The 57,671-nt window shown below is 67.5% G+C and carries 51 protein-coding genes and 1 pseudogene (1 of these 52 running past the window's edge); 37 read left to right on the plus strand and 15 right to left on the minus strand.

From position 1 onward, the window contains the following. Positions 1-25: 25 nt before the first annotated feature. The 12 genes from F464_RS0105175 to F464_RS0105230 form a co-directional block, all read right to left on the minus strand. Positions 26-199 (minus strand): rubredoxin, encoded by a 174-nt coding sequence (locus F464_RS0105175; RefSeq protein WP_018988724.1) that lies wholly within the window; start codon positions 197-199, stop codon positions 26-28. Positions 200-354: 155 nt separating this feature from the next. Continuing rightward, positions 355-1,158 (minus strand): enoyl-CoA hydratase/isomerase family protein, encoded by an 804-nt coding sequence (locus F464_RS0105180; protein ID WP_018988725.1) that lies wholly within the window; start codon positions 1,156-1,158, stop codon positions 355-357. 140 nt (positions 1,159-1,298) lie between these two features. Further along, on the minus strand, positions 1,299-1,718 hold the full coding sequence (locus F464_RS0105185) for a benzoyl-CoA thioesterase (RefSeq protein ID WP_018988726.1): 420 nt from the start codon (positions 1,716-1,718) through the stop codon (positions 1,299-1,301). Positions 1,719-1,725: 7 nt separating this feature from the next. Further along, a complete protein-coding gene (locus F464_RS0105190; RefSeq protein ID WP_018988727.1) occupies positions 1,726-2,496 on the minus strand; it encodes an alpha/beta fold hydrolase in 771 nt (256 codons plus the stop codon). Then, positions 2,497-3,303 (minus strand): ABC transporter ATP-binding protein, encoded by an 807-nt coding sequence (locus tag F464_RS0105195; protein ID WP_018988728.1) that lies wholly within the window; start codon positions 3,301-3,303, stop codon positions 2,497-2,499. Beyond that, entirely contained in the window at positions 3,296-4,054 is a 759-nt protein-coding gene (locus tag F464_RS0105200) for an ABC transporter ATP-binding protein (RefSeq protein WP_018988729.1), read from the minus strand. The genes F464_RS0105195 and F464_RS0105200 overlap by 8 nt, the downstream gene beginning before the upstream one ends. After that, positions 4,047-5,015, minus strand: a complete 969-nt coding sequence (locus F464_RS0105205; protein ID WP_018988730.1) for a branched-chain amino acid ABC transporter permease — start codon at positions 5,013-5,015, stop codon at positions 4,047-4,049. The genes F464_RS0105200 and F464_RS0105205 overlap by 8 nt, the downstream gene beginning before the upstream one ends. Positions 5,016-5,019: 4 nt before the next feature. Then, entirely contained in the window at positions 5,020-5,886 is an 867-nt protein-coding gene (locus F464_RS0105210; protein WP_018988731.1) for a branched-chain amino acid ABC transporter permease, read from the minus strand. Positions 5,887-6,074: 188 nt separating this feature from the next. Next, the gene (locus tag F464_RS0105215; RefSeq protein WP_018988732.1) at positions 6,075-7,238 is read right to left on the minus strand and encodes an ABC transporter substrate-binding protein; all 1,164 of its coding nucleotides are present in this window, start codon (positions 7,236-7,238) and stop codon (positions 6,075-6,077) included. A 177-nt stretch (positions 7,239-7,415) separates the two neighbouring features. Continuing rightward, entirely contained in the window at positions 7,416-9,005 is a 1,590-nt protein-coding gene (locus F464_RS0105220) for a benzoate-CoA ligase family protein (protein WP_018988733.1), read from the minus strand. Positions 9,006-9,218: 213 nt separating this feature from the next. After that, positions 9,219-9,686: a DUF4863 family protein gene (locus F464_RS0105225; protein WP_018988734.1), complete on the minus strand. Its 468-nt coding sequence runs from the start codon at positions 9,684-9,686 to the stop codon at positions 9,219-9,221. 66 nt (positions 9,687-9,752) lie between these two features. Then, positions 9,753-11,330, minus strand: a complete 1,578-nt coding sequence (locus F464_RS0105230) for a 3,4-dehydroadipyl-CoA semialdehyde dehydrogenase (RefSeq protein WP_018988735.1) — start codon at positions 11,328-11,330, stop codon at positions 9,753-9,755. Positions 11,331-11,656: 326 nt separating this feature from the next. On the opposite strand from F464_RS0105230, the gene F464_RS0105235 reads away from it, so the two are divergent. The 6 genes from F464_RS0105235 to F464_RS0105260 all read left to right on the plus strand — a co-directional run bounded on the left by F464_RS0105235 (position 11,657) and on the right by F464_RS0105260 (position 19,320). Beyond that, a complete protein-coding gene (locus F464_RS0105235) occupies positions 11,657-12,559 on the plus strand; it encodes a helix-turn-helix transcriptional regulator (protein WP_018988736.1) in 903 nt (300 codons plus the stop codon). A 31-nt stretch (positions 12,560-12,590) separates the two neighbouring features. Beyond that, positions 12,591-14,258 carry a 2,3-epoxybenzoyl-CoA dihydrolase gene (gene boxC / locus F464_RS0105240; protein WP_018988737.1) on the plus strand — a complete coding sequence of 556 codons (1,668 nt, stop codon included), beginning with the start codon at positions 12,591-12,593 and terminating at the stop codon, positions 14,256-14,258. Positions 14,259-14,421: 163 nt separating this feature from the next. Next, entirely contained in the window at positions 14,422-15,843 is a 1,422-nt protein-coding gene (gene boxB, locus F464_RS0105245; protein ID WP_018988738.1) for a benzoyl-CoA 2,3-epoxidase subunit BoxB, read from the plus strand. Between the two features lie 64 nt (positions 15,844-15,907). After that, positions 15,908-17,152, plus strand: a complete 1,245-nt coding sequence (gene boxA / locus F464_RS0105250) for a benzoyl-CoA 2,3-epoxidase subunit BoxA (RefSeq protein ID WP_018988739.1) — start codon at positions 15,908-15,910, stop codon at positions 17,150-17,152. A gap of 199 nt (positions 17,153-17,351) precedes the next feature. After that, on the plus strand, positions 17,352-18,560 hold the full coding sequence (pcaF, locus tag F464_RS0105255; protein WP_018988740.1) for a 3-oxoadipyl-CoA thiolase: 1,209 nt from the start codon (positions 17,352-17,354) through the stop codon (positions 18,558-18,560). Between the two features lie 178 nt (positions 18,561-18,738). Then, positions 18,739-19,320, plus strand: a complete 582-nt coding sequence (locus F464_RS0105260) for a hemerythrin domain-containing protein (protein ID WP_018988741.1) — start codon at positions 18,739-18,741, stop codon at positions 19,318-19,320. A gap of 25 nt (positions 19,321-19,345) precedes the next feature. Here F464_RS0105260 and F464_RS0105265 read toward each other — a convergent pair whose 3' ends face one another. Next, entirely contained in the window at positions 19,346-19,717 is a 372-nt protein-coding gene (locus F464_RS0105265; protein ID WP_018988742.1) for a thiol-disulfide oxidoreductase DCC family protein, read from the minus strand. An 84-nt stretch (positions 19,718-19,801) separates the two neighbouring features. Here F464_RS0105265 and F464_RS0105270 point away from each other — a divergent pair, with 84 nt between their 5' ends. The 3 genes from F464_RS0105270 to trhP all read left to right on the plus strand — a co-directional run bounded on the left by F464_RS0105270 (position 19,802) and on the right by trhP (position 22,704). Further along, positions 19,802-20,470: an alpha/beta fold hydrolase gene (locus F464_RS0105270; RefSeq protein WP_018988743.1), complete on the plus strand. Its 669-nt coding sequence runs from the start codon at positions 19,802-19,804 to the stop codon at positions 20,468-20,470. 166 nt (positions 20,471-20,636) lie between these two features. Then, positions 20,637-21,203, plus strand: a complete 567-nt coding sequence (locus F464_RS0105275; RefSeq protein WP_018988744.1) for a phasin family protein — start codon at positions 20,637-20,639, stop codon at positions 21,201-21,203. A gap of 130 nt (positions 21,204-21,333) precedes the next feature. Beyond that, positions 21,334-22,704, plus strand: coding sequence for a prephenate-dependent tRNA uridine(34) hydroxylase TrhP (gene trhP / locus F464_RS0105280; RefSeq protein WP_018988745.1), 1,371 nt, complete (start codon positions 21,334-21,336; stop codon positions 22,702-22,704). A gap of 60 nt (positions 22,705-22,764) precedes the next feature. Here the strand turns inward: trhP and F464_RS0105285 are convergent, their stop codons facing one another. Further along, complete coding sequence (locus F464_RS0105285) at positions 22,765-24,456, minus strand: sensor domain-containing diguanylate cyclase (RefSeq protein WP_018988746.1); 1,692 nt, start codon at positions 24,454-24,456, stop codon at positions 22,765-22,767. Positions 24,457-24,741: 285 nt separating this feature from the next. On the opposite strand from F464_RS0105285, the gene F464_RS0105290 reads away from it, so the two are divergent. From F464_RS0105290 to metW, 8 genes are all read left to right on the plus strand, one after another. Next, entirely contained in the window at positions 24,742-26,367 is a 1,626-nt protein-coding gene (locus F464_RS0105290) for an ABC-F family ATPase (RefSeq protein ID WP_018988747.1), read from the plus strand. 199 nt (positions 26,368-26,566) lie between these two features. After that, entirely contained in the window at positions 26,567-27,037 is a 471-nt protein-coding gene (locus F464_RS29825; RefSeq protein ID WP_018988748.1) for a hypothetical protein, read from the plus strand. Between the two features lie 106 nt (positions 27,038-27,143). Next, on the plus strand, positions 27,144-29,123 hold the full coding sequence (locus tag F464_RS0105305; protein WP_018988749.1) for an AsmA family protein: 1,980 nt from the start codon (positions 27,144-27,146) through the stop codon (positions 29,121-29,123). Positions 29,124-29,229: 106 nt separating this feature from the next. After that, on the plus strand, positions 29,230-29,613 hold the full coding sequence (locus tag F464_RS0105310) for a PTS sugar transporter subunit IIA (protein WP_018988750.1): 384 nt from the start codon (positions 29,230-29,232) through the stop codon (positions 29,611-29,613). 7 nt (positions 29,614-29,620) lie between these two features. Then, on the plus strand, positions 29,621-29,890 hold the full coding sequence (locus F464_RS0105315; protein WP_018988751.1) for an HPr family phosphocarrier protein: 270 nt from the start codon (positions 29,621-29,623) through the stop codon (positions 29,888-29,890). A 4-nt stretch (positions 29,891-29,894) separates the two neighbouring features. After that, positions 29,895-31,625, plus strand: coding sequence for a phosphoenolpyruvate--protein phosphotransferase (gene ptsP / locus F464_RS0105320; RefSeq protein ID WP_018988752.1), 1,731 nt, complete (start codon positions 29,895-29,897; stop codon positions 31,623-31,625). A gap of 321 nt (positions 31,626-31,946) precedes the next feature. Continuing rightward, positions 31,947-33,074: a homoserine O-succinyltransferase MetX gene (gene metX / locus F464_RS0105325; RefSeq protein WP_018988753.1), complete on the plus strand. Its 1,128-nt coding sequence runs from the start codon at positions 31,947-31,949 to the stop codon at positions 33,072-33,074. A 2-nt stretch (positions 33,075-33,076) separates the two neighbouring features. After that, positions 33,077-33,664, plus strand: a complete 588-nt coding sequence (gene metW / locus F464_RS0105330; RefSeq protein WP_018988754.1) for a methionine biosynthesis protein MetW — start codon at positions 33,077-33,079, stop codon at positions 33,662-33,664. A gap of 122 nt (positions 33,665-33,786) precedes the next feature. Here the strand turns inward: metW and F464_RS0105335 are convergent, their stop codons facing one another. Next, a complete protein-coding gene (locus F464_RS0105335; RefSeq protein WP_018988755.1) occupies positions 33,787-34,104 on the minus strand; it encodes a hypothetical protein in 318 nt (105 codons plus the stop codon). A 180-nt stretch (positions 34,105-34,284) separates the two neighbouring features. Here F464_RS0105335 and F464_RS0105340 point away from each other — a divergent pair, with 180 nt between their 5' ends. The 20 genes and pseudogenes from F464_RS0105340 to F464_RS0105430 all read left to right on the plus strand — a co-directional run. Next, positions 34,285-35,613: an AmpG family muropeptide MFS transporter gene (locus tag F464_RS0105340; RefSeq protein ID WP_228214728.1), complete on the plus strand. Its 1,329-nt coding sequence runs from the start codon at positions 34,285-34,287 to the stop codon at positions 35,611-35,613. 15 nt (positions 35,614-35,628) lie between these two features. Then, entirely contained in the window at positions 35,629-36,354 is a 726-nt protein-coding gene (locus F464_RS0105345) for a uracil-DNA glycosylase family protein (RefSeq protein ID WP_018988757.1), read from the plus strand. Between the two features lie 131 nt (positions 36,355-36,485). Further along, positions 36,486-38,573, plus strand: coding sequence for an HsdM family class I SAM-dependent methyltransferase (locus tag F464_RS0105350; RefSeq protein ID WP_018988758.1), 2,088 nt, complete (start codon positions 36,486-36,488; stop codon positions 38,571-38,573). Positions 38,574-38,587: 14 nt separating this feature from the next. Next, entirely contained in the window at positions 38,588-39,835 is a 1,248-nt protein-coding gene (locus F464_RS27900) for a restriction endonuclease subunit S (RefSeq protein ID WP_157353552.1), read from the plus strand. 17 nt (positions 39,836-39,852) lie between these two features. After that, on the plus strand, positions 39,853-43,311 hold the full coding sequence (locus tag F464_RS0105360) for a type I restriction enzyme subunit R domain-containing protein (RefSeq protein ID WP_018988761.1): 3,459 nt from the start codon (positions 39,853-39,855) through the stop codon (positions 43,309-43,311). Between the two features lie 79 nt (positions 43,312-43,390). Beyond that, positions 43,391-44,491, plus strand: coding sequence for a PDDEXK nuclease domain-containing protein (locus tag F464_RS0105365; RefSeq protein ID WP_026295766.1), 1,101 nt, complete (start codon positions 43,391-43,393; stop codon positions 44,489-44,491). Between the two features lie 40 nt (positions 44,492-44,531). After that, positions 44,532-44,636 (plus strand): annotated as a pseudogene (locus tag F464_RS31535) (single-stranded DNA-binding protein); the annotation flags it as partial. A 418-nt stretch (positions 44,637-45,054) separates the two neighbouring features. Further along, positions 45,055-45,651 (plus strand): DUF4255 domain-containing protein, encoded by a 597-nt coding sequence (locus tag F464_RS0105370; RefSeq protein WP_018988763.1) that lies wholly within the window; start codon positions 45,055-45,057, stop codon positions 45,649-45,651. Continuing rightward, positions 45,648-46,424 carry a hypothetical protein gene (locus F464_RS0105375; protein WP_018988764.1) on the plus strand — a complete coding sequence of 259 codons (777 nt, stop codon included), beginning with the start codon at positions 45,648-45,650 and terminating at the stop codon, positions 46,422-46,424. The genes F464_RS0105370 and F464_RS0105375 overlap by 4 nt, the downstream gene beginning before the upstream one ends. A gap of 44 nt (positions 46,425-46,468) precedes the next feature. Then, the gene (locus F464_RS0105380) at positions 46,469-48,649 is read left to right on the plus strand and encodes a phage tail sheath family protein (protein WP_018988765.1); all 2,181 of its coding nucleotides are present in this window, start codon (positions 46,469-46,471) and stop codon (positions 48,647-48,649) included. A gap of 18 nt (positions 48,650-48,667) precedes the next feature. Further along, the gene (locus tag F464_RS0105385) at positions 48,668-49,126 is read left to right on the plus strand and encodes a phage tail protein (protein ID WP_018988766.1); all 459 of its coding nucleotides are present in this window, start codon (positions 48,668-48,670) and stop codon (positions 49,124-49,126) included. Between the two features lie 4 nt (positions 49,127-49,130). Next, complete coding sequence (locus F464_RS0105390; RefSeq protein WP_018988767.1) at positions 49,131-50,738, plus strand: hypothetical protein; 1,608 nt, start codon at positions 49,131-49,133, stop codon at positions 50,736-50,738. Beyond that, on the plus strand, positions 50,731-51,195 hold the full coding sequence (locus tag F464_RS0105395) for a phage tail protein (RefSeq protein ID WP_018988768.1): 465 nt from the start codon (positions 50,731-50,733) through the stop codon (positions 51,193-51,195). The genes F464_RS0105390 and F464_RS0105395 overlap by 8 nt, the downstream gene beginning before the upstream one ends. 11 nt (positions 51,196-51,206) lie before the next feature. Next, positions 51,207-51,926 (plus strand): CIS tube protein, encoded by a 720-nt coding sequence (locus F464_RS0105400; RefSeq protein WP_018988769.1) that lies wholly within the window; start codon positions 51,207-51,209, stop codon positions 51,924-51,926. Continuing rightward, the gene (locus tag F464_RS31300) at positions 51,926-52,090 is read left to right on the plus strand and encodes a hypothetical protein (protein WP_018988770.1); all 165 of its coding nucleotides are present in this window, start codon (positions 51,926-51,928) and stop codon (positions 52,088-52,090) included. Before F464_RS0105400 ends, F464_RS31300 begins: the two co-directional genes overlap by 1 nt. Further along, positions 52,077-53,126, plus strand: a complete 1,050-nt coding sequence (locus F464_RS0105410) for a phage late control D family protein (protein WP_026295767.1) — start codon at positions 52,077-52,079, stop codon at positions 53,124-53,126. Before F464_RS31300 ends, F464_RS0105410 begins: the two co-directional genes overlap by 14 nt. Continuing rightward, a complete protein-coding gene (locus F464_RS0105415) occupies positions 53,123-53,764 on the plus strand; it encodes a phage baseplate assembly protein V (RefSeq protein ID WP_018988772.1) in 642 nt (213 codons plus the stop codon). Before F464_RS0105410 ends, F464_RS0105415 begins: the two co-directional genes overlap by 4 nt. Next, positions 53,758-55,422 (plus strand): hypothetical protein, encoded by a 1,665-nt coding sequence (locus F464_RS0105420; protein WP_018988773.1) that lies wholly within the window; start codon positions 53,758-53,760, stop codon positions 55,420-55,422. Before F464_RS0105415 ends, F464_RS0105420 begins: the two co-directional genes overlap by 7 nt. A 13-nt stretch (positions 55,423-55,435) precedes the next feature. Beyond that, positions 55,436-55,825, plus strand: coding sequence for a GPW/gp25 family protein (locus F464_RS0105425; protein ID WP_084600418.1), 390 nt, complete (start codon positions 55,436-55,438; stop codon positions 55,823-55,825). A gap of 11 nt (positions 55,826-55,836) precedes the next feature. Then, a protein-coding gene (locus F464_RS0105430) for a putative baseplate assembly protein (RefSeq protein WP_018988775.1) crosses the window boundary here: on the plus strand, positions 55,837-57,671 show its 5' portion. It continues 367 nt past the right edge of the window; only the first 1,835 of its 2,202 coding nucleotides appear in the window; its start codon is at positions 55,837-55,839; the stop codon falls past the right edge of the window.

Genomic DNA, 57,671 nt, shown 5'->3' on the forward strand with positions numbered 1-57,671 from the left:
GCGGCGGGCGCAGGCGTCGCTGGCCTCAGCCTTCCTGCTCGGGCGCCGGATTGAAGTGTTCCTTGCCGTTGCCGCAGTCGGGGCAAACCCAGTCCTCGGGCACGTCTTCCCACTTGGTGCCGGCGGCGATGCCGTCGTCGGGGAGACCGTCGGCTTCGTTGTAAGGGAAGTAGCAGGCGCTGCATTGGTAGGTGGTCATGATGGCGGTCTCTCTGTGTCGTTGAGGGTGGTTCGGGCGCTCTGCGGCGCCGTTGGGGTTTCGTGGGGCGGGAGTTATCCCGTCAAGGGGGGGCGGGCCGGCACCGCCGCGTGGCGGGACGCGCTTCGCTCCTCCCGCCCTACGGGGTCAGGGGTTCATATCGGCGCGCCGGCGGGGAAATTCGGCGTCCTGCGCTCGCGCACGGCGGCGAGGCCCTCGCGGACTTCGGGGCCGGTGAAGCCGAGCATTTCGAGCGCGACGGAGTTGTCGAAGATCGGACCGGCCTGGCGCAGCCAGTTGTTGAGGCTGTGCTTGGTCCAGCGCAAGGCGGTCTGCGGGCCGGCGGCGAGCTTCTTCGCGATGTCGAAGGCGGTGTCGCGCAAGGCGTCGGCGTCGACCGCCATCGACACGAGGCCGATGCGTTCGGCTTCCTCGCCGCTGATCTCGTTCGACAACAGCAGGTGCAGCTTGGCCTTGGCCATGCCGCACAGCAGCGGCCAGATGATCGCGGCGTGGTCGCCGGCGGCGACGCCCAGGCGGGTGTGGCCGTCGATGAGGCGCGCGTTCTTCGCGGCGATGGAGATGTCGGCGAGCAGCGCGACGGCCAGCCCGCCGCCGACGGCGGGGCCGTTGATCGCGGAGACGATCACCTTCGAGCAGTTGATCATGTTGTAGACGATGTCGCGCGCTTCCTTCCACACGCGGGCGCGGTGCTCGAAGTCGTCGACCATCGCGGCGACGAGGTCCAGCGTGCCGCCCGCGGAGAAGCCCTTGTCCTGGCCGCGCACGACGATCACCGACACCGCGGGGTCACGGTCGAGGTCGCGCCAGATGTCGGCGAGTTCGCCGTGGCCGGTGGCGTCGGCAGCCGGGAGCTTGCCCGGTTCGCCGAGGATCACTTCGGCGATGCCGTGCTCGTGGAGCTCGACTTTCAGGTTGGTGTAGCGGGTGTAGTCCATCTTGATTCCTTCGTTGCGGCGGGTTCGGTGACCATCACTGTGGGAGCGGCTTCAGCCGCGAATGGGCCGATCCGGCAGCTCCTAGCGCCGATTCGCGGCTAAAGCCGCTCCCACCTGGCCGCTCGCGCACGCGCGCCACGTCAGTCCTGCGGCTCCAGAAACCGGCCGAACCGCTCGCGCCATTCGTCGTCGATCAGGGTGGCGCGCGGGGCGCCGCCGAGGTCGGCCCACACCACCGTCTGCTTCGCGCGGAAGCGCACCTGTTCTCCCTTCGACGCCGTCGTGACGATGTCCATCGAGCTGCCGCCGATGCGCGCGACGTAGAGCGTGAAGGTGAGTTCGTCGCCGTGCATGCTCGGAGCGATGAAGTCGACTTCGAGGTGGCGCATCGGCACGCCGCGCCGGATCTCGGCGTGCAGCTTGTAGAAGTCCACGCCGATGCCGTTGTCGAACCAGTCCTCGATCACTTCGTTGCACAGCACCAGGCACTGCGGGTAGAAGACGATGCCGGCCGGATCACAGTGGTGGAAGCGGATGGGTTTCTTGCATTCGAAAATCATGGCGATTTCAGTCCAGTATGCGGTTCACGAATTCGCCGACGGCCTCGATCACGGCCGCGGGCTGGTCCTTGTGGGGGGAATGGCGGCAGTCGGCGAGCTTGACGACGTCCACGTCGCGCGCCTGCGCGGCGATGCGGTCGATCTGGTCCATCGTGCCATATTCGTCGTCCTCGCCCTGGATCGCGAGCACCGGGCAGGCGATGCGCGGCACGTATTCCTCGATGTTCCACGCGCGGAAATCCGGATGCAGCCAGATGTCGTTCCAGCCCCAGAAAGCCGCGTCCACGTCGGCGTGGTACTTGCCGAGGCGTGCGGGCAGGTCGGTGCTCTGCCACGCGACCTTGGCCTTCGCGATGCTGTCGACCGAGATGTCCTCGACCAGCACGTGCGGCGCCATCAGGATCACGCCGGAGAGCTGCGTGCCGGTGCCGCCGGCGCAGATCAGCGCGATCGAGCCGCCGTCGGAGTGGCCGAGGAGGATGGGCCGGTCGAGCTGCAGCGCGTCGAGGAAGGCCGGCAGCACCGCGAGGCCCTCGTCGTGCATGTAGCGCGTGTCGCGCGGCAAATCCGCCGGGTCGGAGCGGCCGTAGCCGGCGCGCGAATAGACGATGGCCTCGCAGCCGGTCGCGTCGGCGACCTTCTGCGGGAAGTCGCGCCACATCGATACCGAGCCCAGGCCCTCGTGCAGGAACACGATGGCCGGCGCGCCCTCGCGCGGATGCGCGGAAGGCAGGCGGACGTATTCGAGATTCTTGCCGCCGACACGTAGCAGTTTCATTCAGACCCCCAAGTGTTTCTTGATGAGCTCGGGATTATTGCGCACCTCCTCGCTCGGGCCGTCGAAAACGACCTGCCCCTTCACGAGGATCATCGAGCGGTCGGTGAGCGCGGTGATGGCCGAGTGGTTCTTGTCGACGATCACGGTGGCGATGCCGCTGTCGCGGATCTCGCGGATCACGCGCCAGATTTCCCGCACGATCAGCGGCGCGAGGCCTTCGGTGGCTTCGTCGAGGATCAGCAGGTCGGGGTTGGTCATCAGCGCGCGGCCGATCGTGAGCATCTGCTGCTCGCCGCCCGAGAGCTGGCCGCCGCCGTTGGTGAGACGTTCCGCGAGCCGCGGGAAGGTCGTCATCACGCGGTCGAAGGTCCAGTCGCGCTGGCCTTCGACGCCGGCACGCGCGGCCATCAGCAGGTTCTCCTTCACCGTGAGGTTGGGGAAGATGCCGCGGCCTTCGGGCACGTAGGCGATGCCCAGCTTCGCGATCCGGTGCGTCGGCCCGCCCGTCATGCGCTGGCCGCGCACCAGCACGCCGCCTGCCTTCGGGTTCAGGAAGCCCATCATCGTGCGGATCAGCGTGGTCTTGCCCATGCCGTTGCGGCCCATCAGGCCCAGCGCCTCGCCCTTGCGGATGTGGAAGTTCACACCGTGCAGGATGTGGCTGGAGCCGTAGTAGGTATGCAGTCCGATCGCTTCCAGCAGCAGCTCGCGCTGGTCCGGAGCCGGATCGCGCAGCACGCCGGGGGCCGCTGTCGCGGGCGTACCGGCGGCGGCTTCGTTCAGTTTCAGCATCGACATGTCATTCATGCTCCGCCTCGTGTCCGAGATAGGCTGCCTGCACGTCGGGGCTGTTGCGGATCTGCTCCGGCGGGCCCGATTCCAGCACCTGGCCGTTGACCATCACGGTGATGCGGTCGGCGACCGCGAACACCGCGTCCATGTCGTGCTCGACGAGCAGGATCGCGCGCGTCGCCTTGAGGCGGTTGAGCAGCGTAACCATCTGCGCGGACTCCTCCGAGCCCATGCCGGCGAGCGGCTCGTCGAGCAGCAGCACTTCGGCGTCGGTCGCGAGCACCATCGCGATCTCCAGTTGCCTTTGTTCGCCGTGCGACATCGTGCCGGCGACGCGGTTCTCGCGCCCCGACAGGCCCGCTTCCGCGATCGCGGCGCGCGCGCGCTCGACCGCTTCGGGCATGGCCAGCGCGTCGGTAAAGAGGCTCCACGGGCGCGGCTTCCTCGACTGCGCGGCGAGGCGGCAGTTCTCCAGCACCGTGAACTTCGGGAAGATGTTCGTGCGCTGGTAGCTGCGGCCGATGCCGATGCGCGAGCGCTGGTAGGCGGTGAGGCCAGTGATGTCCTCGCCCTTGTAGCGGATCGTGCCTTCGGACGGCGGCAGGTCTCCCGACAGCATGTTGATGCAGGTCGATTTGCCGGCGCCGTTGGGCCCCAGCAGCGCGTGCAGCACACCGCGTTCGAGGCTCAGATTGACGCTCTGGTTCGCGGTCAGGCCGCCGAAGCGGCGCGTCATGCCTTCTGCGGATAGCAGGACTTCAGACATTGCTCTTTCCCCCGTTGATGCGCGCCATGATGCGGGCGGGTGTCGCGGTCAGGCCGCCCGGCATGAACAGCACCGCGGCGACGATCGTGAGGCCCATCAGCAGCTGCCAGTGCTTGGTGACGCTGGTGAAGATTTCCTGCAGGCCCACGAGCGCGACCGCGCCGGCGACCGCGCCGCCGAGGTTGCCCATGCCGCCGAGGATCACCATCAGCAGCACGTCGCCGGACTTGTGCCACGACAGGTACTCGGGCGTGACGAAGCCGAACAGCACCGCGTACAGGAAGCCGGCCACCCCCGCCAGCGCGCCCGCCAGCGTGAAGGCGGCGAGCTTGTAGCGGAAGGTCGCGTAACCCAGCGACAGCATGCGGTGCTCGTTGCTGCGGATGCCCACCAGCACGCGGCCGAAGGGCGAGCGCAGCACGAGCTTGAGCAGGCCATACACCGCGAGCATCGCCGCGACGACGAAGTAGTACAGGTGATGCGGCTCGTTGAGGTCGAACGGCGCCCAGCCGGCGATCGCCGCGTCGGGCTTGAAGTTGAGGTAGATGCCGTCCGAGCCGCCGCCGACCGGTGTGTCGTGGAACACGTAGTAGGCCATCTGCGCGAAGGCGAGCGTCACCATGATGAAGTAGATGCCCTTGGTGCGCAGCACGAAGAGCCCGATCACGAAGGCCGCCACGGCCGCCGCCAGCACCGAGGCCGGCAGCGCCAGCCACAGGTTGGCCGGGTCGTACTTGGGCGTCATCAGCGCGACCACGTAGGCGGCGATGCCGAAGTAGGCGGCGTGGCCGAAGGACACCAGGCCGGTGAAGCCGACCAGCAGGTCCAGGCTCATCGCGAAGATCGCGAGGATCAGCACCTTGGCGACCATCTCGGCGTAGAAGTCCGAGCCGAAGGCCGGGAAGGCCAGCACGCCGGCCATCACCGCGAGCTTGAAGATTGTCGAGACTTGGGAGTTCATCGCCTTACCCTTTCCTGAAGATGCCTTCGGGGCGCCACAGCAGCACCAAGGCCATCACGAGATAGACCATCAGGCCCGCGAGGTCCGGCAGCAGCACCTTGCCGAAGGTGTCCGCGAAGCCGATCACCAGCGCCGCCACGAGCGCGCCCCACACCGAGCCGACGCCGCCGATCACGACGATGACGAAGGAGATGATCAGCACGGAAGAACCCATGCCCGGATAGACGGACGAGATCGGCGCGGCGAGCATGCCGGCCAGCGCCGCGAGCGCGACACCGAGCGCGAACACCGTGCGGTACAGCAGGTTGATGTCGATGCCCAGCGCCTTGACCATGTCGCGATCGTGGCTGCCGGCGCGGATCATCATCCCCAGGCGCGTCTTCTGGATCAGCCAGTACAGCCCGCCCGCGAGCGCGAGGCACACGACCGAGATCACGAGGCGATAAACGGGATAGCTGAGGTTGTCCGACAGCGGGATCGACGCCGAGAAGAGCTCGGGGATCGTCACGCCATGCACCTCGTCGCCGACCGCGAGGCTCCTGAGCTCCTCGAAGATCAGGATCAGGCCGTAGGTCAGCAGCACCTGTTCGAGGTGGTCGCGCTTGTACAGGTGCGAGAACAGCGCCCATTCGAGGATCGCGCCGAACACGAAGGCGAGCGGCAGCCCCAGCGCGATCGCCAGCATCAGGTTGCCCGTCATGCCCGTCAGCGCGAACGCGAGGTAGGCGCCGACCATGTAGAAGCTGCCGTGCGCGAGGTTGATGATGCCCATGATGCCGAACACCAGCGTCAAGCCGCTGGCCACGAGGAACAGCAGCAGGCCGTACTGCAGCGAGTTCAGCACCTGGATCAGGAAGGAAACGAAATCCATGAGTCTTCCCCTCCGGGCGCCGAGTCAGGGCGCCTGGATATGTATGGAGTGATGCGGGGGTGGTAAGGGACCTGCCCGCTCAGCTTTCAGTGAAATCGGCTTCAGACGGGCACGTTTACCCCCTCCCCTTCAAGGGGAAGGGACCGCGTCCCAGCGGACTTCACCTATCTGCGTGCCGCGTCAGCGACTCACATCCGACAACCGCGCGCCGGATCCGCCAGCGCCTTCTCGGCAACGCCGACGAGCTTGTTGTCGCGCCCCTCGACCTTGCGCAGGTAGATGTCCTGCACCGGGTTGTGCGCCTTGGACAGCGTGAAGGCGCCGCGCGGGCTGTCGATCTTCGCCGTTTCCATGGCCTTGATCACGGCGTCCTTGTCGAACTTCGCGCCCTTCAGCGAGTCGACGCCGGTCTTGAGCATCTGTGCGGCGTCGTAGCCCTGCACGGCATACACGTCGGGCTGCTGCTTGTAGGCGATCGCGTAGGCCTTGCGGAAGGCCTGGTCCTTCGGGTTGGTCAGGTTGTCGGCGTAGTGCAGCGTCGTCATCAGGCCTTCGCCCGAGCCGCCCATCGCGTCGATCGTGCCGTCGGTGAGGAAGCCCGAACCGTACAGCGGGATGGACTTCTTCAGGCCCGCCGCGTCGTAGTCCTTGACGAACTTGACCGCGCCGCCGCCGGCGAAGAACACGAACACCGCGTCGGGCTTGAGCGAGGCGATTTCGGTCAGGAAGGGCTGGAACTCGACGTTCGGGAAGGGGAGGTAGAGCTCCTTGGCGACCTTGCCGCCGGCCTTCTCGAAGGCTTCCTTGAAGCCCGCGACGGACTGCTCGCCGAAGGAATATTTCCACGTCACGGTCACGACGTTCTTGTGGCCACGCTCGGCGACGATCTTGCCCATCGCGTAGGCCGGCTGCCAGGCCGAGAAGGAGGAGCGGAACACGTTGGGCGCGCACAGCGGACCGGTGAGTTCGTCGGCGCCCGCGTTGGGGATGATCAGCAGCGTCTTGGTGTCGCGCGCGACTTTCGCCATCGCCAGCGCGACGCCCGAATGCACGGTGCCGACCAGCACGTCGACGTTGTCGCGCTTGACGAGCTTGGAGGCGTTCTCGGTGGCCTTGGACGGATCGGATTCGTCATCGACGACCGAATACTCGACCTCGTAGCCGCCAAGCTTGCCGCCCTGCTCCTGCACGTACTGCTTGAAACCGTTGGTGATCGCGGTGCCCAGCGAGGCGTAGGTGCCGGTGTAGGGCAGCATCAGGCCGACCTTTATCTTCTCGGCGGCCTGCGCCGCGCCGAGCGGCAGCAGTGCGCCGGCCAATACACTGGCAAACGCGCCGAGCATGGCCTGCATCAGGGTACGACGGGTCGTTTGTGCTTTTTTCATGGTGTCTCCTCCACGGGGGGATGGGTGGGGCTTCGCCCCTTTTTAATTCCTTGCGCTGTCACGTAGGGCGGGAGGAGCCGAATGCGTATCCCGCCGATCCGCGGCGAAATGGCGGGATGCGCTTCGCTCCTTCCGCCCTACGTTTTACTTTCCTGCCATTGCCCTGAGCTTGAATCTCTGGATCTTGCCCGTCGCGGTCTTCGGCAGCTCATCGACGAATTCCATCCAGCGCGGGTACTTGTACGGGGCGAGATGCGCCTTCACGTGCGCCTTGATCTCGGCCGCGAGCTGCTCGGAGCGGTTGAAGCCGGGTTTGAGCACGATGAAGGCCTTGGGCTTGATCAGGCGCTCCTCGTCCTCGTGGCCGACGACGGCCGCCTCGAGGATCGCAGGGTGCTGGATCAGGCAGGACTCGACCTCGATCGGCGACACGTAGATGCCGCTGACCTTGAGCATGTCGTCGTTGCGCCCCGCATACACGTAGTAGCCGTCGGCGTTGCGCGAGTACTTGTCGCCACTGCGCGTCCACGGTCCCTGGAAGGTCGCGCGCGTCTTCTCGCGGTTGTTCCAGTACATGACCGCGCTGGTCGGCCCGGAAATCTGCAGCTCGCCCGGCTCGTCCGCGCCTTCGACGATATTGCCTTCGTCATCGACGAGGCGCACCTGGTAGCCCGGCACGGGCTTGCCGGTGGTGCCGTAACGGACCTCACCGGGACGGTTCGACAGGAAGATGTGCAGCATCTCGGTCGAGCCGATGCCGTCGAGGATCTCGACGCCGAAGCGCTCGGTCCAGCGCCGGCCGATGTCCTCGGGCAGCGCTTCGCCGGCGGACGTGCACATGCGCATCGCGAGCTCGTCGCGCGTCGGACAGTCCGCATCCGCCAGCATCGATGCGTACAGGGTCGGGACGCCGTAGAAGATCGTCGGCTGCTGCTCGCGCAGGCGCTTGAACGCCGCTGCGGGCGTCGGGCGTTCGGCCATCAGCACGGCGGTCGCGCCGACTGCGAGCGGGAAGGTCAGGCCGTTGCCCAGGCCGTAGGCGAAGAACAGCTTGGCCGCGGAATACACGACGTCGCTTTCCTTGATGCCGAGGATGGGCTTGGCGTACAGCTCGGCGGTGTGGATCAGGCTGGACTGGATATGCACGGTGCCCTTGGGCGCGCCGGTCGAACCCGAGGAGTACAGCCAGAAACAGGGATCGTCGCAGGTCGTCGCGGCCGCGTCGAAGCTGTCGGAGGCGTTCGCCATCAGGGCGGCGACGGAATCCGGGCCCTCCCCGCCGGCGACGACGATGCGCTCGAGCGATTCGACCTTGCCCAGCAGCGGCGCGAAGGTGTCGGCCAGCGGTGCGGAGACGACGGCGATGCGCGCGCGGCTGTCGCCGAGCATGTATTCGTAGTCGGACTGCGTCAGCAGCGTGTTGACCGCGATCGGCACGACGCCGGCCTTGATCGCGCCGAGGAACACGGTCGGGAAGTCGATGCAGTCGTGCACGCACACCAGGATGCGCTGCTCGCGCACGATGCCCAGCGCGCCGAGCGCGTTGGCGAAGCGGTTCACGCGCGCCGCGAGCTCGTCGTAGGTGTAGCGGCCGTTGTCGTCGATGTACGCGACCTTCTTGCCGCGACCGGCGTCGAGGTTGCGGCCAATGAGGTCGTCCGCGGCGTTGTACTGGCGCGGCAGGGTGATGGTGGGCGGACTGGTGCTGTGGTCCGCGGCGCTGAGCGTTGTCATTCCTTCTCTCCTCCTGTTCTTCCGGTGGGTGCCGGGGTATTCCTGGCCGGTCTTGGTGCCGGTGCTGTTCATTCGGTGGCCGTCGTGGCCTGGCTTACCGGTGCTCGTGGGCACCCTGTGGGAGCGGCTTCAGCCGCGAATGGGCCGTGGGCTTGCGAAACCGCCGATTCGCGGCTGAAGCCGCTCCCACAGGTAAAGCCCTGCGGTAAAAGCCTAGGCTTTCGTGAACTCGATCGCGCCCTGCGGCAGCAGGTACAACACGTAGGCACGGCCGTCGCTCACCGTCGGCCTGTGCACGCTGCCCGGCCCGTACACGAACCAGCCGGCGCCGTGGCCGTCGAACTTCGCGTCGCCTTCGAGCGGCATGATCATGTCGATCTCGCCGTTGGGATGGGCGTGCTGCGGGCCGACGAGATCCTTCATCTCGACGACGTCGACGCTGAAGCCGTGGAGCGCGTCGGTCGGCTTGATGACGCGGCCGTACCGGATGCCGCCGTGCTCGCGATCGCACATCCAGCCCGCAGCGACGGCCTCGCTACAGGCCTGCGCGATGGCCTGGAACTCGGGGCCGTTCGCCGGGAAGCGTTCGTTGAGGAAGTCGGCGAGCTGGCCGTCGAGGGGGCGGCCGGCGATCTCGCCGGTCACCTTCGCGATCAGCGCCTGGAACTGGTCTGGCGTCATGTCTCCGTCTCTCCGTCGGAACTGGGGGTTGGGGTCAGGGGGCGGGATGCGTGTAGGTTTTATAGTTCATGCACCGAGCAACGCAGCGTCGACTGCGTCACGCGACAGGGCGTCGAGCACGGCCGGTCCGCCCTGCACGACGCAGCGGCGGTGGTACATCGCCAGCGCGCGCAGGCCGCCCAGCTCCTCGCCGCCGCCCGCGCGCCCGGGACCGCCGTGCAGGCAGCCGGGCATCACGTTGCCGTGGCCGGTGTGGTTCGGGCCGACCGCAGCATCGACGACCATCACGCGGCCGTGCAGGTCGGCGATCGCGGGGACGAGTTCGGCGAGGAAGGCCGCATCGCCGGAATACACGGACGCGACGAGCGAGCCGTGACCACGACGCGCGATCGCGACGGCGTCCCGCGTGTCGGCGTAAGGCACGATGGTCGCGACCGGGCCGAAGACTTCGACGTCATGGACGAAGCGCGCACCCACACCCTTGTCGCAATAGAGCAGCGTCGGCTGCACGAAGGCGGAGACCGCCGCATCGGCACCGACCGGTTCGAAATCCGCATCGCCGCCGAACACGACTTCGCATTCCTGCGTGAGCTTCGCCAGTCCCTCGAAGGCCGCGGCCTGCTGCGCCTTGCTCACGAGCGGCCCGACGCGCACGCCTTCGCTGCGCGGATCGCCGACCTTGCAGCCGGCAAGCTTGCCGCTCACCGCATCGGCGAGCGCGCGCGACACACCGGCAGGCGCGAGGATGCGGCGGATCGCCGTGCATTTCTGGCCGGTCTTGACCGTCATCTCGCGCACGATCTCCTTCACCGCGAGATCGAATTCCGGCGTACCGGGCTGCGCATCGGGGCCGAGGATCGCCGAATTGACGCTGTCGGCCTCGACGTTGAGCCGCACCGAGCGCGCGACGACGTTCGGATGGGTGCGCATGCGCGCCGCGGTATCCGCCGAGCCGGTGAAGGACACGACGTCGCATTCCGTGACGTGGTCGAGGATGTCGCGCGCCGAACCGCACACGATGGAGATCGCGCCCGGCGGCAGGATGCCCGCCTCGACGACGTCGGCGACCATGCGCTGCGCGAGCCACGCGGTCGGCGTCGCCGGCTTGGCGAACACCGGCACGCCCGCAAGCAACGCCGGCGCGGCCTTCTCCCACAGGCCCCAGGCCGGGAAGTTGAACGCGTTGATGAAGACCGCGACGCCGGTGAGTGGCATCAGGAAGTGCTGGCCCTGGAAGACGTCCGTCTTCGCCAGCGCGACGCGCGCCCCTTCCTTCAGGTGGCGCGCGGCGCCCAGCGCCTTGCCGGCGCGAGCGTAGCTCTTGATAGTGAAGATGGCGCCATCGACATCGAAGGATGCGTCGCCTTCGGTCGCACCGGAGTTGCGCAGCGAGATGTCGAAATATTCTGCACGTTTGGCCTGCAGCAGCTCGGCGATCGCCGCCAGCTTCGCTGCACGCTCCTCGTAGGTAAGGGCCTTCAGTGCAGCCCCACCTTGAGTGCGGGCGAACTCCAGTGCATGTGCGACGTCGATGCCGTCGGACGAAACGCGAACCAACGCCTCGCCGGTGACCGGATCGGTCAGCGCCGTGCCTTCGCCGGCGCCTTCGACCCATTGCCCGTATACATAGTTAGCAAGCTTCACCTGGGTGTCTCCTCTCTCTGTTGAGGCATCACGGTCTGTGCCGGATGTCTGATGTTCTGGCGTCGCGCCGGAGCGCAATCGGTGGAGATAGAATACACGCGCGAAATTCGACGTCAAGCACTTTACTTCCACTTTTCTCTAAACACTTCCGGATTAGCTGCAGTTTTTGGCACTATCAAACCAAGATCGCCGTTCTATACTGGATGAAAACTGCAGATTACTGCAGTGCACCACTAATAAAACTGCACTTTAGGTATTGACGCGTCGATCTTGCTGCACTATTGTTCAACTCAACCGATGCAGTTCGCTGCAAGAAAGGAAAACCGATGAGCCTCGAAACCACTACCGACGCGCAACAGGAAGAGCTCCAGACGGCCGACCAGGCCGCCGACGGCAATATCCTGCCCACGCTCGGCAAGCGCGTCCGCGAGATCCGCGACCGCCGTGGCATGACGAGAAAGCTCGTGGCCCGCGAAGCCGGCGTCTCGGAGCGCCACCTCGCCCACCTCGAAGGCGGCGACGGCAACGTGTCCATCGTCCTGCTGCAGAACATCGCCCGCGCGCTCAACGTTCCGCTGATCGAGCTGCTCGCGCCGGAAACCGAGGACACCGTCGAGAAGCGCCTGATCCGCCGCTTCCTCGAGCGCCTGCCGCAGCATCGCCTGGAAGAAGTGGTGTTCCGCCTGATGCGCGACTTCGGCCACGAGGAAGCCGTGCGCCGCAAGCGCATCGCGCTGATCGGCCTGCGCGGTGCCGGCAAGTCGACGCTGGGCAAGCGCCTGGCGCAGGAAGAAGGCATGCCCTTCGTCGAACTCGACCGCGAGATCGAGAAGGAAACCGGCATCCCGGGACGCGAGATCTTCTCGCTGTACGGTCAGTCCGGTTATCGCCGCATCGAGAAGCGCACGCTGGAGCGCGTGCTGCGCGACAACCCGCGCGCCGTGATCTCGGTGGGTGGCGGCGTCGTGTCGCAGCCCGAGAGCTTCGAGATGCTGCTCGCGCAGTGCATCACGGTGTGGGTAAAGGCCCTGCCGGAAGAACACATGGCCCGCGTGATGGCCCAGGGCGACCTGCGGCCGATGGCGGGCAACGACGAGGCGATGGAGGACCTCAAGCGCATCCTCGAGGCGCGCTTGCCCCTCTACGCCAAGGCGGACACCGTGCTCGACACCACGGGCGAGACGGTGGATCAGAGTTTCATCAAATTGCGCCAGCTCGTGCTGGGCTGAGCACATCCAACAGAGAGAGAGGAGACAGACAATGGAAGCAGTCGCCAACAAGCCGGTCGCAGATCTGGTCGATTACCGCACGGAGCCGTCGAAGTACCGTCACTGGTCGCTCGCGACCGAGGGCGAGATCGCCACGCTGACGCTCAACATCGACGAGGACGGCGGCATCCGCCCGGGCTACAAGCTCAAATTGAACTCCTACGACCTGGGCGTCGATATCGAGCTGCACGACGCGCTGCAACGCGTGCGCTTCGAGCACCCGGAAGTGCGCACCGTCGTCGTCACCTCGGGCAAGGCGAAGATCTTCTGCTCCGGCGCGAACATCTACATGCTGGGCCTCTCGACCCACGCCTGGAAGGTGAACTTCTGCAAATTCACCAACGAGACGCGCAACGGCATCGAGGACTCCAGCCAGTACTCGGGCCTCAAGTTCCTCGCCGCGTGCAACGGCACCACCGCCGGCGGCGGCTACGAGCTGGCGCTCGCCTGCGACGAGATCGTGCTGGTCGATGACCGCAACTCCTCCGTGTCGCTGCCCGAAGTGCCGCTGCTGGGCGTGCTGCCCGGTACCGGCGGCCTGACCCGCGTCACCGACAAGCGCCGCGTGCGCCGCGACCACGCCGACATCTTCTGCACCATCTCCGAAGGCGTGCGCGGCAACCGCGCCAAGGACTGGCGCCTGGTCGACGACGTCGTCAAGCAGCAGCAGTTCGCCGAGCACATCCAGACCCGCGCCAAGGCGCTCGCCCAGTCCTCCGACCGCCCGGCCGGCGCCAAGGGCGTGGCCCTGACCCGCCTCGAGCGCACCACCGACGCGACCGGCTACCACTACGAATTCGTCGATGCGACGATCGACGCCGACGGCCGCACCGTGACCCTGACCGTGCGCGCCCCGTCCGCCGTCACCGCCAAGACCGCCGCCGAGATCGAAGCCCAGGGCATCAAGTGGTGGCCGCTGCAGATGGCACGCGAACTCGACGACGCGATCCTGAACCTGCGCACCAACCACCTCGACGTCGGCCTGTGGCAGCTGCGCACCGAAGGCGACGCCCAGGTCGTGCTCGACATCGACGCGACGATCGACGCGAACAAGGACAACTGGTTCGTCCGCGAGACCATCGGCATGCTGCGCCGCACGCTCGCCCGCATCGACGTCAGCTCCCGCAGCCTGTACGCACTGATCGAACCGGGCTCGTGCTTCGCCGGCACGCTGCTGGAAATCGCGCTCGCCGCCGACCGCAGCTACATGCTCGACGCCGCCGAAGCGAAGAACGTCGTCGGCCTCTCGGCGATGAACTTCGGCCCCTTCCCGATGGTGAACGGCCTGTCGCGCATAGCCGCCCGCTTCTACCAGGAAGAAGGCCCGATCGCCGCCGTGAAGGCGAAAGAAGGCAGCCTGCTGTCGCCCGCAGAGGCGATGGAGCTGGGCCTCGTCACCGCGATCCCGGACGACCTCGACTGGGCCGACGAAGTGCGCATCGCCATCGAGGAACGCGCCGCGCTGTCGCCCGACGCGCTCACCGGCCTCGAAGCCAACCTGCGCTTCGGCCCCGTCGAAACCATGAACACCCGCATCTTCGGCCGCCTCTCGGCATGGCAGAACTGGATCTTCAACCGCCCCAACGCCGTCGGCGAAAACGGCGCGCTGAAGCTCTTCGGCTCCGGCAAGAAGGCGCAGTTCGACTGGAACCGCGTGTAAGACAAACGAATCGTTCCCGCGCCGCGCGGCAGGCCGTCCCGCTGCCGTTGCAGCCGGCGCCCTGGCGCGGCGGGGAAAAGCAGCAAGAAATCTCACAGCAACAGGAAAGGCCGGCGGACGACGAATCCCCGGCCGCGACGACAAAACCCGGAGGAGTACAGAGATGATCAACTACAGCGAACGCATCCCGAACAACGTCAACCTGAACGAGAACAAGACCCTGCAGCGGGCGCTCGAGCAGTGGCAGCCGTCCTTCCTGAACTGGTGGGACGACATGGGTCCGGAAAACTCGACCAACTACGACGTCTACCTGCGCACCGCGGTCAGCGTCGACCCCAAGGGTTGGGCCGACTTCGGCTACGTGAAAATGCACGACTACCGCTGGGGCATCTTCCTCGCGCCGCAGGAAGGCGAGAAGAAGATCACCTTCGGCGAGCACAAGGGCCAGGACGTGTGGCAGGAAGTCCCGGGCGAATACCGCTCGACGCTGCGCCGCATCATCGTCACCCAAGGCGACACCGAGCCGGCATCGGTCGAGCAGCAGCGCCACCTCGGCCTCACCGCCCCGTCGCTGTACGACCTGCGCAACCTGTTCCAGGTGAACGTCGAGGAAGGCCGCCACCTGTGGGCGATGGTCTACCTGCTGCACGCGCACTTCGGCCGCGACGGCCGCGAGGAAGGCGAAGCGCTCCTCGAGCGCCGTTCGGGCGACGAGGACAACCCCCGCATCCTCACCGCGTTCAACGAGAAGACCCCCGACTGGCTGTCGTTCTTCATGTTCACCTTCATCACCGACCGTGACGGCAAGTACCAGCTCGCCTCGCTGGCCGAATCGGCCTTCGACCCGCTGGCGCGTACCTGCAAGTTCATGCTCACCGAGGAAGCGCACCACCTCTTCGTCGGCGAATCGGGCATCGCCCGCGTCATCCAGCGCACCTGCGAAGTGATGAAGGAACTGGGCACCGACGATCCCGCCAAGCTGCGCGCCGCCGGCGTCATCGACCTGCCGACGCTGCAGAAGTACCTCAACTTCCACTACAGCGTCACCAGCGACCTGTACGGCGCCGAAGTCTCGTCCAACGCCGCGACCTACTACACGAACGGCCTCAAGGGCCGCTTCGAGGAAGAGAAGATCGACGACGACCACAAGCTGCAGAACTCGGAATACGAGGTCATGGACGTGGCCGGCGACACGATCGGCACCCGCAAGGTCGCCGCGCTGTCGGCGCTGAACGAGCGCCTGCGCGACGACTGGATCACCGACGTGCAGGCCGGCGTCGAGCGCTGGAACCGCATCCCGGCCAAGTTCGGTTTCGCCTTCCGCTTCACGCTGCCGCACAAGGGCTTCCACCGCCGCATCGGCATGTTCGCCGACGTGCATGTCAGCCCGGACGGCCGCCTGCTGTCGGAAGCCGAATGGACGCACCAGCACAACAACTGGCTGCCGACCGAAAGCGACCGCCTGTACGTGCATTCGCTGATGGGCCGCTGCCTCGAGCCGGGCAAGTTCGCCAACTGGATCGCAGCGCCGGGCCGCGGCATCAACAACCAGCCGGTCAATTTCGAGTACGTGCGCTTTAATTAAGACTTGAGAGAAGAACGGGAAGCGGGCGCAGGCCCGCCTCCCGCCCCCGTGGAGAGAGACAACCATGAACGCGCCCGCAGAGCACGCCAACCTCGCCAGGCAACACCTCATCGATCCCGAGATCTGCATTCGCTGCAACACCTGCGAAGAGATCTGCCCGGTCGATGCGATCACGCACGACAGCCGCAACTACGTCGTCAAGTTCGACACCTGCAACGGCTGCCTGGCCTGCATTTCGCCCTGTCCGACGGGCGCGATCGACTCCTGGCGCAACGTCGACAAGGCCACGCCGCACAGCCTCGCCGACCAGTATTCCTGGGACTACCTGCCCGACACCACCGAGCTCGACCAGCTCGAAGCGACCGTCATGGGCGCGGCCGAACTCCCCGCCGAAGTGCAGCAGATCACCGAAGTCGCGACCGCCGGCCAGGGTGGCCCGGCGATGGCGCCGTGGTCCGCGTCGCACCCCTACGTGAACCTGTACACGCCGGCGAACCCGATCACCGCGACCGTCACCGGCAACTACCGCCTCACCGCCGAGGACGCCTCCAGCGACATCCACCACATCGTGCTCGACTTCGGCACGACGCCTTTCCCGGTACTCGAAGGCCAGTCGATCGGCATCCTCCCGCCGGGCACCGACGAACGCGGCAAGCCGCACCTGCTGCGCATGTACTCCGTCGCCAGCCCGCGCGACGGCGAGCGTCCGCACTACAACAACCTGTCGCTCACCGTGAAGCGCGTCGTCGAGGACCACGAAGGGAATCCGACCCGTGGCGTCGCGTCGAACTACGTGTGCGACCTGAAGAAAGGCGACAAGGTGCAGGTCACCGGCCCCTACGGCTCGACCTACCTGATGCCCAACCACCCGGGCTCGTCGATCATGATGATCTGCACCGGCACCGGATCCGCGCCGATGCGCGCGATGACCGAGCGCCGCCGCCGCCGCATGGACCGCAAGGAAGGCGGCGAGATGGTGCTGTTCTTCGGTGCCCGCGCGCCCGAGGAGCTGCCCTACTTCGGCCCGCTGCAGAAGCTGCCGAAGGACTTCATCGACATCAACTTCGCCTTCTCTCGCGTGCCCGGCGAACCGAAGAAATACGTACAGGACGCCATCCGCGAGCGCGCCGACAAGGTGTTCCAGATGCTGCAGGACGACAACTGCTACATCTACATCTGCGGCCTCAAGGGCATGGAAGCGGGCGTGCTGGAAGCCTTCCGCGACATCTGCCGCGCGCAGGGCGCCGACTGGGATACGCTACGTCCGCAGCTGCTTTCGAAGGCACGTTTCCACGTCGAGACGTATTGAAACCACGAACCGTAGGGCGGGAGGCGCCGAAGGCGTATCCCGCCAAGCGGTCGCACGGATGGCGGGATGCGCTGTGCTACGCCCGCCCTGCGCAAAGCGTGGCGCGTGACGCCACCGGGCCGTTTGGCCCCACAATGGCACGCGACGCGCCCGCACGAGACGGCGCGCCCCTGACATAAAGAGAGGAGACCCCACCGACATGCCCCGCCACGTCTACATCTGCGACGCCATCCGCACCCCCTTCGGCCGCTACGGCGGCACCCTCTCATCCATGCGCGCCGACGACCTCGCCGCGCTGCCGATCAAGGCCCTGATGGCGCGCAACGCCGCCGTCGACTGGACCGCCGTCGATGACATCATCTACGGCTGCGCCAACCAGGCCGGCGAGGACAACCGCAACGTCGCGCGCATGGCCGCGCTGCTCGCGGGCCTGCCCGTGGAAGTGCCCGGCACCACCGTCAACCGCCTGTGCGGCTCCAGCCTCGACGCGCTGGGCATGGCCACGCGCGCGATCGCTTCCGGCGAAACGGAGCTGATGATCGCCGGCGGCGTCGAAAGCATGAGCCGCGCCCCCTTCGTGCTGGGCAAGGCCGATTCCGCGTTCTCGCGCAGCGCGAAGATCGAGGACACGACCATCGGCTGGCGCTTCGTGAACCCGCTGATGAAGGCGCAGTTCGGCATCGACTCCATGCCCGAAACGGCCGAGAACGTTGCGCAGGAGTTCGGCGTCTCGCGCGCCGACCAGGACGCCTTCGCGCTGCGCAGCCAGCAGCGCTGGGCCGCCGCCAACGAGCGCGGCTTCTTCGCGCGCGAGATCCTGCCGGTCGAGATCCCGCGCAAGAAGGGCGACCCGGTGATCTTCGGCGCCGACGAGCACCCGCGCCCCGAGACCACGCTGGACGCGCTCGCGAAGCTCAAGGGCGTCGTGCGCGCGGACGGCAGCGTCACCGCCGGCAACGCCTCGGGTGTCAACGACGGCGCCTGCGCGCTGCTGCTCGCGTCCGAAGACGCCGTGCGCCGCTTCGGCCTCACGCCGCGCGCCCGCATCCTCGGCAGCGCGGCCGCCGGCGTGCCGCCGCGCATCATGGGCATCGGCCCGGCGCCCGCGACGCAAAAACTCCTCGCGCGCCTGGGCATGACGATCGGCCAGTTCGACACCATCGAACTCAACGAAGCCTTCGCCGCGCAGGGCCTCGCCGTGCTGCGCCAGCTCGGCCTGCCCGACGACGGCGAGCACGTGAACCCGAACGGCGGCGCCATCGCCATCGGCCACCCGCTCGGCGCCTCGGGCGCCCGCCTCGTGACCACCGCGCTCAACCAGCTCGAGACCACCGGCGGCCGCTACGGCCTCGCGACGATGTGCATCGGCGTCGGCCAGGGCATCGCACTCGCGTTCGAGCGGGTGTAATAAAAGAGCCCTAAGTGCGGTCCTGTGGGAGCGGCTTCAGCCGCGAATCGGCGGTCTGGGCAGGAAGAACGCCCTTTCGCGGCTGAAGCCGCTCCCACGACAGACCAGACCCCTGCCCATAAACCCTTTCCACGGCCCGCCCTGGCAAACACAAGACAAGGCACCACGGGAGACAAACGTGAAACCGGAAGCGATCCAGATCATCCGCGACGAGCACCTCGCGATCAGCGCGGTGCTGTACTCGCTGCGCTACCTCGTCAAGGGCATGCGCAAGGGCGAAGCACCCAACTTCCCGCTGCTGCGCGCGATCCTCGACTACATCGTGTCCTACCCCGACCGCTGGCACCACCCGAAGGAGGACAAGTACCTCTTCACGGCGGTCCAGCGGCGCACGCGCGAGGCCGACGCCCTCATCGGCCGGCTCGAACGCGAGCACAACCTCGGCTACCCGATGGTCGAGGACCTCAAGAAACAGCTCCTCGCTTTCCAGGGCGGCGACGCGAAGGCCGCCGAAGCCTTCTTCGACACGGCCGAGCGCTACGCCGAGTTCGAATGGGATCACCTGCGCACCGAGGAAGACGCGCTCATTCCCATCGCCGAACGCGTGCTCACGCCCGAAGACTGGACCGAGATCGCCACCGCCTTCCGCGAGAACGACAACCCGCTCTTCGGCATCAAGCCCAAGGACGAGGCCGAAACGCTGTACCAGCGCATCCTCAGCCTGACGCCGGCGCCGCTCGGACTCGGCCGCGCCTCCTGAGCCTCACGGGCGTCTCATTGACGTCTCATTGGCGTCCCTCCGCGCGCAGCCGCCTCATCACGCTCGCACGGTACCAGCGCGACAGCAGCGTCCGCAGCCCCGGCAGGCCGATCAGCCAGGCGAGCGGACGCAGGCGCGGCACACGCGCCATCAGCAGGATGTACGCATCCAGCTCGCGCCGCACGCGCCCTTCGCGATCGCGCACGTGCAGTTCGCGCAGCGCCGCACCCGGGTCTATGCCCAGCGCGCGCAACTCCGCGTCACGCCCCGTGATATCCACCCAGCAGGTGTCCTGCCCCGCCTCGCCCGCCAAGCGCTCGTACTGCGCACGGTCGCGCACGCAGCGCGGGCATGCGCCGTCGTAATAGACGGTGATCCCGTCTTCCCGCTCCGCCATGGGTGCCCTCCTGCAGTCCACACCATTTCGACCGTGGCGCGCCGCACTTCGTGCCGCGGGCGAAACCCGCTACAGTCCTCCCGCATGAACCCCGCCGCCGAAACCGTCGTGCTCGTGCACGGCCTGTGGATGCACGGGCTCGTATTCGGCCTCCTGCGACGGCGCCTCGAGCGCAGCGGTTTCGTCACGCACGCCTGGTCCTACCCCTCGGTGCGGCAAGGCCTCGCCGCCAATGCCGACGGCTTGTCGCGCTTCCTCGCCGGCCTGCGGGCCGGCCCCATCCACCTCGTGGGCCACAGCCTCGGCGGCATCGTCATCGCCAGCGCGCTCGCGCGCCAGCCCGACCCCCGCGTTCGCCGCGTCGTGCTCATGGGCCCGCCCTGGACCGGGTCGTGCAGCGCGACCGGTCTGCAGCGCGTTCCCGGCATCACCTCCCTCATCGGCCGCTCGATGCGCGACTGGCTCGCCGCCCCGCGGCCGGCACTGCCCGGCGTCGCGATCGGCGTGATCTCGGGCAACCGGCCGCTCGGGCTCGCCGGCGCCCTGGTGCGGCTGCCGCGACCCCACGACGGCATCGTCACGGTCGGGGAGACCCGCGTCGCCGGCGCACGCGACGCCGTCACCCTGCACGTGAGCCACATGGAGATGCTCCTGTCCGCCGCCTGCGCGGATCAGGTCGCGGCCTTCCTGCACACCGGCGCATTCATCCACCACCGTCCGGAAGAACGCACAGGACAAGGCATCCAGCCCTGATCCACCCCCTCCCGGGCGACGTCCGTTCTCAGATTTTTGCTGCACTGCACAAAATAGTTCTTGACGGGGCTTCACGACCCGTTACAATGCAATTGTGCAATGCAGCATAACCTGCCGGCAGCAGTGGGCCAGCAGACAATGACCCCGCCCCTACAGGAGAAACACCATGATCGCCACGACCGACACCTTCGCCAGCGCCTCCAGAAACGCCCTCGCCGCCGTTGAGACCTCCACCCGCAGCAGCTTCGACACCTTCGAGCGCCTTGTTGCCCTGAACATCAACGCCAGCCGCAGCGCCCTCGAAGACAGCATCGCCACCCTGAGTGCGCTGCTGTCCGTCAAGACCCCCAACGAGCTGGTCACCGTGTCCGCGACGCTCGTCCGTCCGGCTACCGAGAAGACGCTGGCCTGGTTCCGCAGCAGCTACGAGATCCTCGCCCAGGGTGTCGAGGAAGCCGCCGCCCCCTACGAAAACCAGTACTCGGAAGTGAACAAGGCCATCGGCGTCGCGCTCGAAAAGGCCGCCAAGTCCGCTCCGGCCGGCTCCGAGGCCGCCGTCGCCGCGGTGCAGTCGGCAATCGCCGCCGCCAACTCGGCCTACGACAGCGTGAACAAGGCGACCCGCAAGGTCATCCAGTTCACCGAAGCCAACGTCGCGGCGACCGCCCGCGCCGCAGTCGATGCGGTGAGCACGCCGGCTCCGGCCCCGACCAAGGCCAAGAAGTCGGCCTGACCGGCAGCGGGGCAATCCCCGCACGGCGGCCCCTATGCCGCCGTTGCCGCATCCTCCGGCGCCTTCGGGCGCCGGAGTCGTTTCCGGTTATCCTTGCGCGCTTCCCCAGCAGCACGCAGCCACTACAACAATGACGACCTCCCCCCCCGCCTCCGCACGTATCGCGCCCGAACTCCTCGCCCCCGCCGGTTCGCTGCAGATGATGCGCACCGCCTTCGCCTACGGCGCCGACGCGGTCTATGCCGGCCAGCCGCGCTATTCCCTGCGCGTGCGCAACAACAGCTTCGACAAGCTCGACGCCCTCGCCACCGGCATCGACGAGGCGCACGCAGCGGGCAAGGCCTTCTACCTCGTCAGCAACATCTATCCGCACAACAGCAAGGTGAAGAGCTTCCTCGCCGACATGGAGCCGGTCGTCGCACTCAGGCCCGACGCGCTGATCATGGCCGACCCCGGCCTGATCATGATGGTGCGCGAGCGCTGGCCCGAGGTCGAGGTGCACCTGTCCGTGCAGGCCAACACGACGAACTACGCCGCGGTACGCTTCTGGGCTTCGGTCGGCATCAAGCGCATCATCCTGTCGCGCGAACTGTCGCTCGACGAAATCGAGGACATCCGCCAGGCCTGCCCGGAGATGGAGCTCGAAGTCTTCGTGCATGGCGCGCTGTGCGTCGCGTACTCCGGGCGCTGCCTGCTGTCGGGCTACTTCAACCACCGCGACCCCAACCAGGGCACCTGCACGAACTCCTGCCGCTGGGACTACAAGGTGCATGAGGCGAACGAGGACGGCTCGGGCGACCTGCACGCCTGCGGCAAGGACGCCCCGGACGGCACCGGCTCCGCGCTCGGCGGCGGCGCACGCCACGAATCCGCCTCGCGCGTCTACCTCCTCGAGGAAGGCACCCGCCCCGGCCAGCTGATGCCGATCGAGGAAGACGAGCACGGCACCTACATCCTCAACTCCAGGGATCTGCGCGCGGTCGAGCACGTCGAGCGGCTGGTGAAGATCGGCGTCGATTCGCTGAAGATCGAAGGCCGCACCAAGAGCCCCTACTACGTCGCCCGCGCCAGCCAGGGCTACCGCCGCGCGATCGACGACGCGATGGCAGGCCGCCCCTTCGACATGAACCTCCTCGGCGAACTCGAAGGCCTCGCGAACCGCGGCTACACCGACGGCTTCTACCAGCGCCACCACACGCCGGAGCACCAGAACTACCTGCGCGGCCACTCCGAGTCGGGGCGCAGCCTGTTCGTCGGCGAAGTGCTCGGGGTGGACACCGCGACCGGGCTGGCGGAAGTCGAGGTCAAGAACGGCTTCGGCATCGGCGACCGGCTGGAGTTCGTCCAGCCCCACGGCAACATCATCGCCCCCCTCGAACGCCTCGAGAACCTCGACGGCGAAGCGCTCGCCCGCATCCCCGGTGCCGGCCGCCGCGTGCGCCTGCCGCTGCCCGAGGGCGCGCGGGCCGACGCGCCGTGCTTCGTCGCCCGCCTGCTCTGAAACGCCCCACGGCTCGCGACCACCGGGCCATCGCACACTGCCGCAGGGCGGCGTCTCATCTCATCCCGCCCCGTTCCCCCGGCCGCGCGAGGCTTTCTTCCTGCCCCCCGGCATGACGGAGCCCCCCGCCCCGCGCACGAGCTTGCGGATAACGCGCAGGCGCGGCGCCCTCGCCAGCGGCCGCTCCGCCGCCCCGGGCGGCGTGCCGTGCGAGCCCGCTCCCCCCGCACGCTTGTCGTCGTACATCGCCATGTCCGCGTGGCGGATCAGCTCCTCGGGCTCGATGCCGTGCTCGGGACACACGCTCACCCCCAGGCTGGCAGTGAGCTGCAGTACAAGTCCGTCACGCGACTCGACCGGCTGCGCCACGGCAGCGAGCAGCTTCGCCGCAACCGGCTCGGCCGCCGCATGCTCCGTCACACCCGGAAGGAGCACGACGAACTCGTCGCCCGCGATGCGCGCGACCGTATCGGTCTCGCGCATGCTGCCGCGCATGCGCTCGGCCACCGTTTTCAGCACGGCGTCGCCGACTTCGTGACCGTAGCCGTCATTCACTTCCTTGAACCGGTCGAGATCGACGAAGAACAATGCGAAGCCCTCGCCGGTACGCCGCCAGTGCGCGCTCGCCTGTCCGACGCGATCGTAGAACAGACGCCGGTTGGGCAGGCCGGTCAGCGGGTCGTGCAGCGCACCATGGGTCGCGCGCTGGAGATGGTCACGCTCACGGGCAACCGCCGCACGGTGGCGGCTCAGGTAAAGGACGAGCACGGCGAGCGTGCCGACGGCGAGGCCGATCGCGAGCAGCAGCGGCTCGCTGCGGATGTCCGAGAAGCGCAGCTGGCGCGTCACCGTCAGGCGCACCGGCTGTGACGTGCTGAAATCCTCCACGTTCAGCGTGAACTTCGGCAGCGTGCGGCGCTCCACGGCACTTGCCGGCTGTGTTGCCAGCATCGCGTAGAGCGGCGGATCCTGCGGCCCGGTCTCCCCCAGCATGCGCAGGACGTGGGCCGTGCGCACATTGCGGCGGTCCGGAACCATCGCATCGGCCTTCACGACCAGCAGCGCGTAGCGCTGGTCGGCCCCGGCCGGCCGCAAGACGGAGTGTGCCGAGTCGGTGCGCTTCATCACGACGTAGGCCAGCGGCCCCTCGATCAGCGCGAACGGGCGCGTGGACACCGCCCCCCGGCTCGCCTCGGCGCGGATCAGTGCGTCGCGCAGATGCGGCACCGAGTCGAGATCGAGGCCGAGCACCGGCAGGGATTCGGGCGTTGCGGGCCACAGGAAGCTGACCGGGAAATAGGCGGCCTTCTCCGCAACGGCCTGCCACCGCCTGCCATCCTGGTAGTTGAAGCTGCCGATGCGCGCGCCGGGGCCGGCCCGCTCCGCGAGCGCCTGTTCGAAGCTGTCCCGCGCGCGCGCCGGCACCTTCTCGACCACCTCGAGCATGTAGATATGCGGATGTTCGCCCAGCAGCCGGCTCGCAAAACCGGCGATCTGCTCCTGCGTCGGAGCCCCGAGCACGTCGAGAAAGGCGGCGAAACCCGACAGCAGGGCGTCGTTGGTGCGCAGACGGTCGCGCACCAGCTCGATGTCCGCCTCGGCGTCCGCGTGGAACTCGGAACGGATGTCCTCCCAGGCCCCGCGCAGCACCAGTGCGAACAGCGACACGCTGAACAACATCCATGCAAGCAGCAGCACCGCGTACAGCGGATTGTCGCCCCTGCGCAGTTGCGGCCCTTCGTCGCTGTCCACGAATCCTCCCCCGCCCCGATCTCCCGCCCCCGACGAGCGCTCGCTCGCCGGCCTCCGGGAAGGGAATGGGTACCGGAGAGTGCACTCTATTCCCCTCCCGCCATCGCGTACATATGGCAATGGTGATAGCCATCCGGTTGATTTTGCGCGCTACTTTCACGGTGTAAACGCCCGCCGCAGGCCGCGGCGCGGGGGCCCGCCGCCGGAGCGGATCCGCCAGAGCCGTCGGCCTCCATCTGCGCTACAATGCAAGGCTTTGTTTTAACTGAAAATCAGGATCCCGCCGTGCTCGTCGCCGCCAACATCACCATGCAGTTCGGGGCCAAGCCCCTGTTCGAGAACGTCTCCGTCAAGTTCGGCGAGGGCAACCGCTACGGCCTGATCGGCGCGAACGGCGCGGGCAAGTCGACCTTCATGAAGATCCTGTGCGGCGCGCTCGAGCAGTCCGCCGGCAACGTCTCGAAGGACCCGCACGAGCGCATGGCCTACCTGCGCCAGGACCAGTTCGGCTTCGAGGACATGCGCGTGCTCGACGTCGTGCTGATGGGCCACGAGGAGATGTGGGCCTGCATGGCGGAGAAGGACGCGATCTACGCCAACCCCGAAGCGACCGAAGACGACTACATGCACGCGGCCGAACTCGAAGGCAAGTTCGCCGAATACGACGGCTACACCGCCGAAGCGCGCGCCGGCGAGCTGCTGCTGGGCGTGGGCATCGGCACGGAACTCCACAACGGCCCGATGAAGAACGTCGCGCCGGGCTGGAAGCTGCGCGTGCTGCTGTGCCAGGCGCTGTTCGCGAACCCGGACATCCTGCTGCTCGACGAACCGACCAACAACCTCGACATCAACACCATCCGCTGGCTCGAGGACGTGCTCAACGAGCGCAACTCGACGATGGTCATCATCTCGCACGACCGCCACTTCCTGAACCAGGTGTGCACGCACATGGCCGACCTGGATTACGGCACGATCACCGTGTACGCCGGCAACTACGACGACTACATGGAAGCGGCGACGCTCGCGCGCGAGCGCCAGAGCGCCGCCAACGCCCGCGCCAAGGAAAAGATCCAGGATCTGCAGGAGTTCGTGCGCCGCTTCTCGGCCAACAAGTCCAAGGCCAAGCAGGCCACCAGCCGCCTCAAGCTCATCGACAAGCTCAAGCCCGAGGACGTGAAGCCCTCGTCCCGCCAGTACCCGTGGATCCGCTTCGACTACGACGACAAGGACAAGCTGCACCGCCTCGCGTGCGAGGTCGAGAACCTCTCCTTCGCCTACGAAGGCATGGAGAAGCCGCTCATCAACAAGTTCTCGATCGCCCTCGATGCGGGCGAGAAGGTCGCGATCATCGGCGAGAACGGCGTCGGCAAGACCACGCTGATGAAACTGCTGCTCGGAAAACTGCAACCGCAGAAGGGCAGCGTGAAATGGGCCGAGAAGGCCAAGCCCGGTTACTACGCGCAGGACCACTCGGCCGACTTCGCCGGCACCGACAAGCTCACCGAATGGATCGCCGAATACGCGCGCGTCACCGCCTCCGCGACGGGCGAGGATCTCGAGACCCTGATCCGCGGCACCCTGGGTCGCCTGCTGTTCTCGGGCGACGAGGTCAGGAAGCCCGTGAACGTCATCTCCGGCGGCGAACAGGGCCGCATGCTGTTCGGCAAGCTGATGCTGTCGCGCCCGAACGTGCTGCTGATGGACGAGCCGACCAACCACCTCGACATGGAATCGATCGAGTCGCTCAACACCGGCCTCGAGAAGTTCACCGGCACGCTGATCTTCATCTCGCACGACCGCGAGTTCGTGTCCTCGCTGGCGACCCGCGTCATCGAGATCAAGCTCGACGGCACCATCGTCGATTACCGCGGCACCTACGAGGAGTACCTCGCCAGCCAGGGACTGGAATAAGTCTCGCGGCCCGGCGAAAGCCGGGCTAAATTCCCCAAAGCATAGTCGATTCGGGTTATTAACGAATCGTTTCGCATATTTTATTGCTCGCTGACTAAGCCGCAGGTATATTCGGCCGCTCGTATCCCCACGTGGGAGCCTTTCTCATGGGCGGCTGGTCTTGGTTACGACACGGGGCATTTCCTTTTTGCTGGCGGCAATGACGGCGATTTTCGGCGGCGGGCCCGTGCGTGCCGACTATTCGGACTGTCGCACCTGTCATTACGCAACGACCATAGACGGCACCGCCCCCGACTACACGGGCTATTTCCTCGCTCCGGGCCATCATCCGGTGCGGGTGAACTACCCGATTCAAGCCGATTACCACCTGCCGGCCACCACGACCGCGACGGGCATCCTGTTCTTCGACAACAACGGCAACGGCATTCCCGACGCGGACGAGATCCAGCTCTTCAGCAGCAGCCTCATTTCCAGCACCACCGGCACGGTCACGACCACGCGCACGAAGGGCAAGCAGAAGGTCGCAGCGACCGCCGACACGTGGATGATCGACTGCGCGTCCTGTCACGTCGAACACGGCATCCTGCCCCCCGACCCGCAGCACGCCATCGACTACGTGCGCAGCGGCGGCGGCCTCCGGCTGTTCTGCGTCACCTGCCACAACCTGTGACCGCGACGGCGCACGAGCTTAGAGATCGGTAACAAGAACGCTCGGCGGGAAACTCCTGCCCCGGGCGCGGCGGTCATACAGGCATCGCCCACAGCAGGCTTCCGCGATGACCCCATCCTCGCGAACGCATCCGGTCCGGCGTGCGACGCTGGCAATCCTGGCGGCCCTCACCGTCGTTTTCGGGCTGGGGGAGGCTCTCGGCTGGCCCTTCCTGCGCGGCCCGCTGGAATCATTCCTCGCACAGCGCCTGGAGCGCCCGGTCCGCATCGCCGCGCCATTCCGACTTCACTTTCTCGGCGCCGTCCGCGTGAGCGCCGGCGGCGTGTGGGTCGCCGCGCCGGACGGCTTCGAAGCGCCCCATCTGGTGAAGGCCGACGGGCTCGCGCTGACGCTGCGCTACGGCGACCTCCTGCGGCTGCGCGAGTCCGACGCGCTGCGCATCGCTGCGATCGACGTCGATCGCCTCGACGCACGCCTGAAGCGCCGGCCCGACGGCGCTGCGACGTGGCAGCTCGGCACACGGCCGTCCGGGCAGGCGAGCGCGCCACCGCCACGGGTCGATGCGCTGGCGGTGCGCAACGGCACCATCGAATTCGACGATGTGCCAGCCAGGACCGCGCTCCGGGCCGTTTTCTCCACTCATGAAGGCGCCGGGGACGATACCCCCACCGCACGCGCGACCCTGCGCGGACGACTGCGCGGACGCAGGCTCGACGGCGAACTCGGCGCTGCCGGCTTCCTGAAGCTCGCGGCGCAGGGCACGGACGTGCCGGCAGTGCCCGTCAGCGGCCGCATCGACTACGGCGGCGTACATGCGGAATTCGACGGCGCCGTGGCGGACCTCTTCGGCGGCCGCGACCTGAAAGGGAAGTTCGCGGCACGCGGCGCCTCGCTGGGCGTGCTGGGCGAGCTCTTCGGTGTGCTCCTGCCGACGACCGATCCGTTCTCGCTGCGCGGCAAGCTGGAGAAGGACGGCGAAGTGTGGCGTGCCCGCGTCAGCGACGCACAGGTGGGCGAGAGCGCCGTACACGGCGTCTTCACCTATGACGCCCGCCCGGCGACTCCGCGCCTCGAAGGCGAACTGGGCGGCAAGCGCCTCGCCCTCGCCGATCTCGCCCCGGCCTTCGGCACCCGCAATCCCGACGGCAGCCGCGCCGCGCCGCCGCCCGGGCGGGTCCTGCCGGAGCGCGAGCTGAACCTGCCCGCGTTGAAGACGATGGATGCGCGTGTCGCGGTGGATCTCCGTCATGTCGACCTCGGCAACGCATTCTCGCAGCCGATCGCGCCGCTGCGTGCGACGCTGAGCCTGCACAACGGCCGCCTCGTGCTCAGCGAGCTCGACGCGAGCACCGCCAAAGGGCGGCTGCGCGGAGAGCTCGCCGTGGATTCCGGCAACACCCCGCCGCAGTGGGCGGCGAACCTGCAGTGGGAAGGCATCCGCCTGGAAGACTGGATCGGCGTGTCGCAGACGCGGTCACAGGCGGCCCGCGCCACGGGCGGGGAGCCATCCCAGCCGCCCTACTTCACCGGTGTGCTGCACGGCCGCGCGAAGCTGACCGGACATGGCCGCTCCACTGCGGCTCTGCTCGGCTCCCTCGACGGCGAGCTCACCGCCGGCGTGCGCGACGGCAGCATCTCGCGTCTGCTGATCGAGATCATGGGGCTCGACGTCGCGCAGGGTCTCGGCCTGGTGCTGGGGGGCGACCAGGCGTTGCCCCTGGACTGCGCCGTCGCCGACATCGTCGCGCACGACGGCCGGATGAGCCCGCGCGTCGCACTGATCGACACACCCGTGACCCTGGTGCTGGTCGACGGCAGCATCAATCTCGCCAACGAGGCGCTCGACCTGCGCTTCACCGCGAAGCCACGCAACGTGTCGCCATTCACGCTGCGCACGCCGGTGCGCGTTGCCGGCACGCTCGACGCGCCGCGCGTGAGGCCGGAGGCGGGCCCCCTTGCGACCCGGGCGCTGGCGGGGGTCGCCCTCGGCTTCGTCACGCCGCTCGCAGCCATCCTCCCCTTCGTCGACCCCGGAGAAACACCGGGCTCGCCCTGCCGCCAGGCGCTCGCGCGGCTCGGCCACTGACCCCGGCGCCGGCCCCCGTCGCATCGCCCGGGCGACAGTCGTGCCCGAAGGCACCCGCGCCGCGCCGCGCGTCGGCTAAAATCGCCTGAACCAGCGCGACGACATCATGATCGGCATCTTCCTCATCACCCACGGCACGCTCGGCGAGGCGCTGATCCAGTGCGCCTGCCACGTGCTGAACAAACGCCCCGACAACGTCATCCAGCTCGGGTTGTCGGGCCAGGACGATCCCCTCGACATCCTGCCGGAAGCACGTCGGCTGCTCGCGACGGTCGACAAGGGGCATGGCGTCGTGATACTCACGGATATCTACGGTGCAACCCCGGCGAACGTCGCTCGCAAACTGCTGGAACCGGGGCGCATCGAAGGCATTGCCGGCGTAAACCTGCCGATGCTGCTGCGGGTGCTGACCTACCGTGAAAGGGATATGAACACGCTCGTCGAACGCGCCGTCACCGGCGGCTGCGAGGGCGTGCTGCGAATGAAGTGAGAGTGACATGCCGAGAGCGGAAACCGAAATCATCAACAAGCTGGGCCTGCATGCGCGCGCGTCGGCGAAGCTGACGCAGCTCGCGAGCAGCTTCGGGGCCGACGTCTGGCTCGAACGCAACGGGCGGCGCGTGAACGCCAAGAGCATCATGGGCGTCATGATGCTGGCCGCCGCACGCGGGGCGACGATTACGGTCGAAACCGCCGGCCAGGACGAGGACAAGGCGCTGGAGGCGATACTCGACCTCATCGCCGACCGCTTCGGCGAAGGGGAATAGCGCGATGCCCTTCACCATCCACGGGCTCCCCGTCTCGCAGGGCATCGCGATCGGCCACGTGCATCTGGTGTCGCACGCAATGCTGGAGGTGAACCACTACCACGTCGCAGTGAAATACCTGCCCGAGGAAGTGGAGCGCCTCAACGAGGCCGTCGCGACCGTGCAGGGCGAGCTGGTGGGGCTGAAAGCCGCCGCGACGGCCGGCCAGTCGCACAGCGAAGTCGGCGCCTTCGTAGACCTGCAGCTGATGATGCTGGCCGACCCGATGCTCATCGACGCCGCGCGTCATCTCATCACCGAGCGCCGCTGCAACGCGGAGTGGGCGCTGGTGCAGCAGATGGAGCTGGTGGTCGAGCAGTTCGAGCAGATCGAGGATCCCTACCTGCGCGAACGCAAGGCCGACGTCGTGCAGGTGATCGAGCGCATCGTGAAGGTGCTGCTGGGACACCCCGGCCATCTGCCGCCGAAGCGCCGCGACGGGCTGGGCACCATCATCGTCGCGCACGACCTGTCGCCGGCCGACACCATCGGCTTCCGCGACCACAACATCGGCGGCTTCGTCACCGACGTCGGCGGCCCGACCAGCCACACGGCGATCGTCGCGCGCAGCCTGCGCATCCCCGCGGTCGTCGGCCTGCACCACATCCGCCAGCTCGTCGAGGAGGACGAGCTGCTGATCATCGACGGCACGCGCGGGGTCGTGATCGTCGGGCCCGACGAGCGCATCGTCGAGGAATACCGCCTGCGCCGCAGCGAGCTGGAGCTGGAGCGCTCCAAGCTCAACCGCCTGAAGGACACGCCTGCCACGACGCTCGACGGCGAGGACGTGAAGATGCTCGCGAACATCGAGGGGCCGAAGGACCTCAATCAGGTGAAGGCGGTCAATGCCGACGGCGTGGGCCTGTACCGCACCGAATTCCTCTTCATCGGCCGCGATGCGCTGCCCGACGAGGACGAGCAGTACGAGGCCTACCGCGCGGTGCTCAAGTCGCTGCCGGGCAAGCCGGTGACCATCCGCACTTTCGACGTCGGCGCCGACAAGGCGCTCAACGGCGTCGGCGCGCGCTTCGAGCCGAACCCGGCGCTGGGCCTGCGCGCGATCCGCTACTCGCTGGCGGAACCGCAAATGTTCAAGACGCAGCTGCGCGCGCTGCTGCGCGCCTCGGTGCATGGCCAGTTGCGCGTCATGATCCCGATGCTCGCGCACGCGCACGAGATCGACCAGTCGCTGCAGCTGATCGCGAAGGCGAAGGCGGAACTCGACGCAGAGGGTCTGAAGTACAACCCGCGCCTAGAGATCGGCGGGATGATCGAGGTGCCGGCCGCGGCGCTCGCGCTGGGCATGTTCATCCGCCGCCTGTCTTTCCTGTCGATCGGCACGAACGACCTGATCCAGTACACGCTCGCGATCGACCGCTCGGACGAGGCCGTCGTGCATCTGTACGACCCGCTGCACCCGGCGGTGCTGAAGCTGATCGCCGGCACGATCCAGGCGGGCGCGCGCTTCGGCCTGCCGGTGTCGGTGTGCGGCGAGATGGCGGGCGACCCGGCCTACACGCTGCTGCTGCTGGGCATGGGGCTGCGCAATTTCTCGATGCACCCGGGCCATATCCTCGAGATCAAGCAGCAGGTGCTGCGCGCCGACCTCAACGAGCTGGCCCCGCGCGTGCAGCGCATCCTGAAGATGGACGAGCAGGCGAAGGTGCGGGATGCGGTGATGCGGCTGGCGGGGTAATCCCGCTGCGCGGCCGCGTGTGGGAGCGGCTTCAGCCGCGAATGGGCGGTATCGCGCGCCGCACGGCTGATTCGCGGCTGAAGCCGCTCCCACAGGACGCCGCTCCCACAGGACGCCGCTCCCACAGGACGCCGCTCCCACAGTACGCCGCTCCCACAGTACGCGGGCGTTTGACAATTGATCCCGCGCACGCTAATTTTTGAGCCTTAGCGCCGATTTGAACCACAGCTTGCGGGCGCTCAATAAATCCGGCTAAAGCGAGGGCGACCCAGTCCGCGTTTTCCAAGCCGGCTGGGTTTTTTCGTTTACAAGAATACGGCCATGATCCAACCCCAATCCGTCGGAGTCGTCGCCCCGCAACGGGCGCACTTCGCCGAGCCGCTGCCCTTGCGCAGCGGAGGCACGCTGCCCGAATACGAGCTGGTCTACGAGACCTACGGCGAACTGAACGCGGACCGCAGCAACGCGGTGCTCGTGTGCCACGCGCTGTCGGGCTCGCACCACGTCGCCGGCCATTATGCGGACGACGCGAAGAACGTCGGCTGGTGGGACAACGTCGTCGGTCCGGGCAAGCCGCTCGACACGCGCAAGTTCTTCGTCATCGGCGTGAACAACCTCGGCGGCTGCCACGGCTCGACCGGGCCGATGTCAATCAACCCGGCGACCGGCCAGCCGTGGGGGGCGGACTTCCCCTTCGTGACGGTGGAGGACTGGGTCGAGGCGCAGGCGCGGCTCGCCGACCGGCTGGGCATCCGGCGCTTCGCCGCGGTGATGGGCGGCAGCCTGGGCGGCATGCAGGCGCTGTCATGGACGCTGCAATACCCGGAGCGCGTCGCCAATGCGGTCGTGATCGCGTCGGCGCCCAAACTGACGGCGCAGAACATCGCGTTCAACGAGGTCGCGCGCCAGGCGATCCTGTCCGACCCCGACTTCCACGGCGGCCACTACTACGCGCATGGCGTCGTGCCGACGCGCGGCCTGAAGCTCGCGCGCATGGTCGGCCACATCACCTATCTGTCCGATGACGCGATGGGCGACAAGTTCGGTCGCAGCCTGCGCCACGGCAAGGCGATCTACAGCTACGACGTGGAGTTCGAGATCGAATCCTACCTGCGCTACCAGGGCGACAAGTTCGCGGGTTTCTTCGACGCGAACACCTACCTGCTGGCGACCAAGGCGCTCGACTACTTCGACCCGGCCTTCGAGCATGGCGGCAACCTGCCGGCGGCGCTATCGCGGGCGACGGCCGACTTCCTCGTCGTGTCCTTCAGCACCGACTGGCGCTTCTCGCCCGCGCGGAGCCGCGAGATCGTCTATGCGCTGCTGCACAACCAGCGCAACGTGAGCTACGCGCAGATCGAGAGCGACGCGGGGCACGATTCCTTCCTGCTCGACGAAGCGCAGTACCACGCGCTGCTGACCGCCTACTTCGACCGCATCAAGGTTTAGCCATGTCCTACCGTTACGACTACGAAGTCATCACCCAGTGGATCGCGCCGGGGGAAAAGGTGCTCGACCTCGGCTGCGGCGACGGCAGCCTGCTCAAGCATCTCGCCGAGGTGCGCCAGGTGCGGGGTTACGGCGTCGAGAACGACCCGGACAAGCTGCTCGCGTGCACGAGGAACGGCGTCAACGTGATCCAGATGGACATGGAGAAGGGGCTCGCCGGCATCGAGGACGGCTTCTTCGACCACGTGATCATGAGCCTGTCGCTGCAGGCGATGCACAACACGCAGGGCATTCTCGTGGAGATGCTGCGGGTCGCGCGCGAAGCGGTCGTGAGCTTCCCGAACTTCGGCTACTGGCGCCACCGCCAGAGCATCCTCAACGGCCGCATGCCGGTGTCGGAGAGCCTGCCGCACCAGTGGTTCAACACGCCCAACGTGCGCTTCTTCACGATCTCGGATTTCGATGCGCTGTGCGAGATGAACGGCATCGCGGTGCGCGAGCGGCTGGCCTTCGACGAGGGCAAGCTGATCCTCGACGAGCCCAACTTCCTCGCCAGCGTGGCGGTGTATCGGCTCGGGCGCGGAAACTGAGCGTATATTTTTCCCTGTGGGAGCGGCTTCAGCCGCGAATCGGCGCTGCCGCAAGCTGAGCGGCCCATTCGCGGCTGAAGCCGCTCCCACAGTACGCCCCCGGCCAGGGGGCGGGGTGTTACTCAGCCGACGACAAAATTCGGGACGTCGACGCGTACGGTCGGACGGCCCAGCGCGACGGCGGTGGCGGCGGCGAACTGCTTCGCCCAGTCTCCGCGCTCCTTGAAGCGTTCTTCGCCGCCGTACTTGGCGACGTTGAGGATCATGTCGAGCACGAGGATCTTGCCCATCGGGTTCGACGGCGTGCATTCGAGCCGCTCGAATTCGCCCGACAGCCAGGCGCGCGCCTGGTCCTTCGCGAGACTGGCGGCGTCGGCGTCCGACACGATCGTCTCGTATTCGCGCTCGGCACCGAAAACCACGTTGATGTGCTGCGTCATCCCTCTCTCCTCTCGTTCTTGGTTTATGCGTTGAACGTGCATTCTCGGGCGAGTCGCGCACGCAGGCAAGCCCGTCCCGGCTCCCGCGCCGGCGAGGCCGGAATGTAAGGCGCTGCTGCGCCGGCGGCACCCGCAACAGCAATCTGGGATAATGCGCCGAACCCTCGCCGAAAGCTTCCAGTGCCGTCCATTCCCTCCGCTCCGCCCCCCGCCGGCCCGGCCTCTTCCCGTCCCGCCTGGCAGGACGCCCTGCTCAACCGCCGGATGCTGATCTGCATCTTCACCGGTTTCTCGTCGGGCCTGCCGCTGTACCTGCTGCTGAATCTGGTGCCGGCGTGGCTCAAGACCGAGGGCTTGTCGCTGAAGGCGATCGGGGCGTTCGCGCTGATCCAGTTCCCCTACACGTGGAAGTTCGTATGGGCGCCGCTGCTGGACCGCTTCGGCATCCTGCCGTGGCTGGGACGGCGGCGCAGCTGGATGCTGGTGTCGCAACTGGGGCTGGTCGCGGCGATCGCATGGCTCGGGCAGCTGTCCCCGACCGAGAACCTGATGCTGGTGGTCGCCCTGACGGCGGTGCTGGCCTTCCTGTCGGCGACGCAGGACATTGCGCTCGATGCTTTCCGCCGCGAGATCCTGCCCGATATCGAGCTGGGGCTGGGCAATGCGATCCACGTGAACGCCTACCGCATCGCCGGACTCGTGCCGGGCTCGCTGGCGCTGATCCTCGCCGACCGCCTGCCCTGGGGCGAGGTGTTCGTCATCACCGCGCTGTTCATGCTGCCGGGCGTGGCGATGACGCTGCTGGCGAAGGAGCCGGCGATCGCAGCGGGCGCGCCGCGCACGTTGCGCGACGCGGTGGTCGAGCCCTTCCGCGAGTTCTTCGGCCGCCACGGTCTGCGCTCGGCGCTGCTGGTGCTGGCCTTCCTGTTCCTCTACAAGCTCGGCGACTCGCTGTGCACGGCGCTGGCGACGCCCTTCTACCTCGACATGGGCTTCACCAAGACCGAGATCGGCCTGATCGCGAAGAACGCGGGCCTGTGGCCGTCGGTGATCGGCGGCATCCTCGGCGGCATCTGGATGCTGAAGCTGGGCATCAACCGCGCGCTGTGGCTGTTCGGCGTGGTGCAGGTGGCGAGCATCCTCGGCTTCGTGTGGATGGCCTGGCTGGGCACGGCACCGTCGGATGCGGCGCGCCTGAGCGCGCTCGCGATCGTGATCTCGGCGGAGGCCGCGGGGGTCGGGCTGGGCACCACGGCTTTCGTCGCCTACATGGCGCGCACGACCCACCCCGCCTACACGGCGACCCAGCTTGCGCTGTTCACGAGCCTGATGGCCGTGCCGCGCACCTTCATCAATGCGTCGGCCGGCTGGCTGGTCGAACGCATGGGGTGGTACGACTTCTTCTGGCTGTGCTTCTTCCTGGCCGTGCCGGGCATGCTGCTGCTGATCAAGGTCGCGCCGTGGAACGGCGAGGCGAAGGCGATCGCGGCAGCGCCGGAGCGGGCCTGATTCCTGACGCTGACAATGACCACGACTACTGCAGATTCCCTGATCGCCGCGGCGCATGCGCTGTCGGGCACCCTCGACGCGATGCGCTTCGCCGCACCGGTAAGCCACGTCTATAACCCGCTCGACTATGCGTGGGGGATCCACGAGGACTACCTGCGCCGGTATGCGGCGGGCCGCAAGCGCATCGTGTTCCTCGGCATGAATCCCGGCCCCTTCGGCATGGCGCAGACCGGGGTGCCCTTCGGCGAGATCGACGCGGTGCGCGACTGGCTGGGCCTCGCGGGGCCGGTCGGCAAGCCGGCGGTCGAGAATCCCAAGCGCCCGGTCGAGGGCTTCGGCTGCGCGCGCTCGGAAGTGAGCGGACGCCGCCTGTGGGGGCTCTTCCGCGAGCGCTTCGGCACGGCCGAAGCCTTCTTCGCCGAGCATTTCGTCGCCAACTACTGCCCGCTGGCCTTTTTCGACGGCGGCCGCAACGTGACGCCGGACAAGCTGCCGGCGGCCGAATCGCAGCCGCTGCTCGCGGCCTGCGACGAGCACCTGCGCCGCATGATCGACGCGCTCGCGCCCGACTGGGTGATCGGCGTCGGCGCGTGGGCGGAATCGCGCGCGGCCGCGGCGCTGACCGGACACAAGCTACGCATCGGGCGCGTGCTGCACCCCAGCCCCGCGAGCCCGGCAGCGAACCGCGGCTGGTCCGAGGCGGCGAGCCGCCAGCTCGCGGAGCTGGGAATCTGGCCATGATTGCGTGAGCGCCTTGCGCCGGACACGGCGGCATTGCCAAGATGAGCGATGATCGCTGAATATTCGGGCGGCACGGTACTGCAAAATCCTCTGCCAGCCATCAGAGACAGCGACGCTGAACACAGGACAACATGAGTCAGAAAATCGGGGCGGGCCTGCTCTCCTGCGCGGACAAGATCTGGGAAACCGCCGATACCTTGCGCGGCGCGGGCATCAAGGCGAGCGAATGGCCCGCCTACATGATGCCCTTCTTCGCGCTGATGATGCTCGAATCACGGCTGCGGCGCTTTCGGCAGACGCAAATCGACACGTTCAAGAAGGAAACCGTCGGCGACTTCAGCCTCGACGATGCGGCGCATATCGAATGGCTGGAATACTCTGCGAAGGCCGCCAACAAGGGCTTTCACCGGGATTTGCTGTTGCATGGCAAGGGCCTGCGGGAAACCTGCCTCGTTCCCGGCGGCAACTTCCTCAACCGGCTGCTTTCGCACCTCGACCAGTACGACCCCGACACCAAGCGCCTGCTGGGTATCGGCTATGCCCAGGGGCACGCCAAGTTCCTCGACATGCAGGGCAAGGCGTCCGACCTGTTCGCCCGCGACAACTGCCCGCTTTTCCCCTTTGCGCAAAAGTGGGCGGCGATCGACCTCACCCCCTTCGACAACTCCGAAATCACCACCATCGAGGAGCACATCAAACGCAAGTGGGGGGACATCTCGGCCGAAACGGCCGGCGAACAATACACCCCATCGGACGTCATCGACCTCGCCACGGCCGTCATCGTCGAGTTGCGGCGCGAGGGCAAAGGCGGCACAGGCATTGCCGATGTTTACGACATGGCCTGCGGCGGCGGCAACTTCCTGTACGCCACCGAGGATGCCCTGCGCGAAGCCTTCCCCGAACTCTCGGTGCGCACACGCGGGCAGGACAACAACGATGCGCTGTTCGCGCTCGCCGCCATCGAGGCACGTTTCCGTCAGGATGCCCGCATCGAATGGGGCAACACCCTGACCAACGATCTGTTCCTGCTCGACGAATTCGACGTCATCGTCGCCAATCCACCTTACGGTGTCGACTGGAAGGACTTCAAGAAGTCGCTGGAAATGGACGCCTCGGGCCGCTTCGACAAGAACCGCATGCCGCCCACGTCCGACGGCCAACTCCTGTTCCTGCAGCACGCAGCGTTCCATCTGTCCGATACGGGCGTCGCCGCCGTCGTCCATTCCGGCTCGACGCTGTTCTCCGGGGATGCCGGCGGCGGTGAGTCGGAGACCCGCCGCTGGCTGATCCAGGAACAGGATATCGTCGAAGCCATCATCCAGTTGCCGAAGAACGAGTTCTTCAACACCGGCATCTCGACCTACCTCTGGATTCTGAATCGCGCCAAGCCGAAAGCCCGCAAGGGGCAGGTGCTGCTGATCAACGCCGAGACCTGCTTCACCAAGCTCAGGAAGAACCTCAACCAGAAGAATTGCGAGATCGACGACGCCAATCGGGCGCGCATCGTGCAAGCCTTCCGTGACTTCGCGGACGGCCCGCTGGCCCGCAGACTGCCGGTCGACGCCCTGCTCTACAACAAGGTGGAAATCGAACTGCACCGGCACGACGAACAGGGCCGCGCAATCCAGGACGAAGCGAAGATCGAGGGCGAGAAGATCGTCGTCCGCTTCGACGATGCCGACTATGCCATCGACGGCGGCGTTCTCGATCTCGCCGCCTTCGAGGGCAAAACCGTCAAGGAAGCCGTCGCGCTATTCAACGAGGCGGCGCGCAATGCCGGACAAGCCGTCGTATCGATCGCTGGCGGCAGTTGCTACCGGCGCGACAACGACACCGGCGCCATCACCATCGACGGGGAGGCGAAGGGGCTGGGCGTGCTCGCGGTAAAGGCAAAGATCGCCAAGTCCAAGGGCCGGGAACTCGCCAAGGTGGACATCCTGCTCGGCCCGCTTTGGGAAAAGGACACCGAGACCGTGCCTTACGCGTCGGATGCCGCCACCAACGACCAGAACATCGGGGACTTCCTCGCCAAGTGGGTGCATGAGCCGTGGCGCATCCTCGGCGTGAAGATCGGTAGCGAGATCAACTTCAACCGCGTTTTCCCGAAGAGGCGCGAAGTCCGGCCGACCAATGACATCCTGAAGGACATCGCTGCCGTCGAGGAAGAGATGGCACGGCTGGAAGCCGAGATCGCCGCCGATCTTCGCTCGGAGGGGTGACGATGGCGCGAGCGATGAACGACAGCCGCGTTTCGTGGCCAGCTGAAATTCCGGCATCATGGAACTTGATACGGATTAAGGACTTGGCGATATTGAAGAGTGGCGACCATCTGTCTGCTGAGCAAATCAACGAAGATGGGCCTTATCCCGTCATGGGCGGCAATGGGCTTCGTGGGTATTCCTTTCGTTTTACCCATAAAGGAGAGCATGTCCTTATTGGGCGACAGGGCGCTTTGTGCGGCAACATCAACTATGCAAAGGGCCCATTTTGGGCAACCGAGCATGCGGTCGTGGCGCAACCAAGGAGAACGTTCATTCTGCGCTGGCTTGGTGAAGCACTTCGCGCCCTTAATCTGAATCAATACGCGACCGCATCAGCACAACCGGGTCTATCTGTAGAAGTTATTGCAAACAAGCATGTCCCCGTTCCACCGCTCGACGAACAGCGCCGCATCGCCGCGTGGCTCGACCTCCAGACCGGTCGCGTCGACAAGCGCCTCGAACTGCTCGGCAAGAAACGCGAGCTGTTGCGGGAGCTGAAGAATTCGGTCATCGAAGACGCCACGTTCCGGGGCTTGAATGCCGACGCAGCGCAGCGAGAGTCTGACATCGACTGGCTGGGGGCAATACCCGCCCACTGGGCAGTCGTGCGCTTGGGGTCGCTGTTCCGCGAAGCCGCCGACGCCGGCATCGATGGCTTGCCGATGTTGAGCGTGTCGATTCATTCCGGCATCTCCGACAAGGAACTGGAAGACGACGAGCTCGACCGGAAAGTGAGCCGCAGCGAGGATCGCACGCTCTACAAGCGGGTGAAGCCCGGCGACCTCGTTTATAACCAGATGCGAGCGTGGCAAGGCGCTTTCGGTGCGGCCAAGGTCGAGGGCCTGGTCAGCCCGGCCTATGTGGTGGCGCGGCCCGGCACTGCCGTAGTTCCGACCTTCATCGAGTATCTGCTGCGGGCTCCGGCCGCGATGGAGGAAATCCGGTGCCGCTCGCGCGGCATCACGGACTTTCGGCTGCGCCTGTACTGGGACGAGTTCAAGAACATCCGCGTCGCCCTGCCACCGAAGGACGAGCAGGCCGAGATCGCGGCGTTTCTCGACCGCAAGCTGTCGCAGATCGCCCGGCAGATCGCCCTCATCGACCGGCTCGAAGCCCTGCTCAAGGAACAGCGCAAGGCGATGATCCACGAGGCCGTCACCGGCAAGATCGACCTTTCCGCCTACGAGCCCCAACAACCCCGGGAGGCCCTTGCGGCCTGACGCAGCGAGGAATGCCCATGGCCGACGGTTTCAAGGAAAGCGATTTCCAGAACGGCATCTTCATCCCGTATCTGACTGCGCCCCGACCGGGCGGGCTGGACTGGATACTCGGCAAACCCGCCGACATCGACGCGGCGCGCTGGATCGTGCCGGGGGATCTGCTGCGCTTCCTGCGCGAGGGTTGTCCGCTCAATGCGGCAGCCTTCGCCAAAGCGGCCCGGGGCTATGACTCGGACGCCGAATTCCTGCACGTCTTTCTAACTGAGGCGCTGCTGCCCAAGATCGAGGCCAAGGCGAATGCGGCTTTCGTCTTGCGCGAGAGCCTGAGCTTCGCCGGGCAGTCTTTCGTGCTGTGGAACGAGGCGCCGCGCGCCGGGGCCGATTCCGACGCTGCGACGCAGTTTGCGAAAAACTTGCTGCGCGTGATCCCCGAAGCGACATTCGAGCGCCAATTCCCCCACGGCAACAAGCGCATCCGCCGCCGCCCCGATCTGGTGTTTTTCGTCAATGGCCTGTACTTGGCCTACTCCGAACTGAAGACTGCGCAGACCGGGCAGACCGCCGCCGGCCACGGGCGCAAGAAGATCGCGCACGACTGCGTCGAGGCCGGCATTGCCGTGCTGCGCGAGGCGCGCGAACGCTATGCGGTCGAAGGCGGACGCTGGCCGGGGTTCCGCCACCGCGACCTGAGCGAGAAGGTGCGCTGGGAAATCCGCCAGAGCATCTGCCTGTACGAGAAGGCGACCCATATCAGTTGCGCGGACATGGGCGCGATGATGGTGCTGCCCGACCTCGAATGGCTGCTGCCGGAGATCGATGACGCGATCGAGGCGGACGACACGCAGGCGCTGGTCGAAACCCTGCCCGACAAGCTGGTGGAATCCTTCCTGCGCACTGCGGAGATGCGCGACAAGCCGCCGTCCGTCGCGCTGGCCGAGCACCTTGCGTCGTTCTTCGACCCCGCGGACGGGGTGGACCGGGAGATTCATTTCTTCAACCAGAACCGCCCGAGCCGCACCACCACCGGCACCGAGATCCTGCGCCCGCGCCCGGCACAACGGGCCATGCTGCACCAGACCATGAAGCGGGTGCGCGAACTCTATGCTGACGAGGGGAAGTCCAAGATCAACGAGCAGGACATCCGCGCAGCGCTGGCCGCTTCCCTTCCTGATCTCAACGAGAAGAAGGCCGACGAGATCGTCTGCAAGACCCTGCTCCACCGCAACGGGCAGGAATCGCACTCCATTTTGTTGCAAGGCGCGGCAGGGCTGGGCAAGACCAATGTAATCGTCTGGCTGGCGCAGGCGCTCGCCGACATGCCCGACCCGCGGAGCCCGGCGGCGGCCCCGTTGTTCGATTTGTGCATCCTCCTCACCGACCGCACCGAACTGCGCCAGAACGTCGCCGAGGAGGCGGCACGGCTGCGGGCGACGCAGAACATCGTCGCCGAGGCCGAAACCTTCCAGGGCTTGCGCGACGGCCTGCAGCATGGCGCGCGGGTGGTGGTGGTGAACATCCAGAAATTCCCGTCGATCAAGAAACTGGCCGAAGCCGACCCGGCGCTCGCCACGTTGCTGGCGAGCAAGCGGGTGGCCTTCGTCATCGACGAGGTGCATCGCACGCAGAACGGCATCCTGCACGACGCGACGATCGAGATATTCGACGAGTGGGGCACGATCCGCCCCGAAGGCGCAAAGCGCAATCTCATCATCGGCCTGACCGCGACGCCGCGCGACGAGATCCTCGCCCGCTTCGGCGAATGGCGTTCCCCGGCAGCGGCCGGCGACGACATCCGCTGGGCACCGTATTTCGCCTACACGATGACGCAGGCCATCCGCGACAAGGTGATCCTGAATCCGATCCAGAACGTGATTCGCTTCGAGGACCACCTGCAATACCGGATCGTCGAGACCATCCAGAAGCTGCAGGACGGCGACCGGTTGCGCCCGCCGAATTCCGACGAGATCTACCAGAACGCCGACCGGCAGGGATTTGTCGCCAGGCAGGCCGCTCTGGTGTTCGTGGCGAAGACGATGATGGCGATTCGCCCGCCGGGCCGCGCCCTGGGCGAGGGCAAGGCCATGTTTGCGGCCCACTCGATCAAGGCGGCGATTGCCTACCAGAAACTGCTGCGGGCCGAACTCGACAAGCTGGCGAACGATCCGCGTTTCATGGAGCATGCCGAGGCGATCAGGGCGTGTCCGGTGCTGCTGCTCTACACCGACAAGCAGGGCGAGCCGGGTTGCGCGTCACTCAACGGCGGCAGGAATCAGGACGCGATCATCGACGAGTTCCGCCGCAAGGGCGAAGGGGCCAAGCAGGGGCTGAAGGTTCATAACGCGCTCATTGTCGTGGTCGACAAGCTCCTTACCGGCTTCGACGAACCGACCCTGCACACGCTGTTCATCGACCGAGGCATGGACGATGTGCTGCTGTTCCAGGCGGCATGCCGAGTGAATCGCTGGCGCAAGTGGAAGAACGACTGCCTGCTGGTGGATTTCTCCCACGAGGGCGTCGTCTCGAAGAATCTCCCGAAGGTATTCGCCAAGTATGGCGGCATTACCGTGTCCGACCTCGACGCGATGACCCTGAAAGCCAAGATGGACGCCGCGTTCAAGATGTTCTTCGTCGACGACAAGGACATCAACGCCCACTGGCGAAGCTGGAAGGCGACCCAGGCGGGCGGCAAGGACAAGGACGGCGCGACGGGGCTTTCCGACTTTCTCGACGGGCTGGTGCAGAACGAAAAGCCGCGTGCTGTCCAGTTGCGCAAGGCGGGCTCGGCCTGGCTGAGTGGCCGCGAACGCTTGTGGGGCATCCTCGATTTCAGGAAGCCCGAATTGTCCAAGCACGCAGACGAGCGACGCGCGGCGTTCGCCGAGCAGGTGGTCAGGCATCTGGCATCGAAGCTGCGCGACGATGACGACCGCGTCGGTGCGGTGTTCGACATTGATCTGGTGGAGGATGCCGTCGGCTGGGGCATGGACGAATTGCCGGACGCTCCCGTGAAGAGGAAGAAGCGAAAGGACGGAGAGGCCGGACTGCCCCATTCCATAGGCGGACTGATGGCCTCGCTCGATGCCATCGAACTGCTCGCGGCCCTGCAACTGACCGAGCAACAGAAGCTTGTGCTGATCGAGAAGCTGAAAGCGTTCCTGATCGTGTTGTTCCGGGTGATAGACAGTGAGGGCAAACGGCACAACAACGACATCCACTGCAAGTTGGTGCTGGCAATGACAACTGAAGGAAAGGATTTCCCGTGGGAGGAGCGCTATGAGTCGTTCAAACGATTGCTGGATACCGCCGTCAGCAATCTGAAAATAGCTTTTCACCCAGACAGGAAGGCGCTGCTGGTGCCCCTCCTGAAGCGCGCGGAACTGGTGATGGCGGATTACGAGGAATGGATTGTTTCGGGCGGGACCTCCATCGTGCTCGGCGCATCGGAGTCGGACGAAACTTCGGCGACGGCATCATGAACCCGATGACCGAACTACTTCGGCCCGCATGGCAGAGCGTGGATCGACGTGCCGGCATCGTCTTTCCCAAGGGCGGTGCATGAACGCAGACAACCAAACCCATCCTGTTCGCTATCCTGAGCTGCTGAGCGAGATAAAGCAGCGCATCCGGTCTGCACAGACTCGGGCGATGCAGGGGGTCAACGCCGAGTTGATCCGGCTGTATTGGGAAGTCGGCCAGATGCTGGACGCACGGCAAAAACGCGAAGGCTGGGGAGCAGCGGTCATCCCCCGGCTGGCACGGGATATCCGGAACGAGCTGCCGGAAGTGAAGGGTTTTTCCGAGCGCAACATCAAACGGATGCTGGCGTTTTACCGTGAATACGGCAGTCTGGCAGTGGTGCCACAGCCTGTGGCACAAGCCGCCGTTGCCGAAGAAGTGCCACAGGCTGTGGCACTTTTCCCGACGGAGGTGTTGCTGTCACTGCCTTGGGGACACCATCTGCTGCTGATGGAGAAGGTCAAGGATACCGAAACGCGGTACTGGTACATGCAGGCGACGCTCGCCAACGGCTGGAGCCGCAATGTGCTGCAGATGCAGATCGAGAGTTCGGCCCATGCTCGTCAAGGCAAGGCGACCAGCAATTTCGCCTTGCGACTGCCGCCGCCACAGTCGGATCTGGCGCAACAGGCCTTGAAAGACCCTTACCTGTTCGATTTCCTGACACTGGCCGAGCCTTTCCACGAACGCGAGCTGGAAACCGGCTTGATAGCGCATCTGGAAAAGTTCCTGCTGGAACTGGGCCAGGGATTTGCCTTCGTCGGGCGGCAGTACCACATCGAAGTCGGGGACCAGGATTTCTACATCGATCTGCTGTTCTATCACCTGCACCTGCGCTGCTACATCGTCATCGAGCTCAAACGCGGCCAGTTCCGGCCGGAATACGCCGGCAAGATGAACTTCTATTGCAGCGTGGTCGACGATGTCCTGAAGCACCGGACAGACTCACCGACGATCGGACTGATCCTCTGTCAGGAGCAGAACGAGGTCATCGCCGAATACGCCTTGCGCGGGGTGGATAAGCCGATAGGAGTCTCGACCTTCGAGCTTACCCGTGCATTGCCGATGGAACTTGAATCCAGCTTGCCCACCATCGAGCAAATCGAGCGGGAATTGGCGGGCGACAACAAGCGTTCCTGACCAGACGCAAGCCAGCACTGCAAGGCAGGCCGGGCGCAAGCTGCGCATCGGGCGCGTGCTGCACCCCAGCCCCGCGAGCCCGGCGGCGAACCGCGGCTGGTCCGAGGCGGCGAGCCGCCAGCTCGCGGAGCTGGGAATCTGGTAACAGGAATAGTCGGCGCGCGGGCTTTCCCGTGGGAGCTTCAGCCGCGAATCGACCGTGCAGGGCTCCTGCCGCCGATTCGCGGCTGAAGCCGCTCCCACAGGCGCTCCCACAGCGGCGCCGGACCGGCGCGTCGCGGAAGGAAGGACGGAGGAAGCGATGTTTTTCTCGCCCTTCGCGCATGACGGCGAGCCCCCACACCCCTACCGAAACGCCCGTACCAATCCCCTACCATCCGTACGGTATTCCCCTCCGTACGCAAAGGTCATCTGCAATTTCTTGTTGCATCTCCGGTTTGCGCCGCCGGCTCGCGATGTGACATTTTGATAACCCGTTCGCAATAAAACCCGTTTTTCATAGGGTCTGCGGTCCGTCCGTCGCAACGCTGTCTCACAGGCTCCGGCTCTAGAGGGAGGGTACGTTGGCGTCGCATCTCGGCATTCTGTCGGTTCTGCAGGCCCTGCGCGAACGCTTGGCGATCCGCATGGCGGCGCGTCTGGGCGGCAACCCTCAGGTCGAGATCCTCGGCTCGCATACGCTCGCTGGCAAGCCGCAGGCCAACACCGACACGCTCGGGCTCTACCTGCATCGCATCTCGGTCGACCCCTTCAGCCGCAACCGTCATCTGTCGCCGCTGCCGGGGCGCAGCCAGCCCCGCCCGGAACTGCCGGTCAACCTTCACCTGCTGTTGATCGCGTGGTGCACGCATACCGACCAGGAAATCGAATACCTCGCCGCGGCGATCCAAATCCTGGGCGGCGGCTTCATGCTCGAGAGCGCGGACATGAGCCTCGCCGATCCCGACTGGGGCCGGGAGGACGTCGTGCAGGTGCTGCCCGAGGAGATGAGCACCGAAGACCTGATGCGGCTGTGGGACAGCCTGCCGGGCAACTATCGCCTGTCGGCCCCTTACCTGGTCAAGACGGTGCGCCTTGCCCCGGACATCGACCGTGACGAAGGGCCCGCGGTCAGGACCCTGGTGTTCCCGATGGACGAGCGTAGCGGGAGCGCGCAGTGATCGTCGAGACCCTCGTGCTGCATGCCAGCGACTTCATCGAGTGGGTGGACGCGAGCGGCGTGCAGGGGGGAGCGAGGCGACCGGTGCCGGCTCAAGGCCTGAGGATCCGGCTGGATAGTCCGCCGGCCGATCTCGAACTGATCCACAAGACCGCCGGCACCGTGCTGTGGCGCCGGGTGCCGGCCGAACTGCGGCGCGTGATCGCCGGCGCGGCGAGCCCAGCGGACCTCGCGGTACCCGCAGAGGCCGACGAGCCGCTGTACCCCCTTGCGGGCGAGGTCGCGGACCCGGCCGGGCACTTCCTGCCGCGACGCTTCTCCCTCGCTGCCGGCCGCCGCGCCGAACATGCTCTGAGCCTGTTCCGCTCGCCGCTCGGCACGCGCTTCGGCCGCGCCGGCGGCCTGACGGGCCGCACGACGCTCGAGGACGGCACGCCGGTACCTTGGGCGCTGCTGGCACTACGCGTGACGCCACCACTCGCCACGCCCTTCGATTTCATGGCCCAGAGCGACGCCCACGGCGAATTCAGGCTGTCGCTGGCGCGGCTGCCGGCGCTCACCAAGGACGCCCCGGCGACGACTTACCCCGGGGTGCTCACGGTGCGCGCCGCCGCGAGCGGTACCGACCCCGATGCCCTGCCCGCGGCGCGCGTGCGCGGCACCGGCAGCGGGAACGCCGCGTTCAAGACTCAAATCACGGTGGACATTGCGCCGGGGCGCATCGCCACCCTGGCCAGCCCGGGACGGGATGACCTCGTCCTGCGGTTTTCCTGAACCGCAGCGTCAATAAGCCTCATAGGCACCGAAGGAGAAGCGACATGCCCGAGTACCTTGCCCCAGGCGTCTTCGTCGAGGAGACGAGTTTCCGCAACAAGTCGATCGAGGGCGTCGGGACCAGCGTCGCGGCGCTGGTGGGCCCGACCCGCACCGGCCCGCTACGCGGGGTGCCCGAGGTACTGACGAGCTACGCGGACTTCGAACGCATCTTCGGCGACGCGCAGGACCTCGCGATCGGCGCGGGCGGCAAGGATGTCCTCAACCACACGGCGCACGCGGCGCGGGCCTTCTTCGACAACGGCGGCAAGCAGCTCTTCGTCGCCCGCGTCGTGAAGGGCATCAACGCGCTCGCCGCCGACGCGGACGGGGTGTGGCCCAATGCGGCGGTCAAGGCCGACGCCGGCAACACCGTGAAATTCTTCAGCCGCTTCCCCGGCAAGATGGGGGAATACACGCTGGAGCTGCGCTGGCGCGACAGCGAGAACCTGCTGCGCAGCGAGACGCCGAAGACCGCCAGCGCGGACCACCTGTACTTCCTCGAGGCGAAGGGCGTGCCCCTGGCCGCGAAGGCGACCGGCCCGATCGACGATGCGGCCTTCCCGGTCGACATCCGGGCGGTGGTGAAGCTCGACGGCGCGAACCTCGCAATCCAGAACAATCGCGCCGAGATCGTGTCGATGACCGACCCGGCAAATCCCGCCCCCCTCGCAGCGACCCAGATCACCAAGCTCAAGGCGGCCCAGCTGCCGGCCGACGCGAAGCTCACCCGCATCTTCGTGCGCCCACCAGCCTCCGGACCGCTGGCCGCGGGGACCTCGGCGGAGCTGCAGCTCTCGGATGTCACCACGATCACGGCTTTCACGGGCGGTGCGGACTGGGGCGATCTGAAGGTGCTGCGCGGCACGCTGGATGCCGCGGGCGAGACCTTCACGGTCACGGGCAACACGACCCTCAATCCCGGCGTGGCGAACCCGATCACGCTACCCCTCGCGGCGCTCGCCGCGGCGCCGGGCGCGGCGCGCGCGATGATCGTGCTGCGCAGCTTCGACCTCGACGTACGCAACGGCGGGAAGGACGGCGAGGTCATCCGCACCTACGCCGGCCTCACGACCGCGCCCGACGGCCCGACGAGCCTCGCCGCACTGCTGCCGGCCACGCCCGACCGCCGCGCCGAGGCGCTGAGTTCGCCGCTCGCCTGCGTGCTCGGCGCGGGCGCGACCGGCGACTCGATCCAGACGGCGCTGATTTCGATCTGCGATCCCGGGGCGCTGAATCCGGGGGCCAGCTCGCTCGACGAACCGCGCTACCTGATCGCCCTTTCGGGCGGCAGCGACGGTACCGCGCCGGATTCGACGGACTACGCCGGCGAGACCGACGAGATCAAGGGCAGCACCGGTCTGAAGGCACTGGAGATGGTAGAGGATGTGTCGATCGTGATGACGCCGGCCGCCGCGACGTCCGACGAGGACGGCCACAAGGCAGTCGTGATGGAGGTGCAGAAGCACTGCCGGCGCATGCGCTACCGCGTCGGCATCGTCGATGCGCGCTCGGGGCAGAGCATCAGCGAGGTGCGCGCCTTCGCCGGCAACTTCGACGATTCGCGCCTCGCGCTGTACCACCCGTGGGTCGTGATCCCCGACCCGACCGGCACACGGCGCGACATCACGGTGCCCCCAGCCGGCTTCATCGCCGGCGTGTATGCGCGCACCGACGTCGATCGCGGCGTGCACAAGGCACCGGCGAACGAGATCGTGATGGGGGCGCTGCGCTTCGAGCAGCAGATCAACGCCTTCCAGCAGGAGCTTCTCAACCCCAACGGCATCAACTGCCTGCGCTCCTTCGCCGGGCGCGGCCACCGCGTGTGGGGCGGGCGCACGCTCTCCAGCGACCCCGAGTGGAAGTACGTGAACGTGCGGCGCTACTTCCTGTACCTCGAGCGCTCGATCGAGAAGTCGACGCAGTGGGCGGTGTTCGAGCCGAACGGCGAGGCGCTGTGGGCCAACATCCGCTCGAGCGTCGAGGACTTCCTGTTCAACGAGTGGCGCAACGGGCGGCTGCTGGGCGGCACGCCGAAGGAGGCCTACTTCGCGCGCTGCGACCGCTCGACGATGACGCAGAACGACATCGACAACGGCCGCATGGTGTGCCTCGTGGGCGTGGCGGCGCTGAAGCCCGCCGAGTTCGTGATCTTCCGCATCGGCCAGAAGACCGCCGACGCCTGAAACTGAGGAGAGACAGTCATGGCCGTTTTTCGTGAAACACCCTATTCGGCGTTCAACTTCCTGGTCGACCTCGAACCCGGCCAGGGCAGCGAGGTGCAGGCGGGCTTCTCCGAGGTGTCGGGGCTGAACGCCGAGGTCACGGTCGCGGAGTACCGCGCGGGCAACGACCGCGTGAACTACGTGCGCAAGGTGCCTGGCATCCACAAGGCAGGCGACGTGACGCTCAAGCGTGGCGTGATCGGCGCGCAGAACCTCTACGAGTGGCTGGAGAAGGGGCGCACCGGCAAGATCTCGGAGGCCAAGCGTGACATCGTCGTGAAGCTGCAGTCCGAGGACCGCGCCGACACCGTCGTGAGCTGGAAGCTGCGCGGCGCGATGCCGATCAAGTGGACCGGACCGACGCTGACCGCAAAGGGCGGCGGCGACGTCGCGATCGAGGAGCTGGTCCTCTCCGTCGAGACGATCGAGCAGGAGTAAGGCCGTGCTGCTCGCCGACAAGCGCATCGAACTGGACGCGCGCCCCGCTTCGCGGCGGCTCGCGCCGGTCGAGGTCGTGATGATCGGCCACTGCCCGTCCTTCGACGGCAGCGCCGAGTGGAAGCGGCTCGCGCGCGACCTCGCGGTGCTCGCCGAGATTGCGGCGCTGGGCTTCACGGCCGAAGTGGAACGCCTGCGCGCGCTCGACGAAGGCGCAAGCGAGCCCGAACCGGGCGACGGGACGCTGTATGCGCTGTACCGGCTGCCGATCCCGATCCGGTCGCTGGCTTACTTCCAGGCGCTCTTTCCGCAGGCCTTCGACACCGACGGCGCCTACCGCAGCGCGCTGGCCGGCCGTTCGGCCTGGCTGCCGGCGGCGGTGCAGGATTTCTTCGCCGGCGAGGACCGCGGCTTCGGCGACACGCGCACGCTGTGGATCATCCGCGTGCCCGAATCGGACGGCGTGCGCGCCTTCCTGCCGCAGCCGAACACGAGCCTGATCGAACCGTCGGAGCTGGGCGCCTTCGAGCGCGCGCTGCTGATCGAACGCGCCGGCATCCTCGCGCTGCCCGACCTGGAACGCCTGATGGTGCCGCGCGCGCTGCCCGACGTCCCGCGCGTGCGCCTCGAGAACCCCGAGCCGGTGTTCCTGCCATGCGGCACCGAGATCGACGACACCCATCGCGAGCGGCGCCACTCGAACGAGATGCCCCCCGCGGATGCGCCGCCGGGGCCGGTCGACATCGTGCCGCCCATCATCCGCGCACTGGCACGCCTGCGCCCGGACATGCAGTGCCTGCTGACGCTGCCGCTCGACCAGCGCCCGCGCGACGAGCTGCCGGCGCCGTCACGCGAGTTCCTCGAGCACATCGCGCGCATCGCCGGTGAAGTGGGCAGCGAGGCCGGCGGCGGTGCCGCGGTGGCGCCACACGCCGAGCTCGCCGAGAAGCTGCGCCACCTGCAGCTGCTGTGGCCCTATCTGCGCAGCGAGGATCAGCCCCTCGCGTCGCCCTGCGGGCTGGTCGCCGGCATGCAGGCGCGCGTGTCGCAACGCCATGGCGTGTGGCGTTCGATCGCCGGCCGCCCGCTGCCCGGCGCGGCGCTGCCGTGGCCGCCGGTGACGCAGCAGCAGGCGACCGCGCTGCGCGAGGTGCCCGGCGTGACGGTGCTGCTGACCCGCGCGGGCAAGCTGCAGGTCGATGACGAGGCGCTGTGCGCGCCCTGCCTGCCGGCCGCGGACCTGCGCCGCATGAGCGCGGCACAGCGCGCGCAGGAGCACTGGCGTTCGGCCGAGGTGATGCGCTTCATGGGCTGGCTGCGGCGCGGCCTGCAGGCCCTGGGCGAGCAGTTGGTGTTCGACGCCGATCCGCGCGATCCGCGCCCGGAGCTCGCGCTGCGCGCCTTCTTCGAGCGCCTGCATGAAGCCGGGGCGCTGCGCGGCGCGCGGCCGGAGAGCGCCTACCGCATCCGCGAGATTCCGTCGCCCGAATCGACGATCGCGTTCGAGATCGAGATCGCACCGGCCTACCCGATCGACCGGCTGCGCCTGACCTTCCTGCACGACCGCCACGTCGCCGTGACGGAAACCCGCATCGAGGCCGTCGATGGCTGACGCAGCGCGCGAGTTCATCCCCTTCCGCTTCCGCGTCGCGCTGTACGACGGCGAGGGCGGCAACCTGCTGTGCCGCGGCGCCTTCAGCGAGGTGTCGGGGCTGGAGGCGACGATGGCGCCGAAGGCACTGAAGGAAGGCGGGCGCAACTGGGGCGAGGTGCAGCTCGCGGGCCCGACGACCTTTGCGCCGATCATCCTCAAGCGCGGCATCACCGAGCTCGCCGACCTGTGGAGTTGGTTCGACATGAGCACGCGCCAGTCGAACTACGCGCTGCGCATGAGCGGCACGATCGACGTCTTCCATCCCGAGAATCCGGACAAACCGCTGTTGCGCTGGCGCATCACCAACGCGCTGCCGACGAAGTTCAAGGGGCCGGACCTCTCCTCCACTGCCAGCCAGGTCGCGATCGAGGAGCTGCAGCTGGTGCATGAAGGCCTGGAACTCGAGCGCGGCTGAGGAAGAAGACGATGCCCGCCATGCAGATCGCCCGCGCCAAGCTGATCCCGATGAACGGGGATCAGGTCGAGACCGACGAGTCGAAGCACATCGACGTGCAGTTCAACCCGGCGACGCTGCGCGTGACCCTCGCGAACACGCTGAAGGCCGACAACAAGGGCGGCAGCGGGGGCAGCGGCGCGGCCGCGCAATACGTCGACAAGAGCGAATCGACGCTCGCGGTGGAGCTGGTGTTCGACACCAGCATCGCCGCGACGCTCGGCTCAGACAGCCGCGAGGACCGCGAGACGGTCGCCGCGAACACCGATGTGCGCACGCTGACGAAACGCATCGCGGAAGCCTTCATGAAGCCGCAGGACGCCGAGTCGAAGAAGCCCAAGGCGCCCAAGCGCTGCCGCTTCCAGTGGGGCAGTTTCCAGTTCACCGGGATGCTGTCGAGCTACTCGGAGACGCTGGACTTCTTCGCGCCCGAAGGCATCCCGCTGCGCGCGACCCTCGCCTTGACCTTCAAGGAGGACCGCTACCAGTTCGCGCTGGATCCGTCGGTGCAGGCAGCCGAACGGCCGCGCCCGAGCTTCGCGCCCGGCGGCGACGGCCAGGACGCCGCGAGCGCCGCGCAGGCCGCCGGGCAGAACCCGCGCGACTGGCGCGGCATCGCCGACGCGAACCGCCTCGACAACCCGCGCTTCACGGCGCTGGGCACCCTGCTGATTCCCACCGGAGGCCGCTGATGCCCATCGTGATCGACGAACTCGTCGCCGAAGTCCAGCCCGAGCCCAACCCGGCACAGACCGCCGGCGCCGAGCCGCGCCCGCCCGAAGGCCGGCCCGGCGAGACGCTGCTCGACCTGCTGACCGTGACCCGCGAGCGGGAGGCGCGCCTTGCCATCGACTAGTCCCGCCCTCGTCAGCGCCCGTCCGCGCGTGCGCATCGACGGCGCCGACCGCCCCGCGCTCGGCGAGGCGGCGGCTGCGTTGTCGGTGCATCTGCCGGCGAGCGGCATGGCGAGCGCGGAGCTGCGCGTGGTCAACTGGGCGAGCGGCGGCAGCGGCACGCCGGACTTCGCCTTCCAGGATGTGCGCCTGGGCAGCCGCATCGAGATCCTGCTGGGCGAGACGGCGGAGAGTGCGGTTTTTTCCGGCGACATCACCGCCTTCGAGGAGCGCTACGGCGACGGTGCGCCGCAGCTCGTGATCCTCGCCGAGGATCCGCTGCACAAGCTCGCCCGCAGCCGCGCGAGCCGGGTGTTCGAGAACAAGGGGCTGGCCGATGTCGTGCGCGAGATCGCGAGCGACGCCGGGCTGCAGGCCGACGTCAGCGTGGATGCCGGCAACGCGGACTGGCTGCAGCACAACGAGAGCCACCTCGCCTTCCTGCTGCGCGTGCTGGGGCCGCACGACATCCCGCTACGCATGCAGGGGGGGCGGCTGCGCGCGCGCGCCGAGGAGGCCGACGCGAACCCGGTGCGCCTCGATTCCGGCGCCAACGCGCAGCGCATCCGCATCGTCGCGGACCTCAACCGCCAGCCGCGCGAGGTGCTCGCCGACGGTTACAACCTCGCATCGGACGCCGCCGCGAGCGGCAGTAGTTCGTCGCTCGCGCCCGCGCCGGGAGGACGCACCGCGGCGGCGACGCTCGCGGAACTCGGCTGGGACGGCCGTTCGCCGCGCCCGCAGCCTTTCGCGCGCTCGCAGGCCGAAGCCGATTCGCTCGCGCAGGGCGCTTTCCGCCGCGACGCGCAACGCTTCCTCCACGGCGAGATCGTGTGCACGGGCACGCCCGAGCTGGGCGTCGGGCGCGAGGTCGAGCTCGCCGGCGTGTCGCCGCGGCTCGCCGGGCGCTACCGCATCGCCGACTGCTGGCATCACTTCGACAACGCGCAGGGGCTGTCGACGCGCCTGCGCGTCGAACGCCCGGACTGGAACCCATGAGCGGACGCCACAGCCCCGGCCCCCTGCAGGAACTGCACCTCGGCGTCGTGCTCGACAACGCCGATCCGGACAACCGTGGCCGCGTGAAGCTGCGCCTGCCGGCGACCGGGCTGGAGGTGTGGGCGGCGGTGATGGTGCCGAGCGCGGGCAGTGGCTACGGCGTGAGCCTGCTGCCGCGCCTGAACGAACAGGTCGTCGTGGCCTTCGTCAGTCCCGACCTGCCCATCGTGCTCGGCGCGGTGTGGAGCGGCGGCAGCAGCCAGCCCGGCGACGCGCGCCCGGTCGAGGAACGCTACTTCATCCAGAGCCCGGCCGGCATCAAGGTGCTGCTCGACGACCAGGAACCCAAGGTGAAGATCGAGACGCCCGCGGGTAACCATCTCACGATCACCGACCAGGGCGGCGGCAAGGTCACCGTCGAGCAGGGCGGCGAGAAGGTCGAGATATCGCCGGGCAACTTCAAGATCACGTGCTCCGGAATGGTCAAGGTCGAGGCTGCGCAGGTCACGGTATCGGCGGGCATGGTCAAGGTCGATGCGGGGATGAGCAAGTTTTCCGGCGTCGTGCAGTGCGACACCCTGATCAGCAACTCGGTCGTGTCGGCGAGCTACACGCCGGGGGCGGGGAACATATGGTAAGCGCGACCCGTACCCTGGACACCGCCCTGCTCGCCGAACGGCCGATGCGCGCGCCGAAGGCCGTCGGGCCGGCGCTCGTGCACCAGCCGCGCGTGGTCGCGCCTTACTTCGCCGGCGACGGCGACGGGCTGACGCTGCACCGCTACTTCGACGAGGATTTCGTCGCGCGCTTCCTCAACGACGCGCAGGCCGGCCGCCTCACCGGCACCGCCACGCAAGCGTGGTACAGCGAGGACCGTTTCGGCCGCTACAAGGACGAGCCGACGCTGCGCCTGCCGATGCATCGCAGCTTCTACCTCGTCTGCAGCGAGGTGCAGTGCGTCGCACCCGGCGCGCCGGCCTTCGACCCGAAGAAGATCCTCTCGGCCGGCATGGTCGTGCGCCGCGTACCCGCCGACGGCACGCCGCAGCGCTGGATGATCGGCGACGGCCAGCCGCTCGGCTGGCGCAGCGGCGACATCCCCGCGCACGACCCCGACGACGTGCGCCGCCTCACCGCGCGCGGGCTGCTGCCGGCGCGCTTCCCGGAGCCACCCTATTCCGGCGAGGAAGTGGTGCCGCTGCACCCGCTGCTCGTGCGTCGCCGCGACGCGCGCGGGCTGGAGCGCAGCCACACGCTGCTGTGGGGTTACCTGCCGCTGGGCGGCAGCGCACGCGAGACGGCCGACGCCCCGCTGCCGCAGGCGAACGGCACCGATGTGCCGGACTTCGGCCTCGAGCAGGCGTGGCCGCTGGGCAGCCGCGGCGCAAGGGCGTGGGACGACAGCGACGGGCTGGTGATGGCGAACGGCGTCGCGACGGTCGGCTTCATCGAACTGCTGCAGACGCTGGTCGCGCAATTCCGGACCAACGAAACCACCGACGGCGACAACGCCGGCCTGCGCACCCTGCTCGGGCAGCTGCGCTTCCACGCGCTGGAGTGGCGCATCGTCGACGGCGGCGAGCTGCCCCAACTGGTGCCGGTGTCGGGCGAGACGGTGCTGGCCTGGCTGGACCGCAGCGCGCCGGCGCTCGTCGAGCTGTTCGCGCGCATCGTGCGTCGCGAGGCCGTCGCCGGCAGCGTCGCCCTGCCCGACGGCTTCGGCGGCACGCGCAGCGACCGGCTGTTCATCGGCGAGCAGCAGGCCGCCGACCTGCGCAGCCTCGTTGCGCTACGCATGGCGCGCGCGCAGGTGCGCTTCGACGACGGCCTGCCGCTGCCGCGCTACGGCCAGACCGACGGCGACCGCTTCGTCGCCGTTCCCTTCGTGCGCTGGGCCGACGACTGCGGCTGCGAGCGCGTCGCGTGGGGGCCGGCGAGCCGCGTGTTCCGCGTCGCCTCGCCCTTCGACCCGGAGGCGCAGCGCCCGACCACAGTGGTGCTGCCTTCGCTCGACGACATCAAGCGCGGCTTGCCGCGCGGCGTGGCGATGCTGGCGCCGAAGTCGCTCGCGGACGTGCTGAGGAAGATCAGTCCGGGCATCGACATGAAGGGCGACGGGCCAGGCAACCACTGCGGCGCGTGCTGGAGCTTCAGCTTCAGCCTGCCCGCGATCACGCTGTGCGCGATGCTGATGCTGATGGTCGTGATCAACATGCTGAACCTCTTCCTCGGCTGGCTGCCGTGGGTCTTCCTCGCGCTGCCGCGACTGTGCCTGAAGGCGCTCAAGGGTAAATAAGGGGTAAATGACGATGCCGACTCCGGAATCCCTGCTGATGAGCTTCCCGCTGCTGACCGGCCTCGCCGACGAGGGCCGCCCCGACTGGCGGCGCGGCAACCAGAGCGTGCGCGAAGTGATGCTCAACATCCTGCTGACCCGCCCCGGCGAGCGCCTGATGCGCCCCGAATTCGGCGCGGGCATCCGCAACTTCATCCACCACCCCAACAACGAGACCACCCGCGCGCTGATCGCCGACGCCGCGCTGCGCGCGCTGACGCGCTGGGAACCGCGCGTGACGATCGAGGAGGTGCGCGTCGTGCCCGACCGCGAACGCCTGTCGCACGTGAATCTCGAGGTGCGTTACCGGCTGCTGGCCGATGGCGGCCGGGAGACGCTGGAACTCGCACTGGACCTCGGCTGAGGGAACAAAAGATGGCGCTGCCCAACCTGGCTTTCAGTCAATTTCCCGTCCCCGACCTCGACGACCGCCGCTTCGACGAGCTGGTCGCCGAGCTGCAGGCGCGCCTCGCACGGCACGTGCCGGAGATGGCGCCGCTCGCGCCGGGGGACCCGGTGCATGCGCTGGTCGACCTCTTCGCGTGGCTCACCGAGACGGTCATCTACCGCGCGAACCAGATTCCCGAGCGCCAGCGCCTCGCCTTCCTGAACCTGCTGCAGATTCCGCTGCGCGCGGCCCGCCCCGCGGCCGGCATCGTCAGCATCGACGCGAGCGGGCGCGCGCTGCCGCCGCTGATCGCGACCGAATCGCTGCTCAAGGCCGGCACGACGAGCTTCTCGACCGTCGGCGAAGTGCAGCCGACGCCGCTCGCGCTGCGCGTCGTCGTCAAGCGCACGCTCGACGAGGCCGCACTCGCCGCGGAAGGCATCAGCCTCGACCAGCTGCGCGCGCAATACGGCGTCGAACCGGCCGCCTTCCGCCCGCTGACGCTGGTGCCCGGCCACGACGCGCTGAGCGCCGCCGGCACGCGTGACGGCGCCTTCCACCTCGGGATCTGCCTCGCCAAGCCTGCCTTCGTCGCGCAGGCCGAGCTCGTGCGCCGCGAGCTCGCCGGCATCGTGCTGAACGTCGGATTGGCGCCGCTGACGGAACTCGAAGGCCAGCTCGCGACCGGCCTGCGCCCGCGCAAGCTCGCGTGGGAACTCGCGTGGTGGCCCGACCCCGAGGACGCGCCGCAGAACGTGCAGTACCTGCCGCTCGAAGTCCTCGCCGACAGCTCGGCCGGCGGACGCAAGACCGGCGTCGCACGCCTGCGCCTGCCGCGCAACGCCGACATGCTGCGCGCGACCGGCGCCCTCGACCCGCAGTTCGCGGGCCTGGGAGAGACGCCGCCCGAACCGCCCGCGGACCTGCGCCCCGGACAGCTCCTCTTCTGGCTGCGCCTGTCGTGCGCCGACGAACCCAACCTGACGCTGGGCTACCTCGGCCTCAACGCCGTCGACGTGATCGGCCAAGGCATCGCGCGCGACATCGTGCTCGGCAGCGGCACCGGCCGCCCCGACCAGGCGCTCGAACTGCCGCATGCCGACGTGGACGCGGCGAGCGTGCAGGTCGAAGTCGAGCATCTGCACGCCTTCCGCCCCTGGACGCGGGTCGCGCATTTCGCCGGCAGCGGGCCGGACGACACCGTTTTCGTCGTCGATGCGGCGAGCGGCAGCGTGCGCTTCGGCGACGGCATCCGCGGCAAGCGCCCGCCCGCCAACGCCCGCATCCGCGCGGCCTTTTACCGCCACGGCGGCGGCGCGAAAGGCAACCTGCCACCCGACAGCATCAAGGAGATCCACGGCAGCAGCGCCCGCCTGGCGTTGCGCCACGAATGGCCGACGCGCGGCGGCGTCGACGCCGAGACGCTGGACGAGGCCGAACGCCGCATCCCGGCCTTCCTCAGCCACCGCGAGCGCGCCGTCACGGCCGAGGACTTCGGCGTGCTCGCGCGCGACAACCCGATCAATCCGGTCGCGCGCGCCGAGGCCGTCGCGGGCTTTTTTCCCGGCGCGAGCCTCACGGCGGTGCGCCGCAATGTGCCGGGCGTCGTCGCCGTGTTCGTGATGCCCCCGGCGCCGCAGGCGCTTGCCGCCGCGCCGCGCCCGAACGCGGGCCTACTCGCCGACGTGCATGACTACCTCTCGGCGCGCTGCATGCTCGGCACCGAGCTGTACGTGCTGTCGCCGCAGTTCGTGCCGGTCGCGGTCGCGGTGTCGCTCGAAGTCGTCGATCCGGCGACCGAGCAGCAGGTGCATGCCGAGGT

The sequence above is a fragment of the Aromatoleum toluclasticum ATCC 700605 genome (assembly GCF_000378245.1).
In the GTDB taxonomy this organism is placed as follows: Bacteria; Pseudomonadota; Gammaproteobacteria; order Burkholderiales; family Rhodocyclaceae; genus Aromatoleum; species Aromatoleum toluclasticum.

Coding starts and splice junctions, on each gene's coding strand:
- F464_RS0105400 (WP_018988769.1), top strand. CDS start 51,207: ATGCCCGCCATGCAGATCGCCCGCGCCAAGCTGATCCCGATGAACGGG.
- F464_RS0105175 (WP_018988724.1), bottom strand. CDS start 199: ATGACCACCTACCAATGCAGCGCCTGCTACTTCCCTTACAACGAAGCC.
- F464_RS0105220 (WP_018988733.1), bottom strand. CDS start 9,005: ATGACAACGCTCAGCGCCGCGGACCACAGCACCAGTCCGCCCACCATC.
- trhP (WP_018988745.1), top strand. CDS start 21,334: ATGACGACCTCCCCCCCCGCCTCCGCACGTATCGCGCCCGAACTCCTC.
- metX (WP_018988753.1), top strand. CDS start 31,947: ATGATCCAACCCCAATCCGTCGGAGTCGTCGCCCCGCAACGGGCGCAC.
- F464_RS0105185 (WP_018988726.1), bottom strand. CDS start 1,718: ATGATTTTCGAATGCAAGAAACCCATCCGCTTCCACCACTGTGATCCG.
- boxA (WP_018988739.1), top strand. CDS start 15,908: ATGAACGCGCCCGCAGAGCACGCCAACCTCGCCAGGCAACACCTCATC.
- F464_RS0105425 (WP_084600418.1), top strand. CDS start 55,436: ATGCCGACTCCGGAATCCCTGCTGATGAGCTTCCCGCTGCTGACCGGC.
- F464_RS0105275 (WP_018988744.1), top strand. CDS start 20,637: ATGATCGCCACGACCGACACCTTCGCCAGCGCCTCCAGAAACGCCCTC.
- F464_RS0105200 (WP_018988729.1), bottom strand. CDS start 4,054: ATGTCTGAAGTCCTGCTATCCGCAGAAGGCATGACGCGCCGCTTCGGC.
- F464_RS0105195 (WP_018988728.1), bottom strand. CDS start 3,303: ATGAATGACATGTCGATGCTGAAACTGAACGAAGCCGCCGCCGGTACG.
- F464_RS0105335 (WP_018988755.1), bottom strand. CDS start 34,104: ATGACGCAGCACATCAACGTGGTTTTCGGTGCCGAGCGCGAATACGAG.
- F464_RS0105215 (WP_018988732.1), bottom strand. CDS start 7,238: ATGCAGGCCATGCTCGGCGCGTTTGCCAGTGTATTGGCCGGCGCACTG.
- F464_RS0105210 (WP_018988731.1), bottom strand. CDS start 5,886: ATGGATTTCGTTTCCTTCCTGATCCAGGTGCTGAACTCGCTGCAGTAC.
- F464_RS0105225 (WP_018988734.1), bottom strand. CDS start 9,686: ATGACGCCAGACCAGTTCCAGGCGCTGATCGCGAAGGTGACCGGCGAG.
- F464_RS29825 (WP_018988748.1), top strand. CDS start 26,567: ATGACGGCGATTTTCGGCGGCGGGCCCGTGCGTGCCGACTATTCGGAC.
- F464_RS0105205 (WP_018988730.1), bottom strand. CDS start 5,015: ATGAACTCCCAAGTCTCGACAATCTTCAAGCTCGCGGTGATGGCCGGC.
- F464_RS27900 (WP_157353552.1), top strand. CDS start 38,588: ATGAACGACAGCCGCGTTTCGTGGCCAGCTGAAATTCCGGCATCATGG.
- ptsP (WP_018988752.1), top strand. CDS start 29,895: ATGCCCTTCACCATCCACGGGCTCCCCGTCTCGCAGGGCATCGCGATC.
- pcaF (WP_018988740.1), top strand. CDS start 17,352: ATGCCCCGCCACGTCTACATCTGCGACGCCATCCGCACCCCCTTCGGC.
- F464_RS31300 (WP_018988770.1), top strand. CDS start 51,926: ATGCCCATCGTGATCGACGAACTCGTCGCCGAAGTCCAGCCCGAGCCC.
- F464_RS0105365 (WP_026295766.1), top strand. CDS start 43,391: ATGAACGCAGACAACCAAACCCATCCTGTTCGCTATCCTGAGCTGCTG.
- F464_RS0105420 (WP_018988773.1), top strand. CDS start 53,758: ATGGTAAGCGCGACCCGTACCCTGGACACCGCCCTGCTCGCCGAACGG.
- metW (WP_018988754.1), top strand. CDS start 33,077: ATGTCCTACCGTTACGACTACGAAGTCATCACCCAGTGGATCGCGCCG.
- F464_RS0105310 (WP_018988750.1), top strand. CDS start 29,230: ATGATCGGCATCTTCCTCATCACCCACGGCACGCTCGGCGAGGCGCTG.
- F464_RS0105395 (WP_018988768.1), top strand. CDS start 50,731: ATGGCTGACGCAGCGCGCGAGTTCATCCCCTTCCGCTTCCGCGTCGCG.
- F464_RS0105180 (WP_018988725.1), bottom strand. CDS start 1,158: ATGGACTACACCCGCTACACCAACCTGAAAGTCGAGCTCCACGAGCAC.
- F464_RS0105415 (WP_018988772.1), top strand. CDS start 53,123: ATGAGCGGACGCCACAGCCCCGGCCCCCTGCAGGAACTGCACCTCGGC.
- F464_RS0105360 (WP_018988761.1), top strand. CDS start 39,853: ATGGCCGACGGTTTCAAGGAAAGCGATTTCCAGAACGGCATCTTCATC.
- F464_RS0105385 (WP_018988766.1), top strand. CDS start 48,668: ATGGCCGTTTTTCGTGAAACACCCTATTCGGCGTTCAACTTCCTGGTC.
- F464_RS0105265 (WP_018988742.1), bottom strand. CDS start 19,717: ATGGCGGAGCGGGAAGACGGGATCACCGTCTATTACGACGGCGCATGC.
- boxC (WP_018988737.1), top strand. CDS start 12,591: ATGGAAGCAGTCGCCAACAAGCCGGTCGCAGATCTGGTCGATTACCGC.
- F464_RS0105315 (WP_018988751.1), top strand. CDS start 29,621: ATGCCGAGAGCGGAAACCGAAATCATCAACAAGCTGGGCCTGCATGCG.
- boxB (WP_018988738.1), top strand. CDS start 14,422: ATGATCAACTACAGCGAACGCATCCCGAACAACGTCAACCTGAACGAG.
- F464_RS0105350 (WP_018988758.1), top strand. CDS start 36,486: ATGAGTCAGAAAATCGGGGCGGGCCTGCTCTCCTGCGCGGACAAGATC.
- F464_RS0105305 (WP_018988749.1), top strand. CDS start 27,144: ATGACCCCATCCTCGCGAACGCATCCGGTCCGGCGTGCGACGCTGGCA.
- F464_RS0105380 (WP_018988765.1), top strand. CDS start 46,469: ATGCCCGAGTACCTTGCCCCAGGCGTCTTCGTCGAGGAGACGAGTTTC.
- F464_RS0105190 (WP_018988727.1), bottom strand. CDS start 2,496: ATGAAACTGCTACGTGTCGGCGGCAAGAATCTCGAATACGTCCGCCTG.
- F464_RS0105345 (WP_018988757.1), top strand. CDS start 35,629: ATGACCACGACTACTGCAGATTCCCTGATCGCCGCGGCGCATGCGCTG.
- F464_RS0105270 (WP_018988743.1), top strand. CDS start 19,802: ATGAACCCCGCCGCCGAAACCGTCGTGCTCGTGCACGGCCTGTGGATG.
- F464_RS0105235 (WP_018988736.1), top strand. CDS start 11,657: ATGAGCCTCGAAACCACTACCGACGCGCAACAGGAAGAGCTCCAGACG.